The organism is Streptomyces sp. NPDC088350, from assembly GCF_044753545.1.
Taxonomy (GTDB): domain Bacteria; phylum Actinomycetota; class Actinomycetes; order Streptomycetales; family Streptomycetaceae; genus Streptomyces.
Genome location: NZ_JBIVNL010000015.1, coordinates 1191 through 57740, shown reverse-complemented (window position 1 = coordinate 57740; position 56550 = coordinate 1191). Strand labels below are relative to the sequence as shown.

The window sequence follows — 56550 nt, the reverse complement described above, 5'->3', positions numbered from 1 at the left end:
CCCCGTCCCCGTCCCCGTCCCCGTCCCCGTCGGCGACATGGTCACGCACCTTGGCGGAGGCGAGCACCAGCGAGACGGCCGCCGCGAGGCAGGCCCCCTCGCCCTGTGCGACGGACGCGGTCCGCATCCCGCGCAACGGGCAGGGCCCGGCCGTACGCCGCCACCCCCCGCCCTCCCGCTCGACCTGAGCCTCCGTCAGGACCGAGAGGAGCAGACCGTCGTAATTGGTGACAACTCTCGCGAACTACCCATGGTCTCCGCGCAGTGCGAGACACAGGCCGCACACATGCGCCATCCACCGCGCCTTGAGGCTCTCACCGAGCCGGTGACCGCAAGGCCGGACCATTCCGAACACGACAACCCCCCGTGGCGTGAACGACATCTGACAGGGCATCCGGAGTTCGACAGGGCATCTGACCGGGCGTTGAGCTGCCGCATCGCATCGACCACCCCGTTCACCCGTACGCACCAGCCGTCACCCGGACGCCGGGAAGAATCATATTTCACTCTCAGTCAGCAGCCGTATCCAGCAACACCCTTGATACACGGGGGCCCTCGACGTATTGGCTGTGCACCAGTAGCGTCACAAACCCCCCGCGCGGCGTCTATCCACTTGGCGCGCGATCCGCATCATGGATGACCATAGGGATGTGGAAAGCAAGTAAGACCGCTGTGAGAGGAGGCGTCCATGGGATCGGTACGCAAGGCGAGTGCCTGGCTTGGGCTCGTTGACGACAACGATGACGAGCGCTATTACGACGACGACTACTCCGAAGGGACCGAGCAGCCCGGGGATGCCTGGGTCACGGATCCGCGGGTGAAGGTGGCCGAGGACGTCGCCGAGGTGAAGGGCCGGCGGATCGGCACGGTCACCCCGGACAGCTTCCGGGACGCCCGCGCCATCGGTGAGCTGTTCCGGGAAGGGGTTCCGGTGATCGTGAACCTCACGGCGATGGAGGCGACCGACGCCAAGCGCGTGGTCGACTTCGCGGCCGGTCTGACCTTCGGTCTGCGCGGCACGATCGAGCGGGTCGCCAACCGTGTCTTCCTGCTGACCCCCGCCAACACCGAGATCGTCAGCGGCGACCCGGTCGCGCGCCGCGAGGACGGTTTCTTCAACCAGAGCTGAGGCAGGGCCGCTTACCGGCCCTGCCTCCCGCAGGGTTGTTCCTGAGCCGCCGGTCTACCGGAAGGCGTCGAGTCCGGTGAGCGCCTTGCCCAGCACGAGCTGGTGCATCTCGACGGTGCCCTCGTACGTGAGCACCGACTCCAGGTTCGTCGCGTGCCGCATGACCGGGTACTCCAGTGAGATCCCGTTGGCACCGAGGATGGTCCGTGCCGTACGGCAGATCTCGATGGCCTCTCGTACGTTGTTCAGTTTGCCGAAGCTGACCTGCTCGGGACGCAGGCGCCCGGCGTCCATGCGCCGCCCCAGGTGATGGGCGAGCAGAATCCCCTTGTGCAGTTCGACCGCCATGTCGGCGAACTTGGCCTGGGTGAGCTGGAAGCCGCCGATGGGCCGCCCGAACTGCTCCCGGGTCTTCGCGTAGGCGAGGGCGGACTCGAAGGAAGCGCGCGCCGCGCCCATCGCACCCCACACGATTCCGTAACGGGCGTGCGACAGACAGCTGAGCGGCCCCTTCAGTCCCACGACCTCCGGCAACACGGCATCGGCGGGCAACCGCACGTCGTCGAGGACGAGTTCGCTGGTGACGGATGCGCGCAGTGACCACTTGTGCTTGATCTCGGGAGCGGAGAACCCGGGGACATCGGTGGGCACGACAAACCCACGGATCCCTTCGTCGCTCTGTGCCCACACAACGGCGACCCCCGCCACCGACCCATTCGTGATCCACATCTTCCGCCCGTTGAGCACCCAGTCGCCGCCGTCGCGCTTGGCGTGGGTCCGCATCGCGCCGGGGTCGGACCCGTGGTCGGGCTCGGTCAGCCCGAAGCACCCGATGACGTCTCCGGAGGCCATGCGCGGCAACCACGCCTGCTTCTGCTCCTCGCTCCCGAAGCGATGGAGGGCGTACATGGCGAGGGACCCCTGCACCGACACGAGCGACCTGATCCCGGAGTCGGCGGCCTCCAACTCCAGGCAGGCGAGCCCGTATTGCACGGCGGAGGCACCGGCACACCCGTACCCGCTCAGCGACATCCCGAGCGCCCCGATACCGCCCAACTCCCGCGCGAGTTCCCGGATCCCGGGCAGCTCGCCCTTCTCGTACCACTCGGCGACGTACGGCAACACCCGGTCGGCGGCCCACGCACGGACCGTGTCACGGATCGCGAGGTCCTCGGGGTCGAGCAGGTCGTCGATGCCGAGGGGGTCGGCGGGGTCGAAGGGGGGCAACTTCGAGGAGGGGGACGCGGGCATGACACAGCCTCCGAGATCTAAGAAAACTACCACCGCTAGTTACGATAGCGCGGGCGGGAAGCCGCCAACGGCGAAGGACCACCCACGGGAGACGTCCACCTCTTGGTCGCCCGTAAACGGGCGGTGCGTGGGTGGGAGAGGGGGTTCAGGCGGAGACGCGGGACTGTGTTACTTCCCTGGGGGCAGGTACCCCTACCGCAGCCGCAGGCACCTCGCATTGCATGATCCGCGGCAACCGCAACGCCATCACCGCCCCCAGCAGCAGCAACCCCGCGCTGACGAGCAACGTGACATGCAGGCCGTGCACGAAGGCGTCCCGTGCCGCGTGGCGCAGGGCGGCTCCCCGCACCCCGCCGAGACGCCCCGCGACGTCGTACGCCTCGCCGAGCGAATGCCCCGCGGAGACCGACGCGGACGTGGGTACCCCGGGAACGGACCGCAGTCCGGGCGCGTACGCCGCGTTCATGACGCTGCCGAGGAGCGCGATACCGATACCGGCGCCGAGTTGGTAGGAGGTCTCGCCTATCGCCGCCGCGCCACCCGCCTGGGCCGGCGGAGCCTCGCTCAGCATCGACTCGTACGCCCCGAAGAGCGTCATCTCCAGACCGAACCCCAGCAGCAGGAACCCGAAGAGCAGCAGCCCGGTGTTGTCCTGCCCGCCCATCGCGGTCAGCGTCAGCACCGAGACCGCGGTGAGGCAGAACCCGAAGCACACCATCCGGCGCGGCCCGAAACGCCGGAGCATCCGCGCCCCGAACAGCCCCGCCGCCATCGCCGCGAACGTCAGCGGCAGGAGTCGTAGACCTGTCTGGAGCGGGGAGAGGCCCAGCACCAGTTGCAGGTACTGCGCCGCGATCAGCTCAAGGCCCACCAGTGCCAGCATCGCCAGCACGATGCAGCCGACGGAGGTACTGAACGCCGGCCTGCGGAACATCGTCAGGTCCACCAGCGGATGCGTACGGCGCCGTTGCCGTCGTACGAAGAGAACCAGCAGCACCGCGCCCACGAGCAGCGGGGCCACGGTCCACGCGCTCTGCGCCGGTTCCCCGCCGCCGAGCCGCTTCACGCCCAGGACGACGCCGAAGAGTCCGCCGGCGGCCATCAGCGCGCCGACGACGTCCCACGGGCCGTCGCGGTCGCCGCGCGACTCGGGGAGCAGGAGCCGGCCGATCGGCAGGCTGATCAGCATCAGGGGGATGTTGACGAGGAAGACCGAGCCCCACCAGAAGTGTTCGAGCAGGAAGCCGCCGAGCAGCGGGCCCACCGCCGCGCCCACCGCCGCCACCGCGCTCCACACGCCGATCGCCACCGCCCGCTCGCGCCGGTCGGGGAAGACCTGGCGGAGGATCGACAGCGTGGCCGGCATGATCATCGCGCCGCCGACGCCGAGCAGCGCCCGCGCGAGGATCAGAACCTGGGCGTCATGGGCGAGGGAGGCGAGCCCGGAGGCGATGCCGAAGAGGCCGTAGCCGAGGAGCAGGATCCTTCTGCGGCCCACCCGGTCGCCGAGCGTGCCGAAGAGGATGAGGAGCGAGGCGCAGACCAGCGGATAGACGTCGACGATCCAGAGGAGCTCTATCGCGCCGGGTCTGAGGTCCTCGGTGACGGCGGGCACCGCGACATGGAGCACGGTGGCGTCGAGCGCGACGAGGAGCAGGCTCACGCAGAGGACGACGAGGACGACCCAGCGGTTGGCACCGGCCCCGGCCGCCCGACGGCGCAGCGCTGCGGCAGCCGTGGTCGTCCCGGACATGTACTACCTCCCAGATGTTCCCTCGCGTTCGGCGGGCTCACGGGGTGGGGACTTCCCGTGACTGCGGCCGGAGAGGAGCGGTGTCCCCGGCCCGCGCAACGAAGGCGAGTGAGCCGTCAGAGTACGCGAGTTCACGCCGATGCCACGTGGCGGACCTCTCACACTCCCCGGAGAACACGTGTGGCGTACACCACTCACCCTTCTGTGGACCACGCCCCGCCGGGCCCGCCGGTTCCGCGCACCCTCGATAATCGAGCCCGTGACCGATCTCGCAGCACCTCTGCGCCGGGCGGCCCCGGCCCTCCTCGGGTACGCCGCCGTCCGCGCGCTGGGCCTGGTGGTGCTCGCGGTGTGGAGCGCGGCGCGCGGCAAGAGCGCGTACACCTTGCTGACCGCCCGCTGGGACGCCCTCTGGTACACCCGGGTCGCCGACCTCGGTTACGGCTACGAGGTGCGCCTCCCGAACGGCGACGTCCACTCGAACCTCGCCTTCTTCCCGCTGCTGCCCTGGCTGGAGCGGGGCATGCGCGCGGTGTCCCCGCTGTCGTACGCCGACGCCGGTTTCGTGGTGAGCCTGCTCGCCTCGCTCGCCGCGGCCTGGGGGATCTTCGCGGTCGCGGACCACGTGTACGACCGCAGGGTCGGCGTGTGCGCCGTACTGCTGTGGGCCGTGCTCCCGGTCGGGATCGTGCAGTCGATGGCGTACAGCGAGTCGCTCTTCACCGCGCTCGCCGCCTGGTCCCTGTACGCCGTACTGACGGGCCGATGGCTCACGGCGGGCACCCTCGCGCTGTTCGCCGGGCTGACGCGGCCCGTGGGGCTCGCGGTGGTCGCCGCGGTGTGGGTCGCCGGTATTTCATCGATCGCCGGTATTTCATCGATCGCGGGTACTTCATCGATCGCGGACCGCGCCTCTTTCGTGCGGGACCGCAGCACGGCGCCCACGCCCGGCGCGCGGAACTGGCGGCGCGCCCTCGGCATGGCACTCGCACCCCTGGGCGCCGCCGGGTACGTCCTGTGGGTCGGCCATCGCACCGGCAAGGGCCCGCTGGGCTATCTCGACGTGCAGGCGGGCTGGCGCAACGGCTTCGACGGCGGCGTGGCGTTCGCCCGTTTCGTCGGCGACAAGTTCACGTCGCTCCCGTCGGCCCTGGCCGGGGTGGGACTGATCGTCGGGGTCGGGCTGGTGGTCCGGCTGTACGTCGTGGGCGTCCGCCAGGGCCAGCCGCTCCCCTTGTTGGTGTACACGGGGGTCGTCACCGCGCTGGCGCTGTGCGCGTCGAGCTATTTCGGCTCGAAACCGCGCCTGCTGATGCCCGCCTTCGCCCTGTTGCTCCCCCTCGCGCTCGCCCTGGCGCGGCTGCGTACCTCCAGGTCAGCGTGGGTGGTGGGCGGTGTCGCGATGGTATCGGCCGTGTATGGGGCGTTCTGGCTGAACGGCTCCGGTCCGCCATGATCCACTCGTCACGCTCCATGAGCGCCCGGCCAATTCCACCCCAGCATTCGGTGAACTAATTCATAAGTGCCATAAAACTCGACCCCGGCATGATCAAAGGAATTGAAGGACGGAGCCACCCGGGATTGCGGAATCCTCGGAAATAAACCTGCCCCTGAGAGCTTTCCCACATCACATCGTCATCACAAAGCCGCTGATTCGACGGGGATCCACACTCACTCGCTGTAACGTCGATTGGGTGCGTACCGAACGAAACCTCACCCGTCTGGACCGGGTGTTCGCGAGGCTGGACCGTGAACCCGAACGGCCGGCCCACATCGATGTGCCCAAGATGAGTCGGCACAGGGCCGTGCTGTTCGTGGCGACCCTGGCCTTCTATCTGGCCATCGTGTGGCTTGTCGTGACCACCTCCTGGCTGGTCAGGTTCGACTGGCAGGTCATGTTCTTCCGCCCGTACCAGCAGTGGGCGGGCATCCACTGGTTCGTCGACTACTACGTGGTGCTCGGCCAGCGCGGCCCGACCGCGGTGATGGTCGCGGCCTGGCTGGGCTGGCGCTCCTGGCGGCAGCACACGCTGCGCCCGCTGCTCACCCTGGGCACCGCGATCCTGCTGCTGAACATCACGGTCGGCGCCGCCAAGCTCGGCATGGGCCGCCTCGGCCCGCACTACGCCACCGTCATCGGCTCGAACGAGATGGGTCTCGGCGGCGATATATTCCCCAGCGGCCACACCGCCAACGCGGTCGTGACCTGGGGAATTCTGGCGTATCTGGCCTCCACGCCGGCCGCCCGCCGCTGGCTGTCCGCCGCGTCCGCGGTGACCTCGCTCGGCGTCGGTCTCGCCACGGTCTACCTCGGCACGCACTGGCTGAGCGACGTGCTGCTGGGCTGGGCCGCCGGTCTGCTGGTCCTGCTCGCCCTCCCGTGGTGCGAGCCGCTGGTGGCCCTCGCCGAGACCCGGATCTTCGCCCTGCGCGACCGCTGGCGCGCCCGCCGCGGCCGTACGGCACCGACACCGGCACCGGTGCCGACGTCCCCGGTCACCGCGCCCGTGCTGCTCAAGCCGCGCACGTCCTCGGGCGACGAGGTCCCGGCGGCCCGCGAGACGGTCCCCGCGAGCCGCACGGCCCGGCCGCCCGCCCATCTCGCCCCGGGCCCGCACACGACCCGCTCGGAGCGCACCCCGGTGACCCCGATCGGCAGCCGCCGCCCGCCGCACCCGGAGCGGGTGGCGCGCGGCACGGCCTCGGCCGCGGCCCGTCCGGCGGCGGGCGGCTGACCCCGCACCAAGACCGCGGGGCCGGTACGCACAACCCATCCCCGCATCGAGAAGGCCCCGGTTCCGCGACAGAACCGGGGCCTTCGTCGTGTGCGCGGTCAGCCCTTCCAGGCGCGCTTCACCGTGCCGGCCTCGACCTCGAAGTTGAGCCGCCCCACCCGGAATTCCATGGTGATGATCGCCCCCGGCGGCAGTGACCGCACGGTCGACCACCCGCGCTCCCGCGCGAGCCGCTCGGCCTCTGTCGCGTCGAGGCCCACATAGGTGTTCGGGCTGTCCTGGGGCTCTGCCGGTGGAGTCGGAATGGGTGCCATGCCGCCACGCTAGCCCCTCTCTTCCTCCCTCCGTCCCTCTCCGGTCACACTTCTGTCACAGGATCAGGACGTGTGTTTTGTTCTGCCCCCTCACACGTATGAGCGGTTCCGTACTCCTTCCGCGGGCATTCGAACGCAATTCCCGCCGGTCCGTACGGCCCGTCGAATAGCCCGGCGGAAAGTGCCGCGAGAACCGGTCCGGCGCCCTATTTCTTTCCGTTTCCCGGCCGTACGGCGGGAGCTGACGCCGTATAACACATTCACCGTTCCGGCACAGAATCGCCGTACGCCTCCCGGCCGTGCCGGTCCAGCGCCCGGGACAGCCGGTCCCTGGCCGTCCTGATCGTCTCGGTCAGCTCGACGGGCTCCAGGACCTCGAACTCGAAGCCCATCATCATCACGTGGATCACCATCAGGTCGAGGTTCGGGGCCCCGGTCCGCAGCAGGCAGGCGTCCGGCCCGTCCGCCTCCAGCGTCCCGGCGGACGGTGAGATCCGCAGGGCGGCCTCCTGGAGGGGCACGAGCAGCCGGACGACGGCGTGCGAGGCGTACGCGCGCGTGGAGACCCCTTTCGAGACGTACGCGGCGAGGTCCTCGGCCGGGGGCGTGCGCGGGGTGAAGCGCGGGCCGTGCGGCAGTCTGGGCGTGACGCGGTCGACGCGGAAGGTGCGCCAGTCGGCGCGGTCCAGGTCCCAGGCGACCAGGTACCAGCGGCGCTCGGTGCACACCAGGCGGTGCGGTTCGACGCTGCGGCGGGTGGGCGCGCCGTCGTGGTTCTCGTAGTCGAAGCGCAGCCGCTCGGCGTCCCGGCACAGGGCGGCCAGTTCGGTCAGTACGGCGGGGTCGACGGCGGACGGCAGCGTGTTGCGCAGCATCGGCACGGTGAAGGCGTTGAGGGCGCCCACCCGGCGGCGCAGCCGGTTCGGGAGGACCTGTTCGAGCTTGGTGAGGGCGCGTACGGAGGTCTCGCCGATGCCCTCGATGCCCTGCCCGGCGGCGGTGCGCAGCCCGACCGCCACGGCGACTGCCTCGTCGTCGTCCAGCAGCAGCGGCGGCAACTCGGCGCCCGCGCCCAGCTGGTAGCCGCCGCCCGTGCCGGGGCTGGCGTTGACCGGGTAGCCCAGCTCGCGCAGCCGGTCGACGTCCCGGCGCACGGTGCGCGGGGTGACCCCGAGCCGGTCGGCCAGGTCGGCGCCGGACCAGTCACGGTGGGCCTGGAGCAACGAGAGCAGGCGCAGGAGTCGTGCCGAGGTCTCCAACATGGTCGAAGTCTGTATCAAGGGCGGCCCGGATCAAGAGCAGTAGGGATCAAGGGCTGTACGGCAGTTGGGGCACGTCGAAACAGGTGCTGTTCATGTCCCCCTGCGGGACCCACCCCTTGCCGTCCTGCCACCGGGCCACCGACAGACACGTCCTGCGTGTCGTCGGCGGTTCGGCGAGTCGCGCGAAGGAGACGGGAACCAGCAGTCCGTCGGCGGTGTAGTTCTCGCTCCGGTTCATGAAGCCGTCGACGCACGCGCGCGTGACGCCCGTCCTCGTCCTCGCGCACGACTTGGCCGCGTCCGTGAACCACATCGCCGCCGCCCAGCCCTCCACCTGCCACTGGGAGTGCGTCTTCAGCCCCTTCGTAGCGTCCCGGAACTCCCGTACGGCCGCCCGGGAGGTGTCGTCGAAGTCCCGGCTTGACCCGGTCGCCCACAGCGCGTTGCGGCAGCGCGGGGAGTTCTTGTAGTCCTCGGGGACGGTGGACGTCCAGTTCTGGACGTTCGTCACCTTGGCGATGACCTTCGCGCCGACCTCGTCCATCGCCTCGCACAGCTGGGCGTTGCCGTGCGTGTCGATGGCGTCGAAGACGAGGTCGGCACCCTGCTGCTTCAGGTCGGCCGCCACGGCACGGAAGTTCGGCAGCGCGAAGTCGACCTGCTCGGTGACGACCTTGTAACCCTCCGCCTTCAGCCCCTGCTCGACGAGCCGGGCGTAGGCGGCCGAGGCAGCCTGGTTGTACGACACGACGGCGGCGGTACGGGCGCCCTGCTCGCGCTTGAAGTACCGGTACACCTCCGTGCCGCCGTACAGCTTCCCGCCCCAGCCCGGGGTGCCGGCGCGGGGCGCGAGGCTGCCGTAGACGCCGTACAGGTGCGGCCAGGTGTCGTAGGCGGCCCCGATGGGCTGGCCGCCGATGTCGGGCACGCGCGCGTGGGAGACGCGGGAGGCGCCCGCGTAGTCGAGGGCGGTGGTGGCGACCAGGGCGACGACCTTGTCCTCGTCGACCAGTTGGCGCACGCACTCGTTGTTCCCGACCCCGCTGCCGCCGTCGTCGCACAGGCGCACCTCCACCGGGTGCCCGTCGATGCCCCCGCGCGCGTTGAGCCGGTCGAAGTACGCCTTGGCGCCGTCGCGGGGCCCGGTGAAGGTGTCGCCGCCGACCGGGCTGGTCGCGCTGGTGATGATCCCGACCCGGATCGGCGCGTCGCCGCCGGGCGCGGGCGTACGTGAGTCGCCGTGCTCGAAGTCGCTCTCCGGGAGGCGGCTGCCGCAGGCCGTGCTCCCGAGGAGCAGCAGCACCGCGACAGCGGCCTCAGCAGCCCGACCCGGGCGACGGCGAGGCATCGCCGCTCAACGCCACCAGCGCGCACAGGGTGTTGTCGGACACCTTCCAGGTGCCGTCCTGCTGGACGGTCGTCCCGGAGGCGTTCGGGAGGGCGGTGGCGCCGTTCAGGGTCAGGCTGTACGTCACGGTCGCCTTGTCCGGTGCGGTGAACTCGACCTTCTGGACGTCCGCCTGGACCTGCCCGCCGCGCTTGTCGCCGCTGAATGCCTTCAGTACCGGGCCCATCCTGTCGCCGTTCTCCAGGACCGCCTGTTTGTCCCTGGTGGAGGTGGCGGGGTCGAAGAACTTCTTCCAGTTGGCCTTGATCCGTGTCGTCGCGGCGGCCGGGTCCGCGGGCGCGGTCGCCGGTGCGCTCGTGGTCCGCTCGACGGAGGGAGTGGGCGGCGGTGCGCTGCTGCCGCCCCCGCTGTCGTCGCTGCAGGCCGCCAGGGCCGGCCCGAGCACGAGGACCAGGGATGCGGCCCCAACTGCCGCTCCCCGCCCCCGCCTTGTGTTCCTTCGCCTGAGGTCGCTCCCGAGAACCATCTGGCTCACCACCGGGTGTCGGTCCGGGCCGTGCGCGCCCGGTGTTTTCAGGTCAGGTGTCAGAAGGCATAGTGCAAGCCATTGGCCGGCATGGACAGACACCTGACGTGTGGGGGCCGTAAATGCGGACAGCCCGACTGCGGACCGTGCGTCCCGCCCTGTGGGCCGGCTGGGCCGCGCTCGCGGCGGGCGCGGTGCTGTGTGTACTCGGCTGGTACGGCGTCTCCGGCGAGCGCTACGCCGAACGCCAACTCCCCTACCTGGCCTCCTGCACGATCCCCGGTGCCGCCCTGATCGTCGCCGGCGCGGTCCTGCTCACCCACGGCCGCAGCGCCCTCGCCGCCGCCCGCGTGGAGGAGCTGTACGCCCTTCTCGTGGCCGCCGGGCCCGCCGAGGCGGAGGAGTCGGCACAGGCCGCCGCCGCGCCCGTGGCGGTCAGCGGGGACCTGCTGATGGTGCCCGGGGGCACGCTGTGGCATCGCGCGGACTGTCCGTTGGTCGCCGGTAAGCCGGAAGCGGTGCCGGTGGACTCGAAGTTGGTGGCGAACGGCGAGCTGAGCCCCTGCCCGATCTGCGAGCCCGCCGAAGCCGACGACTGACGGCCCCTGATGTCCTCCCTGACGTACGACCTCACCCTCGCGGGCCTCTCCGTCGGCAGCGCCGCCGCGCTCACCGGGGTCGGCCTGATCGTGACGTACCGGGCGACCGGCGTCCTCAACTTCGCGCACGGCGCGGTCGCGATGGTCTGCGCGTACGCGCTGCGGCAGTGCGTGGTGGGGTGGGGCTGGCCCCTGTGGGTGGGAGCGGTGGTGACACTGCTGTTCCTCGCGCCGGGCATCGGGGTGGCGCTGGAACGGTTCGTCTTCCGCCCGCTGTCGGTCCTGGGCGGCGATCCGGCGCAGACCCTGGTCGCGTCCATCGGGGTGTTCGTGCTGCTGGTCGGCGGGGCGGCGCTGGTGTGGGGACAGGGGGCACGGAACGACACGCCGGAGCTGGTGTCGGCCGATCCCTGGGGGCAGTCGGGGGTGGTGCTCGTGCTGGCGGCGGGCGTCGGGGCCGTGATCCGCTGGACGCGTTTCGGGCGGGAGCTGCGGGCCGTGGTGGACGACCGGCAGCTCGCGGTGCTGGCCGGCGTGGACGCGGACCGGGTGGCGGCGGCGGGCTGGGCGTTCGGTTCCTTCACGGCGGGTCTGACGGGCGTGCTCCTCGCCCCGTACGTGCGCCTGGACCCGTACAGCCTGCCGCTGCTCGTCATGGAGGTGGTGGCGGTCGCGGTGGCCGCGCGGATGCGGAGTCTGCCGGTCGCGGTGGTGGTGGCGCTCGGGATCGGGGTCGGGCAGAGCCAACTGACGCGACTCCATCCGCCGGGCTGGGGCGGGCAGTTGGTCCAGGCGGTGGGCGCGAACCTGTTCGTGGTCGCCCTGTTGGTCGCGGCACTGGTGCTGCCCGGCCTCGGCTCCCGGGACGCCCTCCCCCGTACGGCGACGGCCCGCGTCCCGACCCCGCCCGGCGCGTGGATCGTGGCCGTGGTGCTGTTCCTGCTCCCCCTCGGCTTGGCGGGATCGGACCTGCACACCTCGGTCCAAGTCCCCGCGCTGGGTGTGGTGTTGCTGTCGCTGGTGGTGGTCACCGGCCGGGGCGGGCAGATCTCGCTGGGGCAGGCGGCGTACGCGGGCCTGGGCGCCCTGTTCACCGCGCTGCTGGCGGCGGGCCGCTTCCCGGGCCTGCCCCGCCTGCCCGAACTGGCCGCGCTGGCGGTGGCGGTGCTCCTGGTGGCTCCCCTGGGCCTGCTGACCGGCTGGCCCGCGATCAGCCGCCACGGCCTGGCCCTCGCCCTCGCGACCTTCGCGGTCGGCGTCGGGGTCAGCCGCTTCGTCTTCGCCCAGCCGTACGCCACGTCGGGCCTGTCCCTGGACCGCCCCTCCGGCTTCGACAGCGACCGTGCCTACTACGTCCTCGAACTCGCCCTCCTGGCAGGCGCGTTGCTGACGACCCACGCCCCGCGCCGGGGCCGCACGGGCCGCGCCCTCGCCGCGATGCGCGACCACGAGCCGGGTGCCTCGGCGGCCGGGGTCCAGGTCCCGTCCCTGAAACTCCTGGCGTTCGTCGCGGGCGCCGCCCTGGCCGCCCTCGGCGGCGGCATGCTCGGCATGGGCCTCCGCGCCTTCGACCCCTCGGCCTACGACCCCGTCCGGGGCCTGTTGTGGTTCGCCGCGGTGGTCGTCCTGGGCGCCGACAGCACACTGGGCGCCCTGGCCGCCGCGGCTCTCCTGGTGGGCCTGGACGCGGGGGCGCGCGGCGGGGTCGCGGCGGCGCTGATCGGGGTGCTGGCGGTGTGCGTGGGCCGGTTCCCCGGGGGGCCGTACGAGGCGTTGCGCGGGGCGGCGGAGCGGCTGCGCCTACGACGGAGGGCACGGCTCACCCCGCTGGGGATGGGTGTGCGCCGGAGATTGCGGGTGGCGGGCGTGCAGCCGGTGCCGGTACGGGCGGGCTCAACGGCGGCTGTACGCCCGGATGTCGCGCGTCGCGCGGAGCACGGTGCCGGGCGGGGTTCCGGGGCGCTGGATCTGCGAGGGCGCACCGCCGTGCTCGGGCAGGAGGATGAAGCGGGTGCAACCGCGGGCACCCGCACGGGCGTTGTGCGGCGCGATACGGGGCGATCGACCGAGGCGCGGGGGCGGCAGAGGCGGAGCGCCGGACTCGGACAGCGGGACGACGCGGCGGAACCGCCACCCCGGGACGCGACCCCCACCTCGCCCACTGAAGACGCTCACCCGCCCCGACCCATGGTCGCTCCCGAAGAGGCGCCCCTTCCCCAGCCCGCGCCGGTCCGACCGACGCCACGGCCACGCACCGCTCCGCCCCGCAGGCCCACCCCGCCCCTCCTCACCGCCCACTCCCTGCACGCCCGTTACGGCGGCTTCGCCGCGCTCGACAGGGTCGATCTCGTCGTGCGGGCAGGGCAGGTCACCGCCGTCGTCGGGCCCAACGGGGCGGGAAAAAGCACCCTGTTCCACTGTCTGGCCGGGACGGTGCGGCCCACGCGGGGGCGGGTCCGGCTCGGGGGACGGGACATCACCCGGCTGCCCGCGCACGCCCGTACCCGGCTCGGGATCGCCCGGACCTTTCAACAGCTCGCGGTCTTCCCCTCGTTGACCGTCGCCGAGAACGTGCGCGTGGGTGCCGAGCAGGGGCGGGTCGCCGAACCCGGCGCCGTGGAGCGGGCGTTGCGGCTGTTCGGGCTCGACGGGGACGTACGGTCGCTGCCCGCCGCCGGGCTGCCCACCGGGACGCTGCGCCGGGTCGAACTGGCCCGGGCGTTCGCCGGCGGCCCGCGCGTGCTGCTGCTCGACGAACCCGCCGCCGGACTCGACACCGCCGAAGTGGCCGCGCTGACCGTGGTGTTGAGGGCCCTGGCCGCCGAGGGCACCGCCCTGCTCGTCGTGGAGCACGACCTCGATCTGGTCGCCGACCTCGCCGACGTGGTCCATGTGATGGCGGCGGGCCGCATCGTCGCCTCCGGCCCGCCCGACCGCGTCCTCGACACACCCAGCGCCCGGGAGACCCCCGCATGACCATCTCCCTGCGCCACGCACGCGTGCGCTACGGCCCCCTCGAAGCCCTGCACGGCATCACCCTCGCCGCACCCGCCTCGGGGCTCACCGTCCTGCTGGGCCGCAACGGCTCCGGCCGTACGACCGCGCTGCGCGCCCTCGCCGGTACGGTCGCGCTGTCGGGCGGTGCGGTGGTGTGGGACGGCGCCGATGTGACCCGTATGCCTGCCTACGAACGGGCTCGCCGGGGACTGTGTCTGGTACCGGAACGGCAGGCCGTGTTCGGGTCCCTCACCGTCCACGAGAACCTCGAACTCGCCGCGCGGGACCACGCGGTGGCCCTCGACGCGTATCCGCAGTTGGGCCCCCTGCTCCCCCGCCGCGCCGGCACCCTCTCCGGCGGTGAGCAGCGGATGCTCGCCCTCTCCCGCGCCCTGCTGGCAGGCGCGCGCGTGGTGCTCGTCGACGAACCCGCGCAGGGCATGTCGCCCGCGGTCGCGGCGCACACGTACGAACTGCTGGCCGGGCTCGACGCGTGTGTGGTGGTCGCCGAGCAGCGGCTGCCGCCGGTGCTGCGCGGCCGGGCGGCCCTCGTGTACGAACTGCGGCGCGGAACGGTCGTGTTCAGCGGCGAGGCGGCCGAACGGGAGTGACGGGCGAGCCCCCGCCCGGTCGGAGGACCGGGCGGGGGCGGCACGGAAGTGGCTCTGCCGTGGCTCTGTAGCGGCTCTGCTCAGAGGTCGAGCTGCTGCCCGGGGATGATCAGATCGGGGTCGTCGCCGATGACGGACTTGTTGGCGGCGTAGATCTTCCGCCAGGTGGTCCCGTGTTCGGCCGCGATGGCGCTCAGCGTGTCGCCCGTGCGGACGGTGTAGTCGCCGCGGGACGTGCCGCGCGAGGCGTTGTTCGTCCCGCGGGCCGGCGTCTTCGCGGGCTTCGCCGGGGTCGCCTTCCTGGTCGACTGCTTCCTCGTCGACTCGGACGTCGACTCGGTGGTCGACTGCTTCGACTTCTTCGTCGTCGTCGACGAATTCTCGGTGACCGTGCCGGAGGAGGCGGCGGGTGCGCTGCCCGTCGCTCCGGCCCGTACGGAACAGACCGGCCAGGCGCCCCAACCCTGGGCGTGCTGGACCTTGGTGGCCACGGCGATCTGCGCGGACCGGGAGGCCTGGTCGGCGGTGGCCGCGTAGGCCGAGCCGCCGTAGGCGCGCCAGGTGCCGGCGGAGAACTGGAGTCCTCCGTAGTAGCCGTTGCCGGTGTTGATGTGCCAGTTGCCGCCGCTCTCGCACTGGGCGATGCGGTCCCACACTCCGCTGTCGGCCGCCGCGGCGTTGCCGGTGGCGGCCAGCAGTCCGAGCGGGGCGAGCAGGGCCGCCCCGGTGAGGACCGCCGCCGTACGCGCTTGACCCTTGCGGTGGGTCTCAGGAGCGTTCTCGCGAGTGGTATCGGCACATTCGGACATGTAGTTCCCTCTCCAACAACACGGGGTCCCCCAAGGCGGTTCGCGGCTCCCACGCATCGACGTGGTCCTCGCGCTCCTCCCCGTCCGCCGGAGGTGGTGCTGCTTGCTGGCTTGTTCGGCCGGCGGACGTACCCGAGCGGTGCTCGTTGCACACGGCGGAGGAATGTACGGAGGTGAGCGAGCCGATGTCGACCAACTGCCCGTCGCCGCAGGCCAGTTCACTGTTACCGCGGGTATCGGCATTTTTCGGCCACCCACTACATTCGCTGATTTCACGATTTTTCGACCAGTTGCCGACAAGCGCTGTGACTCGGTTCACGCGACCAACTCCCTTGACCTTTCACAGAGTTGACAGGGAGTGGCCAATTCCGTACCAGACGTGACCGTCCGCTTCGGTTGGTTCGATTCGGTTCGCCCTGGAGCGTGACTCCCGCCACAGATCCTCCGTTGTCTTCTTCATGAGCCCGGGACCCACCGGGCACCGCATTTTCGAGGGAGCCACCCGTGCCGCGCATGCTCGACGTCAGCGACGACGTACGCGCCGAGATCGGCGACGAAGAAGCCGACCGGCTGCTCGCCGGAGACAACGCCCCGGGCAGTTACGACTGCACGTCGTGCCGCACCCAGGGCGACTCCGATCAGGAGCGCACCAGCACCGTCCTGTTCATCGGCGACGAGACCGCCGTCCTCGCCTTCGCCCACGCCACCTGCCTGCCCTCGCAGATCGTCCAGGTCACCGAGGAGCAGCTACAGGGCGCCGTCCGCTCCATCAGCGGCAACACGCACGCCCCGGCCGGCGCACCGGAGAAGGCCGTACCCGAGCAGGCCGTGCTCGGTGTGACCAGCGGACTGGTCCTGATCTCCGGGGAGTTGCACCCCGCCCTGGTGGTCGAGCCGACCGCGCCCATCGCGCGCCCCGGCTCGACCGGCGCCGGCGACGACTTCCTGCCGCTGCTCATCGAGCAGGGCTTCATGCCGCTGAGCGAGATCACCACCGTGCCGCCCGTGCTGCACGGCTGGTCGGTACTGCTCGCCGCCGGCCAGCTGCACGCGGTGCTCCAGCCGAGCGGCAACGGCGGTTCCCCGGTGGCCTGGTGGCAGGCGCACCAGCCGCTCCAGGTCACCGACAGCTGGCGGGCCGCCGCCAACAAGCACCAGCAGGTGCTGATGTTCGCGGCACCGGTCGGCTCGATCGGCCGCCAGCCCCGCGAGGACCTGCTGCGCGGCGCGCTCGACAAGGCGGCGGCGAACGGCAAGTTGGTCGGCTCCGCGCTGCCGCTCGCGGGCACCTGAGCCGCATCCCTTCAGGTCACCCGTCGTTTGGACATACGTGCACACCTACGACGTTCCCCGCAGCCGGCCCTACCAGCCGATCCCGTCCTCGCGATCGGACCGGGACAGCCCGGGCGGCGCCTCGGCCACGCCGATCTACGACCGGCTCTATTCCGAGTGGGTCAAGACCTTCCGCTCGCTGCCGGGCGACCGCAGCGGCGAGGAGGAGCTGGGCTTCACCGCCTTCGGGCACAGCCCGCACAGCACGGGCTCGTTCGGCGGCGGTTCGTTCGCCGGGGCTTCCTTCGGCGGGGGCTCCTTCGGTGGGGGCTCGTACAGCGCGTACAGCGCGGGGGCCTACAGCGCCCGGCAGCAGTCGCAGTGGCAGCGCGTCGGGCAGCTCGGTCACGTCGGCCAGCAGCACGCCCACACCGGGATGCACCACATCCCGGCGGCCCTGCCGCCCGGCCCGCGCCGAGGCATCTGACGCGGCACGCACACGAGGAGGGCGGCCCCTGTTGAACAGGGGCCGCCCTCCTCGTCGTAGCACAAGATGTGCGGCTACTTCTTCTTGCCGCGCTTCTCGCGGACCCGGACCGAGATGTGGATCGGGGTGCCCTCGAAGGCGAACTCCTCGCGCAGGCGGCGCTCGATGAAGCGGCGGTAGCCCGCCTCGATGAAGCCGGAGGCGAAGAGCACGAAGCGCGGGGGCTTGGTGCCGGCCTGGGTGCCGAAGAGGATGCGGGGCTGCTTGCCGCCGCGGACCGGGTGCGGGTGGGCGGCGACCAGCTCGCCGAGGAAGGCGTTCAGCCGGCCCGTGGGAACACGGGTCTCCCAGCCGGCCAGGGCGGTCTCGATGCCCGGGACCAGCTTCTCCATGTGCCGGCCGGTGCGCGCCGAGATGTTCACCCGGGGCGCCCAGGCGACCTGGGCCAGCTCGGTCTCGATCTCGCGCTCCAGGTAGTAGCGGCGCTCCTCGTCGAGGGTGTCCCACTTGTTGAAGGCGAGGACGATCGCACGCCCCGCCTCCACGGCCATGGTGACGATCCGCTGGTCCTGCACCGAGATGGACTCGGAGGCGTCGATCAGGATGACCGCGACCTCCGCCTTCTCGACGGCGGCGGCGGTGCGCAGCGAGGCGTAGTAGTCGGCGCCCTGCTGGAGGTGGACCCGCTTGCGGATACCGGCGGTGTCGATGAACTTCCAGGTCACGCCGCCGAGTTCGATGAGCTCGTCGACCGGGTCACGGGTGGTGCCCGCGATCTCGTTGACGACGACGCGCTCCTCGCCCGCGACCTTGTTCAGCAGCGAGGACTTGCCCACGTTCGGGCGGCCGATCAGCGCGATACGGCGGGGCCCGCCGACCGCGGTGCCGAAGGTCTGCTCGGGCGCCTCCGGCAGGGCCTCCAGGACGGCGTCCAGCATGTCGCCGGTGCCGCGCCCGTGCAGCGCGGAGACGGGGTGCGGCTCGCCGAGCCCGAGGGACCACAGGTAAGCCGCGTCGGACTCACCACTGAGACCGTCGACCTTGTTGGCTGCCAGCACGACGGGCTTGCCGGCCTTGCGCAGCAGCCGTACGACCGCCTCGTCGGTGTCGGTGGCGCCGACCTTGGCGTCGACGACGAACACGACCGCGTCGGCGGCCTCGATCGCGTACTCGGCCTGGGCGGCCACGGAGGCGTCGATGCCGAGGACGTCCTGCTCCCAGCCGCCGGTGTCGACGACCTTGAAGCGCCGCCCGGTCCACTCGGCCTCGTAGGTCACGCGGTCGCGGGTGACGCCCGGCTTGTCCTCTACGACAGCCTCGCGGCGGCCGATGATGCGGTTGACGAGAGTCGACTTGCCGACGTTCGGCCGGCCGACGACGGCGAGGACGGGCAGCGGCCCGTGACCGGCCTCGTCGAGGGCGCCCTCGACGTCCTCGATGTCGAAGCCCTCCACGGCGGCGAGCTCCATGAACTCCGCGTACTCGGCGTCGCCGAGCGCCCCGTGCTCGTGCCCCTCGCCGGAGCCGTCGGGCTGGATCTGGTCGTTCATGAAGTGGGTACCTCGTTCATCGTGGTGATCGGTGGAACCCCCGGATTTCGGGTGATCCACTACTCAAGTGTCTCTTAGCGCCCGGTGAGGCGCCTGGCGTCGTCCAGGTGGGCGGCCAGCTGCTTCTGGATCCGCTCGGTCGCCTCGTCCAGCGCCTTGCGCGTACGGCGGCCGGAGCCGTCGCCCGCTTCGAACGGGTCGCCGAAGACGACGTCGACGCGGGAGCGCAGCGGGGGCAGCGCCTTTATCAGCCGTCCGCTCTTCTCGGCGGTGCCCAGCACGGCCACCGGCACGATCGGGGCGCCGCTGCGGACGGCGAAGTAGGCGAGTCCCGCGCGCAGCGAGGCGAAGTCGCCCTCGCCGCGGGTGCCCTCGGGGAAGATCCCGAGGACGCCGCCGGCCGCCAGGACGTCGAGCGCCCCGGTGATCGCCGTACGGTCGGCGATCGACCGGTCCACCTTCACCTGCCCGATGCGGAGCAGGAAGGGGTCCAGCGGACCGACGAACGCCTCTTTCTTGATCAGGAAGTGGGTCGGCCGGGGTGCCACGCCCATGACCATGGGCCCGTCGACGCCGTGGGAGTGGTTGACGGCGAGGATCACCGGACCGGCGGCAGGCACCTTCCAGGCGCCCAGCACGCGCGGCTTCCACAGCCCGTACATCAGGCCGACGCCGATGCGCCGCCCGACTTCGGCGCCCCGTTCGGATGCTCCGGTCACTTGGCGGCCCGCTTCTCCCCGACGAGGGTGACGACGCACTCGATGACCTGCTGGAGCGTGAGGTCGGAGGTGTCCACCTCGACCGCGTCGTCCGCCTTCGCGAGCGGCGAGGTCGTGCGCGAGGAGTCGGCCGCGTCCCGCTTCAGCAGCGCCTCGCGGGTGGCCTGTACGTCGGCGCCCTTCAGCTCGCCGCTGCGGCGGGCGGCACGCGCCTCCGGGGAGGCGGTGAGGAAGATCTTCAGATCGGCGTCGGGCAGCACGGTCGTACCGATGTCCCGCCCCTCCACCACGATCCCCTGCTCCGCCTCGGCGGCCAGCGAACGCTGCAGCTCGGTGATCCTGGCCCGCACCTCGGGCACCGCGCTCACCGCGCTGACCTTGGAGGTGACCTCCTGCGTACGGATCGGGCCGGCCACGTCCACGCCGTCGACACTGATCGTCGGGTTCGCCGGGTCGGTGCCCGAGACGATCTCCGCCTTGCCCGCCGCGTCGGCGATCGCGGTGGGGTCGGTGATGTCGATCCCGTTGGTCACCATCCACCAGGTGATCGCCCGGTACTGGGCGCCGGTGTCCAGATAGCTCAGCCCGAGCTGCGCGGCCACGGCCTTCGACGTGCTGGACTTGCCCGTGCCGGAGGGGCCGTCGATGGCGACAATCACTGCCGGGGCGGTCCGGGCGGCGCCGTTTTCCACGGGAGGACACCTTCCTGGTGCGGGGTGGTGAGCGGGGTGGGGGTGCGAGTGCGCCCCGGACAAGGTTACTGGGTTCGCGTCACTCGTCCGGCCGCCGCTCTTCTTGGGCACCTTTCGACGCAGGCCGACACAATCCAGCCCGTCCGGCGCCTTCCGAACGCGGGCCGGTATTTCTCAGCCCGTCCGGCGTTTGAGGACGAGGCCCCTTCAGGGCCGAAGCGGGGGCCTGGGGGCGCAGCCCCCAGAGGACGCCCGCCCCCACGCCGGGCACCTACTGCCGGATCGCCCACCCTCGCTCCCGCAACCCCGCCGTCAACACGGCCGCGGCCTTCGGCTCCACCATCAACTGCACAAGCCCCGCCTGCTGCCCCGTCGCATGCTCGATCCGCACATCCTCGATATTGACCCCCGCCATCCCCGCGTCCGCGAAGATCCGGGCCAGCTGCCCGGGCTGGTCGTCGATCAGCACAGCCACCACCTCGTAAACCCGCGGAGCGGACCCGTGCTTGCCGGGCACACGCACCTGCCCCGCGTTCCCCCGCCGCAGCACGTCCTCGATGCCGCCCGCACCCTCCCGGCGCTTGTCCTCGTCGGCGGACTGCAGCGCGCGCAACGCCCGCACCGTCTCCTCCAGGTCCCCGGCGACATCGGTGAGCAGGTCGGCGACCGGCCCCGGGTTCGCGGAGAGGATGTCGATCCACATGCGGGGGTCGGACGCGGCGATCCGGGTCACATCCCGGATCCCCTGCCCACACAGCCGTACGGCGGCTTCCTCCGCGTTCTCCAGCCGCGCGGCGACCATGCTGGACACCAGATGGGGCATGTGGGACACGAGAGCGACCGCACGGTCATGAGCGTCGGCATCCATGACAACCGGCACGGCACGGCAGTGCGAGACCAGCTCCAGGGCGAGGTTCAGCACCTCGGTGTCCGTGTCACGGGTGGGCGTCAGCACCCAGGGCCGCCCCTCGAAGAGGTCGCCGGTCGCGGCCAGCGGGCCCGACTTCTCGCGCCCGGACATGGGATGCGAGCCGATGTACCTGGACATCAGCGACGGGTCGAGGCCGAGCGCCTCCAGCTCCCGGCGCGGACCGCCCTTGACGCTGGCCACGTCGAGGTACCCGCGGGCCACACCCCGCCGCATCGCGTCGGCGAGCACCCCGGCCACCAGGGCGGGCGGCGCGGCGACGATCGCGAGGTCGACGGGCCCGTCCGGCGCCTCGTCGGTGCCGGCGCCGAGCGCGGCGGCCGTACGGGCCTGCTCGGGGTCGTGGTCGGCGAGGTGGACGACGACTCCGCGCGAGGCGAGGGCGAGCGCGGCGGACGTGCCGATGAGCCCGGTGCCGATGACGAGGGCGGTCCTCACTGGGCGATGTCCTTGCGCAGGGCAGCCGCCGCGCCGAGGTACACGTGCGCGATGTCGGCACGCGGCTTGTCGGACTCGATGTGCGCGAGTATGCGGACCACGCGGGGCATGGCGCCGGCGATGTCGAGTTCCTGCGCGCAGATCAGCGGCACGTCCGCGAAGGCGCTGCCGAGCTTGCGGGCGGCGGCGGCCGGGAAGTCGCTGTGCAGGTCGGGCGTGGCAGTGAACCAGACGCTGATCAGGTCGTCGGCGGTGAGGCCGTTCCGCTCCAGGACGGCGGTGAGCAGCGCTCCGACCTGCTCGTCCATGTGGCCGGCCTCGTCCCTGTCCAGTTGGACGGCGCCCCGGACCGCTCGTACCGCCACGGCTCTGCTCCTCGCTGATGTACAACCCGGCTCTTTGCACGACCAGCGTAGTCAGCCCGTCCCGCACGGGTGCCCGCCGCCCGCCCACCGAGACGGGTCACAAGGACTGCTGCCGAACCAGTTCCTCCAGCGAGGCGGCCTGAGGCAACTGTCCACCCGGGGTCAGCTTGTCGACGGCCTGAGGCAGCGCCTGCGCGAGCTCGGCCGCCGCGTGGTCCGGGGTGACGCCGGCCTGCTCGGCGACCTTCCGCAGGGTCTCGTCGGGCAGCGCCTGCTGGATCTGGGCGCCGGTGACGGACTGGTTCTGGCCGGTGCCGTCCCAGGAGTCCTTCTGTTCGGCCAGGCCGGACTTGGTGAGCATGTCCAGGAGCCCGCCCAGCGGATTGCTTCCGTTACCGCTGCCCTGACCGCCGGCGCCGCCGAGGGCCGAGAGCAGCGCGCCCAGGACGTTGCCGCCGGAGCCGCTCTGGCCGGTCGGGGCCGGCCTCGAACCCTGCCAATGTCACCTGAATCACCCTGTTCCGCTACTTGGGGTGAGATCATCCCGGTATGCCTCTTTACCCACGGCCCCGAGTCCGCTCTCATGGGCTGGTAGCTCGCCTCGGGGGAGGACAGTAGATGAAGCGTCCTGGACCACTGCTCACACTTCTGGCGGGCCTGGTGCTGGGCCTGTTCATGCTGACGCTCAACGCGACGTCCGGGACGAAGACCGCGTCGTCCTCGTACAGCGAGGCATCACCGTCGGCGTCACCGAAAAAATCGGCGAACGCGGCACCGACACCGACCGCAACCCCCAGCCGGACCCCGTCGAAGTCGCCCGTCACGAACGCCGGTTACGCAGGCCGCACCGACGACGACACCGCGTCGGTCGCCGTGTCCGTCCGTGACGGCAAGGCGGTCGCCTACTTCTGCGACGGCCGCTACAAGGAAGCCTGGCTGCGGGGACCCGTCAAGGACGACGGCAGCATGAGGCTCACCGCCCCGAACGGCGCCGTACTCGACGGCAGGATCGAGCAGGGCAAGAAGATCCACGGCACGGTCAAGGACGAGGGCCGGTCCTACGTCTTCACCGCCGACAAGGCCGTCAAGCCGTCCGGGCTGTGGCGCGCGACGGCCAAGGTGCGCGGCGCCAAGATCGACGGCGGCTGGATCGTGCTGCCGAACGGCCGCCAGACCGGCATCGTCACCCGCGACGGCAAGGCCGCCTCCGCACCGCGTATCGACCCGGAGACCGGCGCGGTCACGGTCGACGGACAGCAGCTCACGGCACAACCCGTCACCCCCTGACCCACCATCCGCCTCAGGGAGCCGATCATGACCGCCGACCCGAACGCCGCCACCCAGGCCTACCCCCCGCCCCCGCCACGCCACCGCGACAGCCCCGCCCGCTATCTGGTCCCGGCCCTCGTCGCCGCGGCCGTGGCCGTCGGCCTCGGCGTCTACGGCAAGGTCCACGACCCGGCGGGCACCGCCTTCAACCTCGCCGGTTTCAGCAGCACCGGCGCGGTGAAGTCCTGGCTCGCGACGACCGCGTTCTTCTTCGCCCTCGTCCAGGTCGTCTCGGCCTTCATGGTCTACGGCAAGCTGCCGGGCCCGAGTTGGTCGGCGACGCTGCACCGCTGGTCGGGGCGGATCGCGTTCCTGGTGGCGGTCCCGGTCGCGGTGCACTGCCTCTACGCGTTCGGCTACCAGACGTACTCGACACGCGTGATGTGGCATTCCCTCCTGGGGTGCGCGTTCTTCGGTGCCTTCAGTGCCAAGATGCTGCTGCTCCGCTCGGAGCGCCTGCCCGGCTGGCTGCTGCCGCTCGTCGGCGGACTGGTGTTCACCGCCCTCACCCTGCTCTGGCTGACATCCGCCCTCTGGTTCTTCCGCACCGTCGGAGTGACGACATGACCACCGTCGGAGTAGCGACATGACCACCGTCGTAGCGACTACACGACCCCCTTCGGAGTGACGACATGACCGACAGCTCGACGCGCCGCACGGTCCTCGCGACGGGTGCGGCCGCCGCGCTCGCGGCGGGATGCAGCAAGTACGGCAGCGGCAACGACTCCTCGGGCTCGTCGTCCGTGAAGGCGTCCGGCGGACAGGAGTTGGCGAAGACGTCCGACATCCCGGTCGGCGGCGGCAAGATCCTCAAGGCGCAGAAGATCGTGGTGACCCAGCCGACGAAGGACGAGTTCAAGGCCTTCTCGGCGATCTGCACCCACCAGGGCTGCACGGTGAGCGCCGTCGCGAACGGCACGATCAACTGCCCGTGCCACGGCAGCAGGTTCCACATCGCGGACGGTACGGTCGCGGGCGGCCCGGCACCGAAGGCGCTGCCGGCGGAGCAGATCACGGTGGAGGGAAATTCGATCCACCTGGCGTGAACCGCCGCGTACGCTCCGGGCATGCACCCCGAGGCCCTGGTCGGCGACCACACGATCTACTCCTGCGTGATGGGTTCGCGCGCCTTCGGCCTGGCGACGGACGGCAGCGACACGGACCGCCGGGGGGTGTTCGTGGCCCCCACCCCGCTCTTCTGGCGCTTCGAGAAGCCGCCGACGCATGTGGAGGGCCCGGCGGCGGAGCAGTTCAGCTGGGAGCTGGAGCGCTTCTGCGAACTGGCCCTGCGCGCCAACCCCAACATCCTGGAGTGCCTCCACTCCCCTCTCGTCGAGCACGTCGACGCCACGGGCCGCGAACTCCTCGCCCTGCGCGGCGCGTTCCTCTCCCGCAAGGTCCATGAGACGTTCACGCGCTACGCGTTGGGCCAGCGCAGGAAGCTGGAGGCCGACATCCGCACGCACGGCGCCCCGCGCTGGAAGCACGCGATGCACCTGCTCCGCCTCCTGATGAGCGCCCGCGACGTACTCCGCACGGGCACCCTGACGATCGACGTCGGCGACCGGCGCGCCCCCCTGCTGTCCGTCAAACGCGGCGAACTCCCTTGGCCCGAGGTCGAGTCCTGGATGACCCGCCTGGCCACGGAGACGGACGAGGCGGCCACCCGCACCCCCCTCCCGGCGGAGCCGGACCGGCACCGCGTGGAGGACTTCCTGATCCGGGTCCGGCGCGCGTCAGCTCTCCAGCCGGACCCGGACGACGAACTCGTGCAGGGCGTCGTATGTGCTCGGAGCGTCCGGCAGGGCTGACGCCCCCTGCGCGTCGTCCAACTCACCGTGCAGGCCCTCGACATCGGCCAGCACACGCGCGTGGTCGACGTCGGCACACCCGTGCTCCAGTTCCGCCTTCGCCGCGATCAGCTCCGGCAGATACGGAGGTGCGTCGACCTCGCCGAGAAGCGTGGGCAGATGGGCCTGCACCTCACCGCTGCGCATGAGATGGATACCGGTGAGCAGCACACGGAACGTGTAGAGCAGCGGCTTGAGTTCGCCGGTCTTCTCGAACAGCCGCCACTGGGTCGTGGCGAACCCCCGGTAGTGGTGGGCGTGATGGCTGGTGAGAACACCCGGTGCGAGCGCGGCCAACTCCCGGTGAGCGTCGGTGGTGTGCACCACGAGCGGGGACAACAGCTGCTCCAGCACATAACCGTTGCGCCGCAGCATCAGCCGTACGAACTTGCGCAGGTCGTGGGTGACGAGGTCCATCTCGACGCCGTCCCGCAACCACATCTTCGACCGTGTCTCGTCCGGCTCTCGCAGGCCGACGAGTTCGGCGGTCGGCAGCAGGTGCACACCCCTCAGGTCCACGTCCGAATCGCGGGACGGAAAGCCGTAGAGGTGCGCGCCGGAGACGGTGGCGAAGAGCAGCGGGTCGGGCTGCTCGGCCACCACGGGCTTGAGGTCGATGTCCAAGGCGTCGATCATCCCTCAAGCGTCCCAGAGTGCCCCCAGCCCCAGCAGCTCCCCCCGGTACTCGATCCGCTCGGCCCACTCCTCCGGCCACGCACTCTCCCCCAGATACGCCCCAGCGAACGCCCCCGTAAGACAGGCGATCGAGTCCGAGTCGCCGGACGTGCAGGCCGCGCGACGCAACGCGGTCACCGGTTCGTCCACGAAGAGGAGGAAGCACAACAGGCCGGTCGCCAGGGCCTCTTCGGCGATCCAGCCCGCGCCGGTGGCCAGGCACGGGTCGGTCTCGGGCGAGGGGGTCCGCAGGGCGTCCTGGAGGCGGCCCAGGATCTCCAGGCACTCGTCCCAGCCGCGCGCGATGAAGTGCTCGGGCGTGGGGTCCTGACTCCGCGTCCACAGGTCGCCCAGCCAGCGGTGGCGGTAGCGGGTGCGGTTCTCGACGGCGTACGACCGCAGCAGCCCGACCAGCCCGGTCGGCTCGGCGCCCTGCGCGAGCAGCCGCACGGCGTGCGCGGTGAGGTCGGACGCGGCGAGCGCGGTCGGGTGCCCATGGGTGAGCGCGGACTGCAACTGGGCCGCACCGGACCGCTGTTCGTCACTCAGCCCGGGGACGAGCCCGACCGGCGCGACCCGCATGTTGGCCCCGCAGCCCTTCGAACCGATCTGGCTGGCGTCCTGCCACAGCCGTTCGTCGGCCTCCAGCAGATCGCAGGCGACGAGGCACGTCCGGCCGGGGGCACGGTTGTTGTCCGGCGACCGGTACCAGTCCACGAACTCCTCGCGCACCGGCCGCTCCATCCGCTGGGGACCAAGCACCCCTCGATTCATGGCAGTTCGCAGTCCCCGCCCCAACGCCAGCGTCATCTGCGTGTCGTCGGTGACGATCGCCGGCCTCGGCAGCTCCATCTCCCGCCAGGGACCGCACTTGGCGAGGATGGCGGGCACGTCGTTGAACTCGGTCGGGAATCCGAGCGCGTCCCCGAGGGCGAGCCCCACCAGGGCTCCCGTGGCGGCACGCTTGCGGACGGTGGTCGTGGTCATGCGGGGCTTCCTTCCCGGGTCGGCCGGAGCAAGGGCGGGTACAGGGCGGTGGCGGTCCCGGCGCGGTACAGCGCGGCCGGCTTCCCACGGCCACCGGTCAACTTGGCGCCGCCCAGCACCGGTTCGACGAAACCCGGCGTCGCGAGCACCTTGCGGCGGAAGTTGGGGCGGTCCAACTCGGTGCCCCACACGGTCTCGTAGACCTGATGCAGCTCCCCCAGCGTGAACTCGGGCGGGCAGAAGGCGGTGGCGAGGCAGCTGTACTCCAGCTTGGCGCCCACCCGTTCGTGCGCGTCGGCCAGAATCCGGTCGTGGTCGAAGGCCAACGGCCCGAGCGAGTCGTACGGCAGCCAGCGGGCCTGCGCCGCGTCACTGCCCGCGCGCGGCTCGGGAGGGTCCGGCAGCAGTGCGGCGAAGGCGACGGTGACGACCCGCATCCGGGGGTCGCGGTCGGGCTCGCTGTAGGTGCGCAACTGCTCCAGATGCAGCCCGGAGACGTCCAACAGGCCGGTCTCCTCGGCGAGTTCACGCCGGGCGGCCGTCTCCGCGGACTCGTCGGGCGCCACGAAGCCGCCGGGCAACGCCCAGTGCCCGGCGTACGGCTCCTGTCCGCGCTCGACGAGCAGCACGTGCAGGGCGCCGGCGCGGATCGTGAGGACGGCGAGGTCGGCGGTGACGGCGAAAGGTTCGAAGGCGTACTTGTCGTAGGCCGGTGTTGCGGTCATGGTGATCCACCCCGTTAATAGTCAACTTGACTATAAAGAGTGATCGCGATGCCGCACAACCCCCACGACAGACGGAAACGAAACGGCCGGCCCCGGAGAACCCGGAACCGGCCGCACCCAAACCGTGTGCTTAGAGATCGACTTCCTGCATCAGCATGCCGACCTCGGTGTTCGACAGCCGTCGCAGCCACCCCGACTTCTGGTCGCCCAGGGTGATCGGGCCGAACGACACGCGGACCAGCTTGTCGACCGGGAAGCCGGCCTCCGCGAGCATGCGCCGCACGATGTGCTTGCGGCCCTCGTGGAGGGTCACCTCGACCAGGTAGTTCTTGCCGGTCTGCTCGACGACCCGGAAGTGGTCCGCGCGTGCGTACCCGTCCTCCAGCTGGATGCCGTCCTTCAGCTGCTTGCCCAGATCGCGCGGGATCGGGCCCACGATGTGCGCGAGGTAGGTCTTCTTCACTCCGTACTTCGGGTGGGTCAGCCGGTGCGCCAGCTCGCCGTGATTGGTGAGCAGGATCACACCCTCGGTCTCGGTGTCGAGCCGCCCGACGTGGAAAAGACGCGTCTCACGGTTGGTGACGTAGTCGCCGAGGCACTGCCGGCCCTCAGGGTCTTCCATCGTCGCGACGACACCGGCGGGCTTGTTCAGCGAGAAGAACTGGTACGACTGCGTCGCCACCGTCAGCCCGTCGACCTTGATCTCGTCGTGCTCGGGGTCGACCCGCAGCCCCTGCTCGACCACGATCTCGCCGTTGACCTCGACGCGGGACTGCTCGATCAGCTCCTCGCAGGAGCGCCGGGAGCCGTAGCCCGCGCGCGCGAGGACCTTCTGCAGCCGCTCGCCCTCCTGCTCGGCGCCCGGGAAGGTCTTGGGCGGCTTGATGTCCTTCTTGCCCGCGTACCGCTCCCGATTGCGCTCCTCGGCCCGCGCGTCGTACTCACGCGAGGTCGCCGGCGCCCAGCGCCCGCGTCCGGTGCCCTGGCCCTGCTTGGGGCCGCCCTTGGCACCGCCGCGCGCGGCGGCACCGCGCCCCGACTTGGGGCCTTCGTGGGATCCCGTGGGGCCTACGTCGTAGCGCCGCTCCTCGGGACGCGGCTTTCCGGCGCGCTTCGGCTTGTCGTCGCGGCCTCCCGCGCCCCTCGGCTGGGAGCCGCCCCCGCCGGCACCCCGGGAGTTGCCCGCGCCGGAGCCGCGACCGCCGCCGCCCCCACCGGAACCCCGGGGGTTGCCGCCCCCGCCGGTCCCGCGGGGGTTGCCGCGCCCGCCGCTCCTACCGCCGCCACCACTGCTGCCACTGCCACTGCTTCGCATCAAAGTTCCGTCGTCGTCGTTTCGTCTGCATCTGCATCCGGTGCATCCGGATCGAACGACGGGACCCCTTCCAGCGTCTCCGCCTCGATCGCCTCAGCCTCAGGGAGGAAGGGCGCGAGCTCCGGGAGCTCGTCCAGGCCGCGCAGGCCCATCCGCTCCAGAAAGTAGTTCGTCGTCACGTACAGGATCGCACCTGTTTCGGGTTCCGTGCCCGCCTCCTCGACCAGACCGCGCTGCAAGAGGGTGCGCATCACACCGTCGCAGTTGACTCCGCGGACCATAGAGACCCTGCTGCGGCTGACCGGCTGGCGGTACGCGACGACCGCCAGGGTCTCCAGCGCGGCCTGCGTGAGCCGGGCCTGCTGACCGTCCAGGACGAAGCCCTCGACGGCCGGCGCGAACTCCGGGCGGGAGTAGAAACGCCAGCCCCCGGCGATCAGCCGCAGCTCGAAACCCCGCCCCTGGACGGTGTACTCGTCGGCCAGCTCGCGCAACGCGTCCGCGATCCGCCGTTTGGGCCGCTGGAGTATTTTCGCGAGGTGTTCCTCGGTCGCGGGCTCGTCCACGACCATGAGGACGGCCTCCAGGGCGGGCTTGAGGTCGAGTTCCGCGACGGCGGACGGGCTCGCCGGTACGCCCGTGGTCTCCTCGCTCACGCCGACTCCTCCTTGGTCTCCTTGGGCACCTCGGGCGGCCGGTCGAACTCGTCCGTGACCACGGGCTCGCCCTCCCCCTCCCCGCCCGTCCAGCGCACGATCAGGTCCCCGAGCGCGGTCTCCTGGTCCAGCGCGACGGCCTTCTCCCGGTACAGCTCCAGAAGGGCCAGGAACCGCGCTACGACGGTCAGGGTGTCGTCGGTGTCGTCGACGAGCACGCTGAAGCTGGCCTCGCCGAGTTCCCGCAGCCGCGCGATCACGATCCCGGCCTGCTCCTGCACGCTGACGAGCGGCGCGTGGATGTGGTCGATGTACACCTGCGGCTTGGGTCTGGGCTGCATCGCCTTCACGGCGAGCCTGGCGAAGCCCTCCGGGCCGATCCGGATGACGACCTCGGGCAGCAGCTCGGCGTGGTGCGGTTCGAGCCCGACGGTACGGGGGTAGCGCCGGGCCTCCTCGTCGAGGCGCCGGTTGAAGATGTCGGCGATCTGCTTGTACGCCCGGTACTGCAGCAGCCGCGCGAACAGCAGGTCCCGGGCCTCCAGCAACGCCAGGTCGGCCTCGTCCTCGACCTCGGCGGAGGGCAGCAGCCGGGCCGCCTTCAGATCCAGCAGGGTCGCCGCGACGACGAGGAACTCGGTCGTCTGGTCCAGGTCCCAGTCGGGCCCCATCGCCCTGATGTGCGCCATGAACTCGTCGGTGACCTTGGACAGCGCCACCTCGGTCACATCGAGCTTGTGCTTCGAGATCAGCTGGAGGAGAAGGTCGAACGGCCCCTCGAAGTTGGCGAGCCGCACCTTGAAGACCCCGTCGTCGGGTTCTGCGGCGACTTCTTCCGCGACGTCCTCAACGACCACTTCTTCTACGACGGCCTCGGGCTCCGGAGCCGAACCCGGCCCCCTGCCCAGCGCACGCCGACGTCCGGCGGCTGCGCCGGCGGCGGGAGCGTCGTTCGAGGTCATGGCCCCCGCAGGCTACCGCTACCGCCCGCGAAGCCGGCGTACGAGAATGCTCGCGTCCCCGCGGGACTCCAGATCGGCCAGGACGACGGCGACCGCCTCGCGGACGATCCGGCCGCGGTCGACCGCGAGGCCGTGCTCGCCCCGGAGCATCAGGCGGGCGTGCTCCAGGTCGATGAGTTCCTCGGCGGACACGTACACGGTGATCTTCTCGTCGTGCCGCTCGCGCCCGGTGGGCCGGCGCTGGGCCTGCGCCCCCTGACGCTGCTTTCGAGGCTGGGCAGAACCTTCCTGCGCCCCCTGACGTCGCCCGGAGCCGTCCGCGGACCGGCTGCGGGACTCGCCGCCGTCCGCGTCCGCCGCTACATGCTCGGCGCCCGCGCCGTCACCGCCCTGGGCGGGTACGGACTGCGGGGCGTCCTCCCCGGCGGCGGTGCCGTCGCTCTCCCCCGCCGGAGCCGGCACCCGGGCCTCGCCGTTGGCCCGGCTCCTGGGGGTGGACGATTGGAGCGCCATCCCCCCTGTCGTACGGAACAGTTCGTCGGCCCCCGGCAGACTCACTCGGCGTGACACCGGGCGAGCACCTCCCTGGCGAGCTGGCGATAGGCGGCGGCACCGACGGAGTTGGAGGCGTACGTGGTGATCGGCTCACCGGCGACCGTGGTCTCCGGGAAGCGCACCGTGCGCCCGATGACCGTGTGGTAGACGTGGTCGTCGAAGGCCTCGACCACGCGCGCGAGCACCTCACGGCTGTGCACGGTGCGGGAGTCGTACATCGTGGCGAGGATCCCGTCGAGCTCCAACTCCGGGTTGAGGCGCTCCTGGACCTTCTCGATGGTCTCCGTCAGCAGCGCGACACCACGCAGCGCGAAGAACTCGCACTCCAGCGGCACGATCACCTTGTGAGCCGCCGTCAGGGCGTTCACGGTGAGCAGGCCGAGTGAGGGCTGACAGTCGATCACGATGTAGTCGTAGTCGGCCATCAGCGGCTTCAACGCCCGCTGCAGGGTGGACTCGCGCGCGACCTCGCTCACCAACTGCACTTCGGCGGCCGACAAGTCGATGTTGCTGGGCAGCAAGTCCATGTTCGGGACAGCTGTCTTGAGCAGCACCTCGTCGGCCGACATGCCCCGCTCCATGAGCAGGTTGTAGACGGTGAGGTCCAACTCCATGGGATTGACGCCCAGTCCGACCGACAGCGCGCCCTGCGGGTCGAAGTCGACGAGCAGTACCCGCCGGCCGTACTCCGCGAGCGCGGCACCCAGGTTGATGGTCGACGTGGTCTTGCCGACGCCGCCCTTCTGGTTGCACATCGCGACGATCGTCGCGGGGCCGTGACTGGTCAGCGGGCCCGGAATCGGGAAGTACGGGAGCGGGCGTCCGGTCGGGCCCACGCGCTCGCGGCGCTGGCGGGCCGCGTCGGGCGCGAGTGTGGCCGCGTACTCGGGATCGGGCTCGTACTCGGCGTCGGGGTCGTAGAAGTGCCCGTCGGGCAGTTCGTCGTAGTCGGCGAAATGGTTGTGGGGCGCGCCCCTTCCGTCGCCGGCCATGGCGTTCACGTGATGGCCATCCATGCTCTGGTGTGCTGGCTGAGTCACCCCTGGCTTCTGGTGACCCTGGTGGGCTGCGAAGGTTCGCACCGCAACGGAGCCGACAGCCTCGAACCCCGCGGGCTCCTGGCCCCTTGCAGGCATTCCTGGTTGACCACCCCCGGGAGAAAATGTCGACTCATTCACAAGTCGTCTTACCTCCTTGGTGACCAGGGAACTTCTCGATAGGTCAGCGTGGCACCATGCCGACGGATGGCGACTCTATGGCGTGTCGGGTGTTCGCAGCAACACAATCCGCCGGACCCGGCCCGATGTGTCGGCAATGAAACATCCCTCTGTCAAGGGCGTACGGCGGTCGCACGGCGGGTTTCACCGGTGCACGAATCGGTTCAAGGGTTACGTTCGGCGCGAGTTGGCCGAGTGCCGCAAAGTGACCATACACACACTTCCGGCCGGACCCGTCGAGCAAGGTCCGGCCGGGCGCGCTGTGTTGACGACCTGTGTTGACGTATCGCCTTTTGCTGAACGGTGACTTAGTCGACAGAGTCAGCCGAGCAGCGATTCCAGCTCGACGTGCTCCAGTCCGTGCGCCTCGGCGACCTCGCGGTAAATCACCTTGCCGTCATGGGTGTTGAGCCCCTTGGCGAGAGCAGGATCACGTCGCAGCGCCTCGGCCCAGCCGCGGTCGGCGAGTTCCACGATGTACGGCAGCGTGGCGTTGGTGAGCGCGTAGGTGGACGTGTTGGGCACCGCGCCGGGCATGTTGGCGACGCAGTAGAAGACCGAGTTGTGGACCGGGAAGGTCGGCTCGGCGTGGGTGGTCGGACGCGAGTCCTCGAAGCAGCCGCCCTGGTCGATCGCGATGTCGACAAGCACACTTCCGGGCTTCATCCGCGACACGAGTTCGTTGGTGACGAGCTTCGGTGCCTTGGCGCCCGGGATGAGCACCGCGCCGATGACGAGGTCGGCGTCCAGGACTGCCTTCTCCAGCTCGAACGAGTTGGACATGATCGCCCGGACCTTGGTGCCGAAGACCTTGTCGGCCTCGCGGAGCTTGTTGATGTCGCGGTCGAGCAGCGTGACGTGGAAGCCCATGCCGACGGCGATCTGCGTCGCGTTCCAGCCGGAGACACCGCCGCCGATGACGACGGCCCGCGCGGGCTGGGTGCCGGGGACACCGCCGGGCAGCACACCGCGGCCACCGACCGAGCGCATCAGGTGATAGGCGCCGACCTGCGGGGCGAGACGGCCCGCGACCTCGGACATCGGGGCGAGCAGCGGCAGGGCGCGGCCGGGCAGCTCGACGGTCTCGTAGGCGATCGCGGTGGTACCGGACTCGACGAGCGCGTCGGTGCACTCCTTGGAGGCGGCCAGATGCAGGTACGTGAAGAGCGTCTGGTCCTTGCGGAGGCGGTGGTACTCCTCGGCGATGGGCTCCTTGACCTTGAGCAGCAGGTCGGCGGTGGCCCAGACCTCGTCGGCGGTGGCGAGGATCTTCGCGCCCGCCGCCACGTACTCGTCGTCCGTGATCGAGGAGCCGACGCCGGCGTTCTGCTCGATGAGGACCTGGTGGCCGTGGCGCACCAGCTCGTGCACGCCGGCGGGGGTGATGGCCACCCGGAACTCGTTGTTCTTGACCTCGCGGGGGATGCCGACCTTCACGTGGATCACGGTCCTTGACTCAGAGGATGTGGGGCAATACATCTCATACCCGGACATGCGTGAGCGCACCGGGAGACCGCAGGAGAAGGTGCGGCAGAGCCAGTTTAATGAAGGCGTTCTCGGTGTCTAGCCTTTCAATGCATCAATCTTCAGCGGATGTACTACGGATTTCGCAGGCGTTAGCGTCATGTTCCAGGGATTCAGGGGCCGGATCACCCTCCTGGAGCTCCTCGCCCAGCATCCGCTCGGCCGTCCCGCGGTGCAGCGCGGCGGACGCCGGATCGCCCAGCCGGTCGAGGGTGTCGGCCAGCCGCAGCTGCAACGCCGCCTGCAGCCGTACGTCCTCCGCGCGGCGCGCCCACTCCACGGCCTCGTGACAGGTCAGCAGCGACTCCTCGGGGCGGCCGGCGTACTCCTGGACCCGCGCCAGCTCGCTCAACGCCCGTGCCTGGGCGGGCACATCACCGTTCTTGCGGTACCCGGCGACGGCGGCCCGCCAGTTCCGCAGCGCCTCGCCGTAGCGGCCCGCGTAGGTGTGCGCGGCGGCGATCCGGCCATAGAGCCGGGCGGCCTCCGCGCGCTCGTCCCGGGCGAGCCGCTGGGCCAGCGCGCGGCCGAACCAGTCGGCGGCCCGGTCGTAGTCGCCGAGCTCCTGGTGCGCGCCGCCTACGGATTCCATCGCGCGTCCGGTCGCATACGGGTCATTCGCTTCGCGTCCGGCGTCCAGAGCGGCCCGGTAGCGGGCCAGCGCCTCGGTCGTACGGCCGGTCTGCGCGTCCAGATCGGCGAGGTTCAGCAGCGCGGCGGCCTTCTCGCGGGGCAGGTTCCGCCGCTCGGCCACGTCGAGGACGAGGCGGTGGACGCCGTAGAGCTCGGGGGCGGCGGCCTGGGTGCCGAAGTGGGCGACCATCGCGCGCACCAGCTGGGACATCAACCGGCGGGCCAGCGTGTCGAGTTCGCCGTCGGCGACCGCGAGCCGGGCGGAGGCCAGCAGGGCGGGCTGGCGGACGCGGAGCCAGTCGGCGGCGGCCCGGGGGTTCGGGAAGCGCAGCGCGCTGGGCATGCCGAGGAGTTTTTCGCGGGCCTGGGGGCTGTCGGTCTCGGTGATGGCCCGGCAGGACTGGAGCAGCCGTACGGTCCGCTCCAGCATCCGGGCGCGGGCCAGTTGGAGTTCGGCCGGGCGGTCCTGGGTCTCGGCGAGGGCGTGCAGGAGGGGCTGGAGGCAGCCGGGGACCTCGTACTGCGGCAGCGGCGAGTCCAGGGACCGCAGCAGGCCCGCGGTGACGAAGTCGTCCAGGGTGGCGCGGGCGCCGTTGACGGAGCAGCCGGCGAGCGCGGAGGCGGTCTGCGGGTCGACCAGGCCGGCCGGGGCGAGGGAGAGCAGTCGCAGTATCCGGGCGGCGGGGCTGGGCAGCGAGCCGTAGACGAGCCGGAAGACGCGGCTGAGCGGGGTGCCCTCGTCGCTCTCGGCGTGCAGGTGCTTGGCGAGGTCGGCGACGGCCGCCTGCGGGCGGGCGGCGAGCCAGCCGCCGGCCAGGGTCAGCGCGGCGGGCTGGGCCCGGCACACCTCGACGAGGCCCTCGGCGGCGAGCGGGTCGACGGTGATGCGGACCGCGCCGGTGTAGCGGGTGAGCAGTTCCAGCGCGGACTTGGTGTCGAGGCCGCCCAGGGTGCAGGGGCGGACGTCCGCGATGCCGGTGAGCGGGCCGCCGGAGACGGCGACGACCAGGCAGTCCGGGGTGTCCGGAAGGAGCGCGTCGACCTGTTCGGCATCGGCCGCGTCGTCGAGCAGGAGCAGCGCGCGCCGGTCGGCGAGGGCGTCGCGCAGGATGTCCGAGAGGTCGTCCTCGGAGGCGCCGGCCGGGGTCGGCAGCTCCAGGGCGGTGAGCAGGTCGCGGGCGGTGCGCTCGGTGGGGACGGGGGTGCCGTCGGGTTCGCTGAGCCGCGCCCGGAGCACTCCGTGGTCGTAACGGTCAGCGACCTGCCGGACGAGTTCCTCGGCGAGCGCGCTGCGGCCCGAGCCGGGCTTGCCCGCGATGAGCAGGACGCGTGCGCGGGGGGCCTTGCGGCCGGCGATGGTGTCCAGGCCCGCGCGCTCGATGTCGGCGCGCAGCTCCTTCAACTCTCTTGCCCTGCCCAGGAATTGGCCCTCGGCAGAAGTGTCCTCGGACAGCCGCACGCCGCCTGTGTCCACCGCCTGATCCGTCACGGGCCACACTCCCGTCCCACTGCACGCGCATAGCCCGCCGGGACTCCGGATCGGGTGATTCCAGAGCCTAGTTCACGCTCTGCGACGAACCGTGCGGAGCGCGGCGGGCACATCCCCCGATCGGATCAGCCGATCGTCACACTGGCGATCGATGGCAAGGAGAGACCGGCTTCAGGACTCGAAGGGACGCGCGGGCCACGGCGCCTCGGCGGGGCGCAGCGCGTCGAGGCCGTCGCCGTGCCGGGCGGCGACCACGGAGAGGACGCCGACGGCGAGGCAGTTGTTGTGCAGCTCGCCGGCGAGGACCCCGCGGACCAGGTCGTCGAGGGGCACACGCGCGTGCTCCATGTCGGCCTCCTCGTCCTCGACCTCGAAGCGCGCTCCGTCGGCCTCGGACAGCTCGCGGGCCAGGAAGACGCGGATGGCCTCGTCGCAGCCGCCGGGCGTGGTGTAGACGTCGGTCAGCACCCGCCAGTCCTCGGCCTTGACGTGCGCTTCTTCGTACAGCTCGCGCTGGGCGGCGTGCAGCGGGTTCTCGCCGGGGATGTCGAGCAGTCCGGCCGGGATCTCCCACAGCTTCTGCCGCACGGGGTGGCGGTACTGCTTGATGACCAGCACCCGGTCCTGCTCGTCGAGGGCGAGGACGGCCACGGAGCCGGGGTGGACCTGGTAGTCGCGGTGCACGACCGCGCCGCCGGGCATGACCACGTCGTCGGTGCGCACGGAGGTCTTGTTGCCGACGAAGGGGGTCGTGGTCGCCCGGATCTCCCACTCCTCCGGGGTGTCCTTGATGGTCATGCGCTGTCCCTCCACACGTACACGAACCTGACGTACAAAACGGCCGGGGTGCGCACCTCTTGAAGGCGCGCACCCCGGTCACCGTACAACCCTCGTACTACTTGCCCGTCTTGCGTGCCACGGCCGCCTTGACCAGGCCCGCGAAGAGCGGGTGCGGCCGGGTCGGGCGGGAGCGCAGCTCGGGGTGGGCCTGGGTCGCGACGAGGTAGGGGTGCACCTCGCGCGGGTACTCGACGTACTCGACGAGCTTGCCGTCCGGGGAGGTGCCGGAGAACTGGAGACCGGCCTTCTTCTCCAGCTCGGCGCGGTAGGCGTTGTTCACCTCGTAGCGGTGGCGGTGGCGCTCCTCGACGTACTCCTTGCCGTCGTACACCTCGCGCACGATCGAGCCCTCGGCGAGCTTGGCCGGGTACATGCCCAGGCGCATCGTGCCGCCCATGTCGCCGTCGCCGGCGACGATGTCGAGCTGCTCGGCCATGGTGGAGATGACCGGGTGGCCGGTGGCCGCGTCGAACTCGGTGGAGTTGGCGTCCTCGATGCCGGCCAGGTTGCGCGCGGCCTCGATCACGATGCACTGGAGGCCCAGGCAGAGGCCGAGCAGCGGGATCTTGTGCTCGCGGGCGTACTGGATGGCGCCGACCTTGCCGGACACACCGCGGTCGCCGAAGCCGCCGGGGATGCAGATCGCGTCCACGTCGGCGAGCTGCTTGGCGGCGCCCGCCGGGGTCTTGCAGTCGTCCGAGGTGACCCACTTGATCTTCACGCGGGCCTTGTTGGCGAACCCGCCGGCGCGCAGGGCCTCGGTGACCGAGAGGTAGGCGTCGGGCAGGTCGATGTACTTGCCGACCAGCGCGAGGTTGATCTCGTGCAGCGGGTTGTGGACGCGGTCGAGCAGGTCGTCCCAGGTCGTCCAGTCCACGTCGCGGAACGGGAGGTCCAGCTTGCGGACGACATAGGCGTCCAGGCCCTCGGTGTGCACGGTCTTCGGGATGTCGTAGATCGAGCGGGCGTCGGGGCAGGCGACCACGGCGGCCTCGTCGACGTCGCACATCAGCGAGATCTTGCGCTTGATCGCGGTCGGCACCTCGCGGTCCGAGCGGAGCACGATCGCGTCCGGCTGGATACCGATGTTGCGCAGGGCCGCGACCGAGTGCTGGGTGGGCTTCGTCTTCAGCTCTCCCGAGGGGCCGATGTACGGCAGGAGCGAGATGTGGACCACGAACACGTTGTCCCGGCCGACCTCGTGGCGGACCTGCCGGACCGTCTCCAGGAACGGCAGCGACTCGATGTCGCCGACCGTGCCGCCGACCTCGGTGATGACGACGTCGACCTCGTCGGTCGCCATGCGCCGGATGCGGTGCTTGATCTCGTTGGTGATGTGCGGGATGACCTGCACGGTGTCGCCGAGGTACTCGCCGCGCCGCTCCTTGGCGATGACCGTCGAGTAGACCTGGCCGGTGGTGACGTTGGCGCTGCCGTCCAGGTCGCGGTCGAGGAACCGCTCGTAGTGGCCGATGTCCAGGTCGGTCTCGGCGCCGTCGTTGGTGACGAAGACCTCACCGTGCTGGAAGGGGTTCATCGTGCCGGGGTCGACGTTCAGATACGGGTCGAGCTTCTGCATCACGACGCGCAGGCCCCGCGCCTTGAGGAGCATGCCGAGGCTGGAGGCGGTGAGGCCCTTGCCGAGTGAGGAGGCGACACCCCCGGTGACGAAGATGTGCTTGGTCGTCGTGGCTGTGCTATTTCGAAAAACAGCGGGTGTCATGGCCAAGAGGGGGCTCCCGTGGTCGCGGTTCGAGTTGCGGTCGGGGGTTTTGTGCCCACCGGTCCACGGGCTACCAGGGTATCAGCGCCCGGACGAGATGGCTTCCGGCCACGCTCCGCACTCACGCCGACACACAGGTCACTCGCGTCGACACAGACGCGCCCTGGTTACCTGCTTCTCACGTGCTGCTCACCCGTTCGGCCCAGGTCCGTTGGCGAGAGCGGCACACAGATCATCTACGTGCGTCGTATCCTGCTCGGACACTCGCTGCCGAGCCGGTCCGGAACACGGCACCACCCCCGCCCGTATATCCCGGAACAACGCGAGCTCGTCAGTCCGTTGAGCAACGACCCTCATTTGCTTCACGGCTCAACGACGCACTACAAACGATCCCTTGACCGCACACAGCGACCGCCCCTTTTCTGAGGGGCGACGTGGCCGTTCGACTGGAGTTGCACGTGGCCGGGCGCATCGAAGATTACGCACTCATCGGAGACATGCAGACCGCTGCCCTGGTCTGCCGGGACGGCACGGTGGACTGGCTGTGCCTGCCCCGCTTCGACTCCCATGCCATCTTCGCCGGCCTGTTGGGCACAGAGGAACACGGCTTCTGGCGGCTGGGCCCGGCCCACGCCGCCGACGCGCCGCCGCCCCACGCGGTCCGGCGCGGTTACCGCGGCGACTCGCTCATCCTGGAATCCGAGTGGGACACCCCGCGAGGCACGGTCCGCGTGACCGATTTCATGCCCCCTCGCGACGGCGCCCCCCAGCTGATCCGCATCGTGGAGGGCATCTCCGGCCGCGTCCCGATGCGCTCGACCCTCCGGATGCGTTTCTCCTACGGCCGGGTCGTCCCCTGGGTGCACAAGCACGAGGGCCGCACAGTCGCCGTCGCGGGCCCCGACTCCGTGTGGTTCGACACATCGGCGGAGACCTACGGCAAGCAGCTCACGACGTACGCGGACTTCACGGTCGCGCCGGGTGACCGGATCGCGTTCACCATCTCCTGGGAGCCGTCGCACAAGCAGCCGCCGGCGCTCCCCGAGCCGGAGCAGTCGCTGGAGGCCACGGAGGACTTCTGGCGCGAGTGGGTCGAGCAGTGCACGTACCACGGCCCGTACCGCGAGGCCGTCGTCCGCTCCCTGATCACGCTGAAGGCGCTCACCTACGCCCCGACGGGCGGCATCGTCGCCGCGCCGACCACCTCCCTCCCGGAGGAGATCGGCGGCGTCCGCAACTGGGACTACCGCTACACCTGGCTCCGCGACGCGGCCATCACCCTCTCCTCCCTCCTGCGCACCGGCTACCGCGAGGAGGCCCGCGCCTGGCGCGAGTGGCTCCTGCGCGCGGTCGCCGGCGACCCGGAGAACCTGCAGATCATGTACGGCATCGCCGGCGAGCGCGAGCTGGGCGAGGCGGAGCTGGACTGGCTGCCGGGCTACGAGAACTCGGGCCCGGTCCGGGTCGGCAACGGCGCGGCGCACCAGCTCCAGCTGGACGTATACGGCGAGGTCACCGAGGCCCTGCACCTGGCCCACATGACGGGCCTGGCCCGCAACGACTACGCCTCCCTCCTCCAGCTGAAGCTGATCCGCTACCTGGAGAAGCACTGGGACGAGCCCGACGAGGGCATCTGGGAGGTGCGCGGCCCGCGCCGCCACTTCGTGCACTCCAAGGTGATGGCCTGGGTCGCGGTCGACCGCACGATCAAGCTGATCGAGTCGGGCGACGCGGACGGCCCGCTGGAGAAGTGGCGCGAACTGCGCGACGACATCCACCGGGACGTGTGCGAGCGCGGCTACGACAAGGAGCGCAACACCTTCACGCAGTCGTACGGCTCGAAGGAGCTGGACGCCTCGCTGCTGCTCATCCCGCAGATGGGCTTCCTGCCCCCGGACGACAAGCGCGTGATCGGCACGATCGAGGCGATCCAGCGCGAGCTGTCCACCCCGGACGGCTTCATCCTGCGCTACCCGACCTCGGGCGAGGACGAGGGCGTCGACGGCCTCCCCGGCGACGAGGGCGCGTTCCTGGCCTGCTCGTTCTGGATGGCGGACGACCTCGCGATGATCGGCCGCGTGGACGAGGCCCGCAAGCTCTTCGAGAAGCTCCTCTCACTCCGCAACGACCTGGGCCTGCTGGCCGAGGAATGGGACCCGCGCCTGCAACGCCAGGTCGGCAACTTCCCGCAGGCCTTCAGCCACGTGCCCCTGATCGACACGGCGCTGCGGCTTACGGCGTCCGGGGCGTACGGGGGCTGACCCTTACCGCTCGGTGACGTGCGGCGGCCCGACGCGACCGCGGGGCTGAGCCCGCCTAGGCTGGTAGCTGTCCATTTGCCCCTTTCTGGAAGGGGGCGGCCATGGCTTCCCTCTCTACGGCGGGCGCGGCCCTTGCCGCGTTCCGCGAGGATCTGGTCGGCGACGTGTTCGCCCCGGGGGATCAGGGTTACGACGACGCCCGTGTCGTCTTCAACGCGATGATCGACCGGCGTCCGGCCGTGATCGCCCAGTGCGTGGACGAGGCCGACGTCGTCCGGGCCGTGCGCTTCGGGCGCGAGCTGGATCTGCCGATCGCGGTGCGCGGCGGCGGCCACAGCGTCTCGGGCATGGCACTGGGGGACGGCGCGCTGGTCGTGGACCTGCGTCACATGCGTGAGGTGACCGTCCATCCGGCGGCCCGTGCGGTACGGATCGCGGGCGGCGCCACCATGAGCGAGCTGGACAACGCGACCCAGGAACACGGGCTCGCGACCACCGGCGGCCGGGTCTCCACGACCGGGGTCGGCGGCTTCGTCCTGGGCGGCGGCAGCGGCTGGCTGGACCGCGCCTTCGGCCTCGCCGTCGACAACCTGCTCGGCGTCGACCTGGTGACCGCCGACGCGCGAGTGGTCCACGCGAGCGCCGAGGAGAACCCCGAGCTGTTCTGGGCGCTCCACGGCGGCGGCGGGAACTTCGGCATCGCCACCGCGCTCACCCTGCGACTGCACGAACTGCCGCAGTTCTCCGTCGCCTTGATGATGTACGACCCCGAGCACGGCCCGGACGTGGTGCGCACCTACCGCGAGATCATCGAGACCGGCCCGCAGGAGGCGAGCGGCGGAGTCATCTATCTGACCGGCCCGCCCGAGGAGTTCATCCCCGAGCACCTGGTGGGCAAGCGGCTGTGCGGCGCCCTGATCACCTACGCCGGGGCCGAGGAGGACATGCGCAAGCTCGCCCAGCCGCTGCTGGCGCTGCCGCACGAGGTCGAGATCGTCACCGCGCTGCCCTACCCCCAGTTCCAGACGATGCTCGACGATCCGCCGGGCCTGCGGAACTACTGGTCGGCCGAGTATCTGACCGGCGCGCCCGACGCGTTCACGGACGTCTACTGCGCCCTCGGGGAGAGCATGCCGGTCCCCACCGGAAACCAGCACGTCCTGTTCCCGCTGGGCGGCGCCATCGCGTCCGGCCCCACCGAGTTCCCGGTGCCGTACCGGGACGCGCCCTGGGCCGTGCACCCCTTCGGCATCTGGGAGGACCCGGCCGACGACGAACGCTGCATCGCGTGGGTCAAGGACGTCCGCGCCCGGGTCCGCCCCTGGAGCACCGGAGCGGTCTACCTCAACTTCATCGGCGACGAGGGCACGGACCGCGTGACCGCGGGCCTGGGCAGCGAGAACACCCGGCGCCTCGCGGCGGTGAAGCGGGAGTACGACCCCGACAACGTGTTCCGCTACAACCACAACATCAAGCCCGCCTAGGGCCGAGATGTGCACAGGGCATCCGCGCAGGTAGCGTCCGCTGCATGGACAGCCGTACGGACAGCACATTCGACACCCAGGGCGCCGGCATCACCGTGCAGCGGGCGCTGGAGCTGCCCGGGCTGCGCAGCGGGCTGCCGGAGATCCTGGCGGGCGCCGACCGCCTGCAGCGCACCGTGCGCTGGGTCCACGCGGGCGAGGTCCCGAACATCGCCTCCCTCCTCAAGGGCGGCGAACTGCTCCTGACCACGGGCTACGGCCTCGGCACCCGCCCGGCGGAACAGCGCGCGTTCGTCCGCACGCTCGCCGAGCGGGGCATCGCGGCCCTCGTCGTCGAACTCGGCCCGCGTTTCACCCGGCTCCCCGCCACCCTCGTCGAGACGGCCCGGGCGACCGGTCTCCCGCTGGTCCAGCTGCACCGCGAGGTACCGTTCGTCGCGGTCACCGAGGAGATCCACACCGAGATCGTCAACGGCCACTACGCGCTGCTCCAGCAGGCCGAGGAAGTGCACCGCCGCTGTACGGAGGCCCTGCTCGGCGGCGGTGGAATCCCCCAAGTCCTGGGCATCCTGGCCGACTTCAGCGGCAACCCGGTCTTCCTGGAGACCCCGGACGGCCAACTCCTGTACGCGGCGGGGTCCGGCCCCGAGGGCACCGACCCGCTCCAGGTGTGGGAGGGCCTGCGCGGCCCGCACAAGGACGCCTCGCCGCCCGCCGGTTCGGTGCTGGTGGACGTACCCGGCGGCGGCCCCGGCACGGGCTCGGTCCGCGCACGGCTCGTCCTCCTCCCGGTCCGCGCTCCCCTCGCCCCCGTGCACCGCATCGCCGCCGAACGGGCCGCCGGCATCCTCGCCGTGGTCCTGATGCAGGCCCGCCAGGAGGAGGAGCTGGCGGCACGCGGACGCGGCGACTTCCTCACCGACCTCGCCGAGGGCCGCATCGCCGCCGGGGACGCCCCGGCGCAGGCCCGCGTGCTGGGCTTCAAGCCCGGCACCAGCCCGCTGCTGCCGGTGGTGATGCGGCTGGGCGACGCGCTGTCGTCACCCGGCGGCGGCTGGGCGGTTCTGGCCCGCGCGGTCGCGGAAGAGCTGGCCTCGGTGGGGGTCCCGGTCCTGCTGGGCGTACGACCGGTCGAGGGCCGCGTCCCGCTCCTGCTCGGCCTGCGCTCGGAGTCGGAGCGGTCGGCGGTCGCGGACCGGGTCGCGGCGGCGCTGCGGGCGGGCGTGGAACGGGCCGGGATGCAACGCCCGGGCGCACAGCCGCCGATCGTGGTCGTGGGGGTGGCCGGCGGCTGGGCGGCGGCGTCGGCGGGACTGCGGCACGCTGCCGAGACCGCGACGGCGGCACAGGGCCTGTCCGACCGCCCCTGGTACGACGCCCGGCGCCTGGACATCGAGCTGCTGCTGTGGCGGCTGCGCGACCATCCCGACCTGGCGGCCTTCGTGGACCGCGCGATCGGCCCGCTCCGGGACCACGACAACCGCTCCAAGCCACCCCTGCTCCCCACCCTGGAAACGTACTTGGCGCACGCGGGCCGCAAGGCGGAGACGGCACGCGAACTGCACCTCAACCGGCAGACCCTCTACAACCGCCTCGCCCGCATCGGGGAGTTGCTCGGCACGGATCTCGAAGACCCGCAGACGGTACTGGCGTTGAGCCTGGCGCTGCGGGCCCGCAGACTGGTGCCCTAGGGCTGCATCTCAGGTCAGCGGCAGGGGCTGGGTCAACTCGTCGTAGACACTCAGCACTTGGGCGACGGTCTCGTCCTCGGTGGGCCAGGTGGCCGCCTGCCGGGTGCCCTTCTCCCGCAGCAGTTCCCGGCGTTCGGGGTCGCGCAGCAGTTTGGTGACCGCGTCGGCGAGGGCCTTCGCGTCGCCGTAGGGCACGAGTTCGGCGGCGTCGCCGACGAGTTCGGGGATGCCGCCGACGGCGGTCGCGACGAGCGGCACGCGGGCGTGGAGGGCCTCCTGGGCGATCACCGAGCGGGACTCCCAACTGCTGGGCAGCAGCGCGACATCGGCGGTGGCGAGCAGCTCACCGACGTCGTCCCGCCGCCCGATGAGCCGCACCGGCAACTCCTCGTCCTCGATCCGCCGCTGCAACTCGCCCCGCAGCGGCCCCTCCCCCGCGATCACGAGCAACGGCGTCGGATCGAGGCGGCACCAGCCGCGCGAGGCGTCCAGGAGCGTGTCGTAGCCCCGCTGCCGGTCGAGCGAGCCGACGGCGACGAGCAACGGGCGCTCGGTGGCGCCGAGTTCGGCACGGAGCTTGGGCCGCAGCCGATCGGGATCCTCATGGTCCACGACGGCTCGGCGCGGCCCCGGCAGCGCGACGGCGGCGAGCCGGGCGTCCCGGGCACCCGTCCGCCGAGCCCGGTCGACGAGATCGGACGTGGTCCCGAGGACGACGACGGCGGCTTTCACGACCCGCCGCTCCAGCAGCCGCAGCAGGTGCGCCCGCGCCCCTTCGACCTGGGCGCGGTTGTGCCACGTGACGACGAGCGGGGTGCGGCGACCGCTGAGCGCGAGGGCGGCACGGAAGGAGGCGTGCAGCCCGTGCGCGTGCACCAGGTCGGCATCCGCGCAGGCCGCCCGCAGCGCCGCCACGGACGCCGGGTCACTGCTGCGGGGCACGTGCACGTGTTCGGCACCCGCACCCGTGAAGTCGTAGGCCTGATCGGCCTCGACGGGGGCGCACACCGTCACCCGCACGCCCCGCGCGACGAGCCCGGAGGCCAGGGAGCGCACATGCGCGCTACTGGCGGCATTGCCTCCGCCGAGCACCTGCACGGTGCGCAGCGGCGACTGGCCGTGCGGTGAGTGGCTGCTCACGGGGGTCACGTGGCCGGGGCTCCTGGTTCGGCGACGGGCGGTCACGACGAAAGTACAGAAGGATCGGGCGATGGGGGTGTATCGCTCGCTTCCTACGCGTTCCAACTCAAGGATGCCAGCACGTACGGGTGTTCCGACAACGCGGAAGGGCCCGGGGCCGTACAGGAGGGCAACACGGGCGGGGCATGTCACCCGTACGAGTGAGGACCGCACTGCCTCCTCGACGACGTGCCCGCCCTACCCGTCCGCCCTCGCCGTCGCCAAGAGCTCCTCCGCGTGCGCCCGCGCCGTCTCCGAGTCCTCCTGGCCGGCCAGCATCCGGGACAACTCCCGTACCCGGTCCTCGCCTTCGAGGACCTTCACGCCGGAACGGGTGACGGACCCGTCGTTCGTCTTCTCGACCAGGAGCTGCCGGTCGGCGAACGCGGCGACCTGGGGCAGGTGGGTGACGACCACGACCTGCGCGGTCTTCGCGAGCTTCGCGAGCCGCCGGCCGATCTCGACCGCCGCCTTGCCGCCGACACCGGCGTCGACCTCGTCGAAGAGATACGTCGGCACGGGATCGGTCCCCGCGAACACGACCTCCACGGCGAGCATCACGCGCGACAGCTCACCGCCGGACGCGCCCTTGGCGATGGGCCGCGGCGGGGCACCGGGATGCGGGGCGAGCAGCAGCTCGACCTCGTCGACGCCCGACGGCCCGTAGGCGACCGCACGTCCCCCGACCTCGACGCCCTCCGGGTCCTCGGTCTGCCGGATCTCGAACGACACGCGCGCGTGCGGCATCGCGAGGGAGGCGAGTTCGGCGGTGACGGCCGCGGCGAACCGCTCGGCGGCCTCCGTACGCGCGTCGGTCAACGCCTGAGCGAGACCGCCCAGTTCACCCCGCAGCGCGTCCCGCTCGGCGGTCAGCTCGTCGATGCGGTCGTCGTCGCCGTCGAGTTCGGTCAGCCGCGAGGCCCCCCGCTCGGCGTAGGCGAGCACGGCGGCGATGTCCTCGCCGTACTTCCGCGTGAGCCCATTGAGCGCGGCCCGCCGCTCCTCGACGGCGGCCAGCCGCAGCGGATCGGCGTCCAGGTCGTCGGCGTAGCCCGCCAGCTCCCCCGCCACATCGCCCAGCAGGATGCCGATCTCACCGATCCGGTCGGTCAGCGTGGCCAGCGCCGAGTCGTGCGACCGCACGGCCTCCAGCGCCCGCTGCGCACCCGCGACGAGGGTCGCCGCGTCGATGCCCTCGGGGTCCTCGGGATTGCCGGCGAGCGCGGCATGGGCAACCGTCGCCGCGGACGCCAACGCCTCCGCGTGCCCGAGCCGCTCGGCCTCGGCGGCGAGTTCCACGTCCTCCCCGGCACGCGGCTCCACACCCGCGATCTCGTCGAGCCCATACCGGAGCATGTCGGCTTCCTGGGCCCGCTCCCGCGCGCGCGTGGTGATCTCGTCCAGCTCGACGGCGACGGCGCGCAGCCGCCGATAAGCCTCCGCGTACTTGGTGAGCGGCCCGGTGACGGCGTCCCCGGCGTACCGGTCGAGCGCCTGCCGCTGCCGGGACTGCTTCAGCAGCCCCTGCTGATCGGTCTGCCCGTGCACGGCGACCAGCTCGTCGGCCAGCTCCGCGAGCACCCCCACCGGCACGGACCGCCCGCCCAGGTGCGCCCGGGACCGCCCTTCGGCGGAAACGGTACGGCTGATGAGCAGCGTCCCGTCCTCCAGCTCGGCACCGGCCTCCTCGGCGCGCAGCACGGCGGAGCCGCCCGGAGGGACGGAGATCCGCCCCTCCACGACCGCGTTCTTCGCCCCGATCCGCACCAGCGCCGGGTCCGCCCGCCCACCGAGCAACAACCCCAGACTGGTGACGACCATGGTCTTGCCCGCACCGGTCTCACCCGTGACAGCGGTGAACCCCGGCGACAACTCGACGACAGCGTCGTCGATGACTCCGAGCGACCGTATCCGCATCTCTTCCAGCACGGTGAAGACCTTACGAGGTAGGGCGGGAGAAGCGCGAGGCACCCTGTCACCCAGGGGAGTGGACCCACCTTCTTTTAGGGGCGCGGGGAACTGCGCGCCCAGCCCCCACCGGCCCGCAGCTAATGAGGAGCCCCCCGCCACCCCGAAACAGGCAACGCGAACTTCGCAACAAGCCGATCGGTGAACGACGCATGGTGCAGCCGAGCAAGCCGCACAGGCACAGCCCCCCGACGCACCTCGACCCGAGCCCCAGCAGGCAGTTCCACAGTCCGCCGCCCGTCACACCACAAAACCCCCGGCGGGATATGCGGCAACACCTCAACGGCAAGCACAGAATCCGGCGAGGTAACCAACGGCTTCGCGAACAACGCGTGCGCACTGATAGGCACCATCAGCAACGCCTCAACCTCGGGCCACACAACAGGCCCACCCGCGGAAAACGCATAAGCCGTAGACCCGGTGGGAGTCGCACAAACGATCCCATCACACCCGAACCCCGTCACAGGGCGCCCGTCGATCTCCAGCACGACTTCGAGCAACTTCTCCGCGCCGGCCTTCTGCACCGCCGCCTCGTTCAACGCCCAGTCCGTGTGCACGATGTTCCCGTTCTTGTGCACGACGACATCGACGGTCATCCGCTCCTCGACCTCGTAGGCCCGGGTGACCACCCGGTCCACGACCTTGTCGAGATCGTCCCGCTCGGCCTCCGCGAGGAACCCCACGCTGCCGAGGTTGACGCCGAGCATCGGCACCCCGGACGCCCGCGCGAACTCCGCGCCGCGCAGCAGCGTGCCGTCGCCGCCGAGGACGATGAGCAGCTCGCAGCCCTCAAGGCACTGCGGGGTCGCCTCGGTGACCGTCTCCACCTCGTCGGGCAGCGGCAGGTCGCGTGCCTCGTACTCCAGGACGCGCACTCCGATGCCGGACTGGAGCAGCCCCTTGACGACGAGTTCGGCACTCCGGATGGCCGCAGGGCGACCCGTGTGCGCGAGCAGGAAAACAGTACGAGCTCGGTTCTGTGTCAACGCGGCCCCTCCGCCACTGCACGGTCAACATCGGCCGGGTCCAGTTCGGGTGCCCCGGCCCGCAGCCACAGAAAGTACTCGACATTCCCGGAGGGCCCGGGCAGCGGGCTGGCGGTGACGCCCTCCACCCCGAGCCCCAGTTCCCCGGCCCGCCGGGCGACACCGCGTACGGCCTCGGCCCGCAACTCCGGACTGCGCACGACACCCCCGCTCCCCAGCCGTTCCTTCCCCACCTCGAACTGGGGCTTGACCATCATCACCAGGTCCGCGTCCGGCTTCGTGCACCGCACCAGGGCGGGCAGCACGAGCCCGAGCGGGATGAAGGACAGATCCCCCACGACAAGATCCACAGGCTCCCCATCGATCGCTTCAAGCGTCAACTCGCGTACGTTCGTACGGTCCTTGACGGTGACGCGTTCATCGCTCTGAAGAGACCACGCGAGTTGCCCGTACCCGACGTCCACGGCGACGACGTGCGCGGCACCGGCCCGCAGCAGTACGTCGGTGAAGCCCCCGGTGGACGCGCCGGCGTCCAGCGCCCGCCGCCCCTCGACCACGAGCCCCTTCGGTACGAAGGCCTCCAGCGCGCCCGCGAGCTTGTGGCCGCCCCGCGACACGTAGTCGGGGTCGCTGTCGTCCAGGACGACGACGATCGCGGCGGCCGTCTCCACCTGGGTGGCGGGCTTGGTCGCGACGGTCTTGCCGACGGTGACCCGGCCGGCGGCGATCAACTGGCTCGCGTGCTCCCGCGAGCGCGCGAGCTTCCGCCGGACCAGCTCGGCGTCGAGACGTCGGCGTGCCACTCCTGCCACGTTCGGTTCAGCTCCTGCGGTCGTACGTCGATGGGGGCGCCGGAGGTCCCGGGCGGGCGTCGAGCGCGGTGAGCGCGTCGCGCAGCCCCCGGTGTACATCCTCGTACACCTCGACATGGCCGTCCGTGGCGAGGTGTACGGTGTCGGCGAGGCGCCCGAGCTGGGCGTCGACGTCGGCGTCGCCGCTCGGGGCGCGGTCCACGTTCAGGGGGGCCGGGGCGGCGGGGTCGTACGACGCTTCGACCTCGGCCGGCTCCTCCTGCGCCAGGGGCTCGGGAACTGAGTCGCTCATGCCCAGACGCTACCCCGAAGGCCTGGGGTACCGTCGATCACGATGGCAACGATCGAAGAGTGCCGCGTCGCACTCGAGAAGCTCTCGGACAACATGCAGAAGGCCGATGGGAATGTCCGCGCCGCCGCGGCCATGGACCGTTCGGTCAGCTGCCGGATCACCGACCTCGACGTCACGTTCGTGGGCCGGCTCACCGGCGGCCGGATCGTGGTGGACGAGACCGTGCAGGGCCTTCCACCCGAGAAGGCCCAGATCAGGCTGACCATGGCGGGCGACGACCTGGTCGCCATGGTCAACGGCGGCCTGAACTTCGCGAAGGCCTGGGGCTCGGGCCGGGTGAAGCTGGAGGCCAACGTGTTCGACCTGTTCCGCCTCAGGAAGCTTCTGTAGCGGCCACACGGACCCGTGCCTTGCGCGCCGCCGGCACCACCAGCGGTGTCCCCGTCTCCGGGTCGTCGATGACCTGGCAGCGCAGTCCGAAGACCTCCTCGACCAGTTCGGCCGTGACGATGTCGCCCGGGGCGCCCTGCGCGATGACCGCGCCCTCCCGCAGCGCGATGAGGTGGGTGGCGTACCGGGCGGCGTGGTTGAGGTCGTGCAGCACCGCGACCAGCGTGCGGCCCTGCTCCTCGTGCAGCTCCGCGCACAGGTCGAGGACGTCGATCTGGTGCTGGATGTCCAGGTAGGTGGTCGGCTCGTCGAGCAGCAGCAGGGGCGTCTGCTGGGCGAGCGCCATCGCGATCCACACGCGCTGCCGCTGCCCGCCGGACAGTTCGTCGACATAGCGATCGGCCAGCTCGGCGACGCCGGTCTGCGCCATCGACTCCTGTACGACCCGCTCGTCCTCGCCGGACCACTGGCGCAGGATGCCCTGGTGCGGGTACCGACCGCGGCCCACGAGGTCGCCGACGGTGATCCCGTCGGGCGCGATGGACGACTGCGGCAGCAGGCCCAGCGTCCGCGCGACCTTCTTCGCCGGCATCGACTGGATGACCTGCCCGTCGAGCAGCACCCGGCCCTCGTTCGGCTTCAGCATCCGCGACAGCGCCCGCAGCAGCGTGGACTTGCCGCACGCGTTCGGGCCGACGATCACCGTGAAGGAGTTGTCGGGGATCTCCACCGACAACTCGCGTGCGATGACGCGCTGGTCGTAGGCGAGGGTGACGTTCTCGGCGGACAGGCGGTTCACGGTGCTCCTTCGATTGTTCAGCCCGCTGCTGAGGCCGCTCTGGTGGCTCTGGTGGCTCTGCTTGCTCATATCCGGCCCGCCTTGCGCTCGGTGACCAGAAGCCACAGCAGGTAGACCCCGCCGACGACTCCGGTGACCACGCCCACGGGCAACTGGTCGGCGCCGAAGGCCCGTTGGGAGGCCCAGTCGGCGGTGACCAGCAGGGTGGCGCCCATGCACAGCGAGGGCACCAGGTTCGGCCCCGGCGAGCGGGTCAGCCGCCGGGCCAGCTGCGGCGCCGTGAGCGCCACGAAGCCGACGGGTCCGGCGGCGGCGGTCGCGGCCGAGGTGAGCAGCACGGCGGCGACCATCAGCAGCAGCCGTACGCGCTCGACGCGCACCCCCAGGGCGTACGACACGTCGTCGCCCATCTCCATCATCCGCAGCCCCCGCGCGTTCGCGAGGACGAGCGGCACCAGTACGGCGCACAGCGCGAGCAGCGGCCAGACCTGCGTCCAGTCACGGCCGTTGAGGGAACCGGTCATCCACACGACCGCGCGGGCCGCGTCGACGAGGTCGGCCTTGGTGAGCAGATAGCCGTTGACCGCGGTGACGACGGCGGAGACTCCGATGCCGACCAGGACGAGGCGGTACCCGTGCACCCCCTGCTTCCAGGCGAGCAGATAGATCGCGAGCCCGGTCACCAGCCCGCCGACGAGCGCCCCGAGGGTGACGGCGGTCGCGCTGCCGGAGAACAGCACGATCATGACGAGCGCCCCGGCCGTCGACCCCTGCGAGAGACCGAGCACGTCCGGACTGCCCAGCGGATTACGGGAGATGGACTGGAACAGCGCACCGCCGAGCCCGAGCGAGGCACCGACCAGCAGCCCGACGAGAACCCGTGGCAGCCGCAGCTCGTTGACGATGAACTGCTGTCCCGCGTCACCACCCCCGAACAGCGTCTTGAGCACGTCACCGGCCGAGATCGGGAAGTCACCGGTACCGATCAGCACGACACTCGCGGCGAGCGCGCAGACCAGGAGAAGGACGACGACCGTGAAGGCACGGAGGTCGAAGCGGAGGGAGAGGCCGCCGGTCCGCACGGCCTTCGTACGGAGCACTTGAGTAGGTGTGGCCTTCACAGCTGGGCCGTCCTCCGCCGTCGTACGAGAGAGATTCACAGCTGAGTCGTCCTCCGGCGCCGCACAAGACAGATGAAGACCGGCCCGCCGAGGATCGCGGTGACGATGCCGACCTGGAGTTCCGCGGGCCGCGCGATCAGCCGGCCGAGGACATCCGCGCCGAGCAGCAGCACAGGCGACAGGATCGTGGCGTACGGCAGGATCCAGCGCAGGTCGGGACCGGTGAAGGAGCGCACGACGTGCGGCACCATCAGGCCGACGAACACGATCGGACCGCAGGCCGCCGTGGCCGCCCCGCACAGCACGGTCGCGGAGAGCATGGCGAGCGCGCGGGTGCGGTTGAGGTCGGCTCCGAGAGCGCGGGCGGTGTCGTCGCCCATCGCCACCGCGTTCAGCGGCCGGGCGAGCAGCAGGGCGACGACCGTGCCGACCGCGAAGAACGGCGCGACCTGCGTGATCGTCGAGCCGGTGGCCGAGGCCAGCGAACCGACCGTCCAGAAACGCATCTTGGAGAGCGCCGCGTCGTCCATGATCATGACGGCCTGGAGATAACCGTAGAGCGCGGCGCTGATCGCGGTGCCGGCGAGGGCGAGGCGCACGGGTGTGGCGCCCCGGCTGCCGCCCAGGAACCAGACCAGCGCGCCGACCACAGCCGCACCCGCGAAGGCGAACCAGACGTAGCCGCTCAGCGAGGTGACACCGAAGTAGGTGATCGCGGTGACGACGGCGGCGGAGGCACCGGCGTTGATACCGAGCAGCCCGGGGTCCGCGAGCGGGTTGCGGGTGAGCGCCTGGAGGACCGCGCCGGAGAGGCCGAGCGCGGCACCGGCGAGCAGCCCGAGGACCGTACGGGAGATCCGGTCGCCGACCACGACGTCCGCGTACGTCCCGGAGTCATGGAACAGGCCGTGCCACACATCCCCCAACGGCAGCGATTTCGCGCCGACCGCGATGCTCGCCAGGGCCACTACGACCAGGAGCGCCACGGAGGCGAAGAGTCCAAGGACCCGTATCGCCCGGCGGGTTGGGGGCGCGGGGGCGGTCTCCGCGCGCTGTTCTGGGGGGCTGTCGACCAACACGAGGTTAGGTTAGCCTACCCTCGCATCCACTCCGGAGGCCGAGCCCCGCCTCCCCGTGTCACAACCCCAGTCTCGCCAGCGCCTTCTCCCCGTCCAGCGCGCAGGAACCGTCCCCCGCCGCAGTCCAGGCCGCCGCACAGAGCGCCCGCAGCCCGTCCAAGGGCTCACCCTCACCGTCGAGTTCCAGCCGCTCGCGGCCCGCCGTCGCGGTCCACCCCCCGCACCGGAAGCCGTCTCCCGCCCCGGTGACCTCGGGCTGCCCGGTGAGCATGCCCCGCAGATCGGCGTCGACATACGTCGGCCGGTGCTGCGGCGGCGCGGCTAGAAGCTGCGCTCCGTCGGTCACGCCCGTCAGGACGAGCAGCGAATCGACCTCCCCGTTGAACGCCCCCTCGATGTCCGTGTCCAGCCGGTCCCCCACCACCAACGGCCGCTCGGCGCCCGTCCGCAGGATCGTCTCCTTGTGCATGGGCGGCAACGGCTTCCCCGCCACCTGCGGCTCGGCCCCGGTCGCTATCCGTACGACCTCCACCGCCGCGCCGTTGCCCGGCGCGATGCCGCGCGCGCTCGGGATCGTCAGGTCGGTGTTGGACGCGAACCACGGCACCCCGCGCGCGATCGCGTAACAGGCCTCCGCGAACCGCGACCACACCAGGTCGGGCCCGCCGTAACCCTGCACGACCGCCACCGGCTCGTCGTCCGCCGAGTCGACGGGCTCAAGTCCGCGTTCGCGCAGCGCGACCCGCAGCCCCTCCCCGCCGATCACCAGCACCCGGGCACCCGCCGGCACCTGCTCGCTGATCAGCCGGGCGACGGCCTGCGCGGAGGTGATGACGTCGTCCGCACCGGTCGGTATCCCCAGCTCGGTGAGATGCTCGGCCACCGCGTCCGGCGTCCGCAGAGCGTTGTTGGTGACGTAGGCGAGCCGCATACCGCCCGCGCGCGCGGTGGCGAGCGAGTCGACCGCGTGGGCGATCGCGTTGCCCCCCGCGTACACCACCCCGTCGAGGTCGAGCAGCGCCGTGTCGTACGCCTCGCTCAGGGCCCGGCCACTGCCCTCGGGACTCGTCCTGACGCTCTGGCTCATTCCACATCGCTCCTCGTTCGATCGCTTTCACCCGATCATCCCGCATGCCACTGACACACGTACGATGCCGGGATGAACACCGCAGGTCACTCGGAAGCAACGGAGCGCCGAGGCCTGGAACTCACCCCGTTCCGAGGCCTTCGCTACGACCCCGACCTGGTCGGCAGCCTGGCCGCCGTGACGTCCCCACCGTACGACGTCGTCGTACGCCCCGACGGGCTGCACCACCTCCAGGACTCCGACCCGCACAACATCGTCCGCCTGATCCTCCCGCAGGCCGTCACCCCCAGCGCCCGCAACGAACAGGCCGCCGACACCCTGCGCCGCTGGCTCTCCGAGGGAGTCCTCACCACCGACCCCGAGCCCGGCCTGTACGTCTACGAACAGCGCGACGGCAACGGCCTGTTGCAGCGCGGCGTCATCGGCGCCCTGCGCCTGTCGGACCCGTCGGAGGGCGTGGTCCTGCCCCACGAGGACGTCATGCCGCACGTGGTCGCCGACCGCGCGGCCCTCATGCGGGCCACCTCCGCGAACCTCGAACCCCTGCTCCTCACCTACCGGGGCAGCGGCTCACCGACCGACACGACGACGGTGGTCGAGCGCATCGCCCAGGACCCCGCACTCCTGTCGACGACCACGGAGGACGGCTACAGCCACCGCCTGTGGTCGGTCACCGACCCCACCGACCTGGCCCGCATCCAGTCGGACCTCGCCCAGCACCAGGCCCTGATCGCCGACGGCCACCACCGCTGGGCGACCTACCGACGTCTACGCGCGGAGCACCCCTCCCCCAGCCCCTGGGACTACGGCCTCGTCCTCCTCGTCGACACGGCCCGCTACCCGCTCCGCGTCCGCGCGATCCACCGCCTCCTGCACGGCGTCCCGGTGTCCGACGCCCTGGCGGCCCTCGACGGCCTGTTCCGCGTCCAGCACCTGGAAGTCCCCCTCCCGGAGGCCTTGGATGTCCTCGCCGACGCGGCCTGCGCCGGCAACGCCTTCCTCCTCGCCGGCGACGGCGCCTTCCACCTGGTCGACCGCCCGGACCCGGATCTCCTGGCCCGTACGATCCCCACCGACCGCCCGGCGGCCTGGCGCACCCTGGACGCGACGGTCCTGCATGCCACCCTCCTGGACCACGTCTGGCTCATCCCCGAGGACGACCCGACCCGCATCGCCTACATCCACGACACCCCCGCCACCGTCCGCAAAGCGGAACGAGACGGCGGCACGGCCGTTCTGATGCACCCCGTCCGCGAGGAGGTCGTACGCGACCTGGCCCGCCAGGGCGTCACGATGCCCCGCAAGTCGACGTCCTTCGGCCCAAAGCCGGCGTCGGGCCTGGTACTGCGCACGCTGGAACCCTGAAACAGCGGGAACACAAAAGGGCGGAACCCCGGTGCCGGGATCCCGCCCTTGTCACTGACGCGCGGTGTCGTCAGTCCTTGTCGTCTTCTTCCTTGACGACGTCTTCCTTGACCGCGTCTACCTCGACGACGTCTACCTTGGCCTCGACCTCGTCTTCGACGTCCTCGATGTCGTCGTCTTCCTCATCCTCGAGGTCGAGGTCGATGTCGATGTCGGCTTCCGCCTCGTCGGCTGCGGAGGCTTCCTCCTGGAGCTCGCCCTCGTCGTCGCGCTCATCGTCGTCATCGTCCCCGTCCTCGTCCTCGTCCTCGACGAAGGCGTCGACGAACTCGACACCGTCCATCGCGGCAAGGCGGTCCGACGCGTCCGTGCTGCCGTCCTTGTCGGACTCCACGGCCTTGGCGAACCACTCCCGCGCCTCGTCCTCACGCCCGGCGGCGAGCAGGGCGTCGGCGTAGGCGTAGCGCAGGCGCGCGGTCCACGGCTGCACACTGTTCGAGGCCAGCTCGGGGCTCTGCAACGTGACGATGGCCGCGTCGAGCTGGTCCATGTCACGCCGGGCACCGGCCGCGACGAGCCGCATCTCGACCTGTCCGGCCTTGTCGAGCTTGTGCACCTCGGGGGCCCCGGCCATGTCCAGCGCCTTCTCGGGCCGCCCGAGCCCACGCTCGCAGTCGGCCATCACAGGCCACAGATCCACAGTGCCGGTCATCCGCCGCGCGGCCCTGAACTCGGCCAACGCCTCGCTGTACTTCTGGTTCGCGTACGCGGCGAACCCGGCCGCCTCGCGTACGGCGGCGACGCGCGACGCCAGCCGCAGGGCGATCTTGGAGTACGCGTAGGCGCCCTCGGGGTCCTCGTCGATGAGCCGGGCGACCATCACCAGGTTCTTGGCGACATCCTCCGCGAGCCCCTTCGGCAGGCTCAGCAGCTCCTGCCGTACGTCCTTGTCGATCTCCTCGCCCGTGACGTCCTCGGGGATCGGCAGCCGCTTGATCGGCTCACGGTCGCGGTCACGCTCCCGCTCGTCACGGAACCGGCCACCACCGCGCCTGTCGTCGCCCCGACGGTCATCGCGCCGGTCGTCACGGCGGGGGTAGCCACCCCGGTCGTCGTCACGCCGGAACGCGGGCCGCTCACCACGGCTGTCGTCACGACGGAACCCACCGGGACGGCTGCCGCGGTCACCGCCGCGGTCGTCACGGCGGGGGCCGGCCGGCCGGTCATCACGACGCGGGGCGGCGGAACGGTCATCACGGCGGGGGTAGCTGCCACGGTCGCCACGGTCGTCGTCACGCCGGAAGGCAGGACGCTCGCCTCGGTTGTCGCCGCGGTCGTCGCGCCGGAACGGGGGACGCTCACCACGGTTGTCGCGATCGTCACGCCGGAACGCGGGCCGCTCACCACGGCTGTCGTCACGCCGGAACCCACCACGATCCCCACCACGGTCGTCACGACGGGGACCAGCCGGCCGGTCATCACGACGCGGGGCGGCGGAACGGTCATCACGGCGGGGGTAGCTGCCACGGTCACCACGGTCGTCGTCACGCCGGAAGGCAGGACGGTCCCCGTCGCGACGGTCGTCCCTGCGGTCGTCACGGCGGAAGGGCGGTCGCTCGCCACGGCTGTCACCACGGTTGTCACTACGGTCGTCGCGCCGGAAGGGCGGGCGCTCGCCACGGCTGTCGTCACGCCGGAACCCACCACGATCCCCACCACGGTCGTCACGACGGGGACCAGCCGGCCGGTCATCACGACGCGGGGCGGCGGA

52 protein-coding genes and 2 pseudogenes (1 of these 54 cut by a window edge) are annotated in these 56550 nt (G+C 71.2%); 17 read left to right on the top strand and 37 right to left on the bottom strand.

Annotated features, from left to right (window positions below; translation table 11 throughout):
• Positions 1-214 (bottom strand): annotated as a pseudogene (locus ACIQBL_RS40480) (hypothetical protein) (it extends 777 nt beyond the left edge of the window).
• Between the two features lie 474 nt (positions 215-688).
• Between ACIQBL_RS40480 and ACIQBL_RS40475 the strand changes: the two are divergent.
• The gene (locus ACIQBL_RS40475; RefSeq protein WP_043681262.1) at positions 689-1129 is read left to right on the top strand and encodes a cell division protein SepF; all 441 of its coding nucleotides are present in this window, start codon (positions 689-691) and stop codon (positions 1127-1129) included.
• 54 nt (positions 1130-1183) lie between these two features.
• Here ACIQBL_RS40475 and ACIQBL_RS40470 read toward each other — a convergent pair whose 3' ends face one another.
• Positions 1184-2380, bottom strand: a complete 1197-nt coding sequence (locus ACIQBL_RS40470) for an acyl-CoA dehydrogenase family protein (RefSeq protein ID WP_401951788.1) — start codon at positions 2378-2380, stop codon at positions 1184-1186.
• 145 nt (positions 2381-2525) lie between these two features.
• Complete coding sequence (locus ACIQBL_RS40465) at positions 2526-4133, bottom strand: MFS transporter (RefSeq protein ID WP_401951785.1); 1608 nt, start codon at positions 4131-4133, stop codon at positions 2526-2528.
• A 259-nt stretch (positions 4134-4392) separates the two neighbouring features.
• Between ACIQBL_RS40465 and ACIQBL_RS40460 the strand changes: the two genes are divergently transcribed.
• Complete coding sequence (locus ACIQBL_RS40460) at positions 4393-5589, top strand: hypothetical protein (RefSeq protein ID WP_401951783.1); 1197 nt, start codon at positions 4393-4395, stop codon at positions 5587-5589.
• A 238-nt stretch (positions 5590-5827) separates the two neighbouring features.
• Entirely contained in the window at positions 5828-6868 is a 1041-nt protein-coding gene (locus ACIQBL_RS40455; protein ID WP_401951780.1) for a phosphatase PAP2 family protein, read from the top strand.
• A gap of 98 nt (positions 6869-6966) precedes the next feature.
• On the opposite strand, the gene ACIQBL_RS40450 is transcribed toward ACIQBL_RS40455, so the two are convergent.
• The 4 genes from ACIQBL_RS40450 to ACIQBL_RS40435 form a co-directional block, all read right to left on the bottom strand.
• Positions 6967-7182: an I78 family peptidase inhibitor gene (locus tag ACIQBL_RS40450; RefSeq protein ID WP_401951777.1), complete on the bottom strand. Its 216-nt coding sequence runs from the start codon at positions 7180-7182 to the stop codon at positions 6967-6969.
• Positions 7183-7442: 260 nt separating this feature from the next.
• A complete protein-coding gene (locus ACIQBL_RS40445; protein ID WP_401951774.1) occupies positions 7443-8444 on the bottom strand; it encodes a helix-turn-helix transcriptional regulator in 1002 nt (333 codons plus the stop codon).
• A 46-nt stretch (positions 8445-8490) separates the two neighbouring features.
• Positions 8491-9792, bottom strand: a complete 1302-nt coding sequence (locus ACIQBL_RS40440; protein ID WP_401951771.1) for an ABC transporter substrate-binding protein — start codon at positions 9790-9792, stop codon at positions 8491-8493.
• Complete coding sequence (locus tag ACIQBL_RS40435; protein WP_401951768.1) at positions 9761-10318, bottom strand: hypothetical protein; 558 nt, start codon at positions 10316-10318, stop codon at positions 9761-9763. The genes ACIQBL_RS40440 and ACIQBL_RS40435 overlap by 32 nt, the downstream gene beginning before the upstream one ends.
• 122 nt (positions 10319-10440) lie before the next feature.
• Here ACIQBL_RS40435 and ACIQBL_RS40430 point away from each other — a divergent pair, with 122 nt between their 5' ends.
• Genes ACIQBL_RS40430 through ACIQBL_RS40420 form a run of 3 tightly spaced genes read left to right on the top strand, consistent with a single transcriptional unit; the run spans position 10441 to position 14525 of the window.
• Positions 10441-10917 carry a hypothetical protein gene (locus ACIQBL_RS40430; RefSeq protein ID WP_401951765.1) on the top strand — a complete coding sequence of 159 codons (477 nt, stop codon included), beginning with the start codon at positions 10441-10443 and terminating at the stop codon, positions 10915-10917.
• A 9-nt stretch (positions 10918-10926) separates the two neighbouring features.
• On the top strand, positions 10927-13893 hold the full coding sequence (locus ACIQBL_RS40425; RefSeq protein ID WP_401951762.1) for an ATP-binding cassette domain-containing protein: 2967 nt from the start codon (positions 10927-10929) through the stop codon (positions 13891-13893).
• A complete protein-coding gene (locus tag ACIQBL_RS40420; RefSeq protein WP_401951760.1) occupies positions 13890-14525 on the top strand; it encodes an ATP-binding cassette domain-containing protein in 636 nt (211 codons plus the stop codon). The genes ACIQBL_RS40425 and ACIQBL_RS40420 overlap by 4 nt, the downstream gene beginning before the upstream one ends.
• Positions 14526-14605: 80 nt before the next feature.
• On the opposite strand, the gene ACIQBL_RS40415 is transcribed toward ACIQBL_RS40420, so the two are convergent.
• Positions 14606-15334, bottom strand: coding sequence for a transglycosylase family protein (locus ACIQBL_RS40415; protein ID WP_401951758.1), 729 nt, complete (start codon positions 15332-15334; stop codon positions 14606-14608).
• 504 nt (positions 15335-15838) lie between these two features.
• Between ACIQBL_RS40415 and ACIQBL_RS40410 the strand changes: the two genes are divergently transcribed.
• Positions 15839-16627: a hypothetical protein gene (locus tag ACIQBL_RS40410; RefSeq protein WP_401951755.1), complete on the top strand. Its 789-nt coding sequence runs from the start codon at positions 15839-15841 to the stop codon at positions 16625-16627.
• 37 nt (positions 16628-16664) lie between these two features.
• Positions 16665-17093, top strand: a complete 429-nt coding sequence (locus tag ACIQBL_RS40405; protein WP_401951752.1) for a hypothetical protein — start codon at positions 16665-16667, stop codon at positions 17091-17093.
• Positions 17094-17167: 74 nt separating this feature from the next.
• Here ACIQBL_RS40405 and der read toward each other — a convergent pair whose 3' ends face one another.
• From der to ACIQBL_RS40375, 6 genes and pseudogenes are all read right to left on the bottom strand, one after another.
• Positions 17168-18643, bottom strand: a complete 1476-nt coding sequence (gene der / locus ACIQBL_RS40400) for a ribosome biogenesis GTPase Der (protein ID WP_401951749.1) — start codon at positions 18641-18643, stop codon at positions 17168-17170.
• Between the two features lie 74 nt (positions 18644-18717).
• Positions 18718-19401 (bottom strand): lysophospholipid acyltransferase family protein, encoded by a 684-nt coding sequence (locus ACIQBL_RS40395; RefSeq protein ID WP_401951746.1) that lies wholly within the window; start codon positions 19399-19401, stop codon positions 18718-18720.
• The gene (gene cmk / locus ACIQBL_RS40390) at positions 19359-20054 is read right to left on the bottom strand and encodes a (d)CMP kinase (protein ID WP_401951743.1); all 696 of its coding nucleotides are present in this window, start codon (positions 20052-20054) and stop codon (positions 19359-19361) included. The genes ACIQBL_RS40395 and cmk overlap by 43 nt, the downstream gene beginning before the upstream one ends.
• 271 nt (positions 20055-20325) lie before the next feature.
• Positions 20326-21420 carry a prephenate dehydrogenase gene (locus ACIQBL_RS40385; protein WP_401951740.1) on the bottom strand — a complete coding sequence of 365 codons (1095 nt, stop codon included), beginning with the start codon at positions 21418-21420 and terminating at the stop codon, positions 20326-20328.
• Complete coding sequence (aroH, locus tag ACIQBL_RS40380) at positions 21417-21785, bottom strand: chorismate mutase (protein ID WP_401951737.1); 369 nt, start codon at positions 21783-21785, stop codon at positions 21417-21419. The genes ACIQBL_RS40385 and aroH overlap by 4 nt, the downstream gene beginning before the upstream one ends.
• Before the next feature lie 97 nt (positions 21786-21882).
• A pseudogene (locus tag ACIQBL_RS40375) lies at positions 21883-22260 on the bottom strand (YidB family protein); the annotation flags it as partial.
• Positions 22261-22403: 143 nt separating this feature from the next.
• Here ACIQBL_RS40375 and ACIQBL_RS40370 point away from each other — a divergent pair.
• From ACIQBL_RS40370 to ACIQBL_RS40355, 4 genes are all read left to right on the top strand, one after another.
• On the top strand, positions 22404-23072 hold the full coding sequence (locus tag ACIQBL_RS40370) for a hypothetical protein (protein ID WP_401951734.1): 669 nt from the start codon (positions 22404-22406) through the stop codon (positions 23070-23072).
• Positions 23073-23099: 27 nt separating this feature from the next.
• A complete protein-coding gene (locus tag ACIQBL_RS40365) occupies positions 23100-23681 on the top strand; it encodes a DUF6529 family protein (protein ID WP_401951731.1) in 582 nt (193 codons plus the stop codon).
• 65 nt (positions 23682-23746) lie between these two features.
• A complete protein-coding gene (locus ACIQBL_RS40360; RefSeq protein ID WP_401951728.1) occupies positions 23747-24160 on the top strand; it encodes a Rieske (2Fe-2S) protein in 414 nt (137 codons plus the stop codon).
• A gap of 21 nt (positions 24161-24181) precedes the next feature.
• On the top strand, positions 24182-24925 hold the full coding sequence (locus tag ACIQBL_RS40355) for a DNA polymerase beta superfamily protein (RefSeq protein WP_401951725.1): 744 nt from the start codon (positions 24182-24184) through the stop codon (positions 24923-24925).
• On the opposite strand, the gene ACIQBL_RS40350 is transcribed toward ACIQBL_RS40355, so the two are convergent.
• The 12 genes from ACIQBL_RS40350 to ACIQBL_RS40295 form a co-directional block, all read right to left on the bottom strand.
• Complete coding sequence (locus ACIQBL_RS40350; protein WP_401951722.1) at positions 24851-25600, bottom strand: DNA polymerase beta superfamily protein; 750 nt, start codon at positions 25598-25600, stop codon at positions 24851-24853. The genes ACIQBL_RS40355 and ACIQBL_RS40350 overlap by 75 nt on opposite strands.
• A gap of 3 nt (positions 25601-25603) precedes the next feature.
• Positions 25604-26626, bottom strand: coding sequence for an ADP-ribosylglycohydrolase family protein (locus ACIQBL_RS40345; RefSeq protein WP_401951720.1), 1023 nt, complete (start codon positions 26624-26626; stop codon positions 25604-25606).
• Positions 26623-27351, bottom strand: a complete 729-nt coding sequence (locus ACIQBL_RS40340) for an NUDIX hydrolase (RefSeq protein ID WP_401951717.1) — start codon at positions 27349-27351, stop codon at positions 26623-26625. Before ACIQBL_RS40340 ends, ACIQBL_RS40345 begins: the two co-directional genes overlap by 4 nt.
• Positions 27352-27481: 130 nt before the next feature.
• Positions 27482-28666 carry a pseudouridine synthase gene (locus tag ACIQBL_RS40335; RefSeq protein WP_200684018.1) on the bottom strand — a complete coding sequence of 395 codons (1185 nt, stop codon included), beginning with the start codon at positions 28664-28666 and terminating at the stop codon, positions 27482-27484.
• The gene (scpB, locus tag ACIQBL_RS40330; protein WP_401951715.1) at positions 28666-29322 is read right to left on the bottom strand and encodes an SMC-Scp complex subunit ScpB; all 657 of its coding nucleotides are present in this window, start codon (positions 29320-29322) and stop codon (positions 28666-28668) included. Before scpB ends, ACIQBL_RS40335 begins: the two co-directional genes overlap by 1 nt.
• Positions 29319-30284, bottom strand: coding sequence for a segregation and condensation protein A (locus ACIQBL_RS40325; RefSeq protein ID WP_401951712.1), 966 nt, complete (start codon positions 30282-30284; stop codon positions 29319-29321). Before ACIQBL_RS40325 ends, scpB begins: the two co-directional genes overlap by 4 nt.
• A gap of 18 nt (positions 30285-30302) precedes the next feature.
• Positions 30303-30854: a hypothetical protein gene (locus ACIQBL_RS40320; RefSeq protein WP_401951709.1), complete on the bottom strand. Its 552-nt coding sequence runs from the start codon at positions 30852-30854 to the stop codon at positions 30303-30305.
• A complete protein-coding gene (locus ACIQBL_RS40315; protein WP_078651701.1) occupies positions 30839-31975 on the bottom strand; it encodes a ParA family protein in 1137 nt (378 codons plus the stop codon). Before ACIQBL_RS40315 ends, ACIQBL_RS40320 begins: the two co-directional genes overlap by 16 nt.
• Before the next feature lie 402 nt (positions 31976-32377).
• The gene (gene ald / locus ACIQBL_RS40310; protein ID WP_401951706.1) at positions 32378-33493 is read right to left on the bottom strand and encodes an alanine dehydrogenase; all 1116 of its coding nucleotides are present in this window, start codon (positions 33491-33493) and stop codon (positions 32378-32380) included.
• Between the two features lie 142 nt (positions 33494-33635).
• Complete coding sequence (locus ACIQBL_RS40305; protein WP_401951703.1) at positions 33636-35702, bottom strand: tetratricopeptide repeat protein; 2067 nt, start codon at positions 35700-35702, stop codon at positions 33636-33638.
• Positions 35703-35873: 171 nt separating this feature from the next.
• Positions 35874-36500 carry an NUDIX domain-containing protein gene (locus ACIQBL_RS40300; RefSeq protein ID WP_401951701.1) on the bottom strand — a complete coding sequence of 209 codons (627 nt, stop codon included), beginning with the start codon at positions 36498-36500 and terminating at the stop codon, positions 35874-35876.
• Positions 36501-36597: 97 nt separating this feature from the next.
• The gene (locus ACIQBL_RS40295) at positions 36598-38265 is read right to left on the bottom strand and encodes a CTP synthase (RefSeq protein WP_401951698.1); all 1668 of its coding nucleotides are present in this window, start codon (positions 38263-38265) and stop codon (positions 36598-36600) included.
• A 458-nt stretch (positions 38266-38723) separates the two neighbouring features.
• On the opposite strand from ACIQBL_RS40295, the gene ACIQBL_RS40290 reads away from it, so the two are divergent.
• The 3 genes from ACIQBL_RS40290 to ACIQBL_RS40280 all read left to right on the top strand — a co-directional run bounded on the left by ACIQBL_RS40290 (position 38724) and on the right by ACIQBL_RS40280 (position 43701).
• Positions 38724-40526 carry a glycoside hydrolase family 15 protein gene (locus ACIQBL_RS40290; RefSeq protein ID WP_401952184.1) on the top strand — a complete coding sequence of 601 codons (1803 nt, stop codon included), beginning with the start codon at positions 38724-38726 and terminating at the stop codon, positions 40524-40526.
• Between the two features lie 101 nt (positions 40527-40627).
• A complete protein-coding gene (locus tag ACIQBL_RS40285) occupies positions 40628-42010 on the top strand; it encodes an FAD-binding oxidoreductase (protein ID WP_401951696.1) in 1383 nt (460 codons plus the stop codon).
• Positions 42011-42054: 44 nt separating this feature from the next.
• Entirely contained in the window at positions 42055-43701 is a 1647-nt protein-coding gene (locus ACIQBL_RS40280) for a PucR family transcriptional regulator (protein ID WP_401951694.1), read from the top strand.
• 9 nt (positions 43702-43710) lie between these two features.
• On the opposite strand, the gene ACIQBL_RS40275 is transcribed toward ACIQBL_RS40280, so the two are convergent.
• The 5 genes from ACIQBL_RS40275 to ACIQBL_RS40255 form a co-directional block, all read right to left on the bottom strand.
• The gene (locus ACIQBL_RS40275; protein WP_401951692.1) at positions 43711-44850 is read right to left on the bottom strand and encodes a glycosyltransferase family 4 protein; all 1140 of its coding nucleotides are present in this window, start codon (positions 44848-44850) and stop codon (positions 43711-43713) included.
• A 228-nt stretch (positions 44851-45078) separates the two neighbouring features.
• Positions 45079-46797, bottom strand: coding sequence for a DNA repair protein RecN (gene recN, locus ACIQBL_RS40270; protein WP_401952181.1), 1719 nt, complete (start codon positions 46795-46797; stop codon positions 45079-45081).
• A 131-nt stretch (positions 46798-46928) separates the two neighbouring features.
• On the bottom strand, positions 46929-47834 hold the full coding sequence (locus tag ACIQBL_RS40265; RefSeq protein WP_026179466.1) for an NAD kinase: 906 nt from the start codon (positions 47832-47834) through the stop codon (positions 46929-46931).
• Positions 47831-48646: a TlyA family RNA methyltransferase gene (locus ACIQBL_RS40260; RefSeq protein WP_401951689.1), complete on the bottom strand. Its 816-nt coding sequence runs from the start codon at positions 48644-48646 to the stop codon at positions 47831-47833. The genes ACIQBL_RS40265 and ACIQBL_RS40260 overlap by 4 nt, the downstream gene beginning before the upstream one ends.
• 7 nt (positions 48647-48653) lie before the next feature.
• Positions 48654-48938, bottom strand: a complete 285-nt coding sequence (locus ACIQBL_RS40255) for a hypothetical protein (protein ID WP_401951686.1) — start codon at positions 48936-48938, stop codon at positions 48654-48656.
• A 42-nt stretch (positions 48939-48980) separates the two neighbouring features.
• Here ACIQBL_RS40255 and ACIQBL_RS40250 point away from each other — a divergent pair, with 42 nt between their 5' ends.
• Positions 48981-49328, top strand: a complete 348-nt coding sequence (locus ACIQBL_RS40250) for an SCP2 sterol-binding domain-containing protein (protein ID WP_401951683.1) — start codon at positions 48981-48983, stop codon at positions 49326-49328.
• Here ACIQBL_RS40250 and ACIQBL_RS40245 read toward each other — a convergent pair.
• The 4 genes from ACIQBL_RS40245 to ACIQBL_RS40230 are packed head-to-tail and all read right to left on the bottom strand — an operon-like array spanning position 49312 to position 53414.
• A complete protein-coding gene (locus tag ACIQBL_RS40245; protein WP_401951680.1) occupies positions 49312-50196 on the bottom strand; it encodes an ABC transporter ATP-binding protein in 885 nt (294 codons plus the stop codon). The genes ACIQBL_RS40250 and ACIQBL_RS40245 overlap by 17 nt on opposite strands.
• Positions 50193-51248 carry a FecCD family ABC transporter permease gene (locus tag ACIQBL_RS40240; RefSeq protein WP_401951677.1) on the bottom strand — a complete coding sequence of 352 codons (1056 nt, stop codon included), beginning with the start codon at positions 51246-51248 and terminating at the stop codon, positions 50193-50195. The genes ACIQBL_RS40245 and ACIQBL_RS40240 overlap by 4 nt, the downstream gene beginning before the upstream one ends.
• A gap of 35 nt (positions 51249-51283) precedes the next feature.
• A complete protein-coding gene (locus tag ACIQBL_RS40235; protein ID WP_401951674.1) occupies positions 51284-52327 on the bottom strand; it encodes a FecCD family ABC transporter permease in 1044 nt (347 codons plus the stop codon).
• Between the two features lie 58 nt (positions 52328-52385).
• Entirely contained in the window at positions 52386-53414 is a 1029-nt protein-coding gene (locus tag ACIQBL_RS40230; protein ID WP_401951671.1) for an HAD hydrolase-like protein, read from the bottom strand.
• 72 nt (positions 53415-53486) lie between these two features.
• Here ACIQBL_RS40230 and ACIQBL_RS40225 point away from each other — a divergent pair, with 72 nt between their 5' ends.
• Complete coding sequence (locus ACIQBL_RS40225) at positions 53487-54779, top strand: DUF1015 domain-containing protein (RefSeq protein ID WP_401951668.1); 1293 nt, start codon at positions 53487-53489, stop codon at positions 54777-54779.
• A gap of 70 nt (positions 54780-54849) precedes the next feature.
• On the opposite strand, the gene ACIQBL_RS40220 is transcribed toward ACIQBL_RS40225, so the two are convergent.
• A complete protein-coding gene (locus ACIQBL_RS40220; RefSeq protein WP_401952178.1) occupies positions 54850-55767 on the bottom strand; it encodes a hypothetical protein in 918 nt (305 codons plus the stop codon).
• Positions 55704-56550, bottom strand: an 847-nt coding sequence (locus ACIQBL_RS40215) for a hypothetical protein (protein WP_401952212.1), incomplete at its 5' end; no start/stop codon positions are given. The genes ACIQBL_RS40215 and ACIQBL_RS40220, both read right to left, overlap by 64 nt.

Excerpts from the sequence above, each read along its gene's own strand:
- ACIQBL_RS40475 (WP_043681262.1), top strand. The coding sequence starts at position 689 with ATGGGATCGGTACGCAAGGCGAGTGCCTGGCTTGGGCTCGTTGACGAC.
- ACIQBL_RS40470 (WP_401951788.1), bottom strand. The coding sequence starts at position 2,380 with ATGCCCGCGTCCCCCTCCTCGAAGTTGCCCCCCTTCGACCCCGCCGAC.
- ACIQBL_RS40465 (WP_401951785.1), bottom strand. The coding sequence starts at position 4,133 with ATGTCCGGGACGACCACGGCTGCCGCAGCGCTGCGCCGTCGGGCGGCC.
- ACIQBL_RS40450 (WP_401951777.1), bottom strand. The coding sequence starts at position 7,182 with ATGGCACCCATTCCGACTCCACCGGCAGAGCCCCAGGACAGCCCGAAC.
- ACIQBL_RS40445 (WP_401951774.1), bottom strand. The coding sequence starts at position 8,444 with ATGTTGGAGACCTCGGCACGACTCCTGCGCCTGCTCTCGTTGCTCCAG.
- ACIQBL_RS40440 (WP_401951771.1), bottom strand. The coding sequence starts at position 9,792 with ATGCCTCGCCGTCGCCCGGGTCGGGCTGCTGAGGCCGCTGTCGCGGTG.
- ACIQBL_RS40435 (WP_401951768.1), bottom strand. The coding sequence starts at position 10,318 with ATGGTTCTCGGGAGCGACCTCAGGCGAAGGAACACAAGGCGGGGGCGG.
- ACIQBL_RS40430 (WP_401951765.1), top strand. The coding sequence starts at position 10,441 with ATGCGGACAGCCCGACTGCGGACCGTGCGTCCCGCCCTGTGGGCCGGC.
- ACIQBL_RS40425 (WP_401951762.1), top strand. The coding sequence starts at position 10,927 with ATGTCCTCCCTGACGTACGACCTCACCCTCGCGGGCCTCTCCGTCGGC.
- ACIQBL_RS40420 (WP_401951760.1), top strand. The coding sequence starts at position 13,890 with ATGACCATCTCCCTGCGCCACGCACGCGTGCGCTACGGCCCCCTCGAA.
- ACIQBL_RS40415 (WP_401951758.1), bottom strand. The coding sequence starts at position 15,334 with ATGTCCGAATGTGCCGATACCACTCGCGAGAACGCTCCTGAGACCCAC.
- der (WP_401951749.1), bottom strand. The coding sequence starts at position 18,643 with ATGAACGACCAGATCCAGCCCGACGGCTCCGGCGAGGGGCACGAGCAC.
- ACIQBL_RS40370 (WP_401951734.1), top strand. The coding sequence starts at position 22,404 with ATGAAGCGTCCTGGACCACTGCTCACACTTCTGGCGGGCCTGGTGCTG.
- ACIQBL_RS40365 (WP_401951731.1), top strand. The coding sequence starts at position 23,100 with ATGACCGCCGACCCGAACGCCGCCACCCAGGCCTACCCCCCGCCCCCG.
- ACIQBL_RS40360 (WP_401951728.1), top strand. The coding sequence starts at position 23,747 with ATGACCGACAGCTCGACGCGCCGCACGGTCCTCGCGACGGGTGCGGCC.
- ACIQBL_RS40355 (WP_401951725.1), top strand. The coding sequence starts at position 24,182 with ATGCACCCCGAGGCCCTGGTCGGCGACCACACGATCTACTCCTGCGTG.
- ACIQBL_RS40350 (WP_401951722.1), bottom strand. The coding sequence starts at position 25,600 with ATGATCGACGCCTTGGACATCGACCTCAAGCCCGTGGTGGCCGAGCAG.
- ACIQBL_RS40345 (WP_401951720.1), bottom strand. The coding sequence starts at position 26,626 with ATGACCACGACCACCGTCCGCAAGCGTGCCGCCACGGGAGCCCTGGTG.
- ACIQBL_RS40340 (WP_401951717.1), bottom strand. The coding sequence starts at position 27,351 with ATGACCGCAACACCGGCCTACGACAAGTACGCCTTCGAACCTTTCGCC.
- ACIQBL_RS40335 (WP_200684018.1), bottom strand. The coding sequence starts at position 28,666 with ATGCGAAGCAGTGGCAGTGGCAGCAGTGGTGGCGGCGGTAGGAGCGGC.
- ACIQBL_RS40325 (WP_401951712.1), bottom strand. The coding sequence starts at position 30,284 with ATGACCTCGAACGACGCTCCCGCCGCCGGCGCAGCCGCCGGACGTCGG.
- ACIQBL_RS40315 (WP_078651701.1), bottom strand. The coding sequence starts at position 31,975 with ATGCCTGCAAGGGGCCAGGAGCCCGCGGGGTTCGAGGCTGTCGGCTCC.
- ACIQBL_RS40300 (WP_401951701.1), bottom strand. The coding sequence starts at position 36,500 with ATGACCATCAAGGACACCCCGGAGGAGTGGGAGATCCGGGCGACCACG.
- ACIQBL_RS40295 (WP_401951698.1), bottom strand. The coding sequence starts at position 38,265 with ATGACACCCGCTGTTTTTCGAAATAGCACAGCCACGACGACCAAGCAC.
- ACIQBL_RS40285 (WP_401951696.1), top strand. The coding sequence starts at position 40,628 with ATGGCTTCCCTCTCTACGGCGGGCGCGGCCCTTGCCGCGTTCCGCGAG.
- ACIQBL_RS40280 (WP_401951694.1), top strand. The coding sequence starts at position 42,055 with ATGGACAGCCGTACGGACAGCACATTCGACACCCAGGGCGCCGGCATC.
- recN (WP_401952181.1), bottom strand. The coding sequence starts at position 46,797 with ATGCGGATACGGTCGCTCGGAGTCATCGACGACGCTGTCGTCGAGTTG.
- ACIQBL_RS40255 (WP_401951686.1), bottom strand. The coding sequence starts at position 48,938 with ATGAGCGACTCAGTTCCCGAGCCCCTGGCGCAGGAGGAGCCGGCCGAG.
- ACIQBL_RS40250 (WP_401951683.1), top strand. The coding sequence starts at position 48,981 with ATGGCAACGATCGAAGAGTGCCGCGTCGCACTCGAGAAGCTCTCGGAC.
- ACIQBL_RS40245 (WP_401951680.1), bottom strand. The coding sequence starts at position 50,196 with ATGAGCAAGCAGAGCCACCAGAGCCACCAGAGCGGCCTCAGCAGCGGG.
- ACIQBL_RS40230 (WP_401951671.1), bottom strand. The coding sequence starts at position 53,414 with ATGAGCCAGAGCGTCAGGACGAGTCCCGAGGGCAGTGGCCGGGCCCTG.
- ACIQBL_RS40225 (WP_401951668.1), top strand. The coding sequence starts at position 53,487 with ATGAACACCGCAGGTCACTCGGAAGCAACGGAGCGCCGAGGCCTGGAA.